This is a genomic window from Actinomadura sp. NPDC048032 (genome assembly GCF_040653175.1).
GTDB classification, from domain to species: Bacteria; Actinomycetota; Actinomycetes; order Streptosporangiales; family Streptosporangiaceae; genus Spirillospora; species Spirillospora verrucosospora.
On the sequence record NZ_JBEZJP010000010.1, the window covers coordinates 1 to 50,241 of the forward strand.

At 72.0% G+C, this 50,241-nt stretch carries 42 protein-coding genes; 22 read left to right on the forward strand and 20 right to left on the reverse strand.

Annotation, left to right across the window (positions count from 1 at the left end; genetic code table 11):
• Positions 1–118: 118 nt before the first annotated feature.
• The 5 genes from AB0C69_RS02880 to AB0C69_RS02900 form a co-directional block, all read right to left on the reverse strand.
• Complete coding sequence (locus AB0C69_RS02880) at positions 119–805, reverse strand: class F sortase (RefSeq protein WP_360348957.1); 687 nt, start codon at positions 803–805, stop codon at positions 119–121.
• Positions 806–809: 4 nt separating this feature from the next.
• Entirely contained in the window at positions 810–1,490 is a 681-nt protein-coding gene (locus AB0C69_RS02885) for a hypothetical protein (RefSeq protein WP_360348960.1), read from the reverse strand.
• Between the two features lie 374 nt (positions 1,491–1,864).
• The gene (locus tag AB0C69_RS02890) at positions 1,865–2,779 is read right to left on the reverse strand and encodes a Rieske (2Fe-2S) protein (protein ID WP_345180541.1); all 915 of its coding nucleotides are present in this window, start codon (positions 2,777–2,779) and stop codon (positions 1,865–1,867) included.
• Positions 2,780–2,885: 106 nt separating this feature from the next.
• The gene (locus AB0C69_RS02895; RefSeq protein WP_360348963.1) at positions 2,886–5,141 is read right to left on the reverse strand and encodes a molybdopterin-dependent oxidoreductase; all 2,256 of its coding nucleotides are present in this window, start codon (positions 5,139–5,141) and stop codon (positions 2,886–2,888) included.
• A gap of 155 nt (positions 5,142–5,296) precedes the next feature.
• A complete protein-coding gene (locus tag AB0C69_RS02900; RefSeq protein ID WP_345180538.1) occupies positions 5,297–5,917 on the reverse strand; it encodes a hypothetical protein in 621 nt (206 codons plus the stop codon).
• A 199-nt stretch (positions 5,918–6,116) separates the two neighbouring features.
• Between AB0C69_RS02900 and AB0C69_RS02905 the strand changes: the two genes are divergently transcribed.
• From AB0C69_RS02905 to AB0C69_RS02915, 3 genes are all read left to right on the forward strand, one after another.
• Positions 6,117–7,217, forward strand: a complete 1,101-nt coding sequence (locus AB0C69_RS02905; protein ID WP_360348967.1) for a CapA family protein — start codon at positions 6,117–6,119, stop codon at positions 7,215–7,217.
• A gap of 50 nt (positions 7,218–7,267) precedes the next feature.
• Entirely contained in the window at positions 7,268–7,474 is a 207-nt protein-coding gene (locus AB0C69_RS02910) for a GyrI-like domain-containing protein (RefSeq protein WP_360349047.1), read from the forward strand.
• A gap of 73 nt (positions 7,475–7,547) precedes the next feature.
• Positions 7,548–9,368, forward strand: a complete 1,821-nt coding sequence (locus AB0C69_RS02915; protein ID WP_360349050.1) for an SDR family oxidoreductase — start codon at positions 7,548–7,550, stop codon at positions 9,366–9,368.
• 1 nt (position 9,369) lies between these two features.
• On the opposite strand, the gene AB0C69_RS02920 is transcribed toward AB0C69_RS02915, so the two are convergent.
• Both AB0C69_RS02920 and AB0C69_RS02925 read right to left on the reverse strand, forming a co-directional pair.
• Complete coding sequence (locus AB0C69_RS02920; RefSeq protein WP_345180526.1) at positions 9,370–10,359, reverse strand: helix-turn-helix transcriptional regulator; 990 nt, start codon at positions 10,357–10,359, stop codon at positions 9,370–9,372.
• Positions 10,356–11,462, reverse strand: coding sequence for an LLM class flavin-dependent oxidoreductase (locus AB0C69_RS02925; RefSeq protein WP_345180525.1), 1,107 nt, complete (start codon positions 11,460–11,462; stop codon positions 10,356–10,358). Before AB0C69_RS02925 ends, AB0C69_RS02920 begins: the two co-directional genes overlap by 4 nt.
• Before the next feature lie 107 nt (positions 11,463–11,569).
• On the opposite strand from AB0C69_RS02925, the gene AB0C69_RS02930 reads away from it, so the two are divergent.
• Positions 11,570–12,331, forward strand: coding sequence for an endonuclease/exonuclease/phosphatase family protein (locus tag AB0C69_RS02930; protein WP_360348972.1), 762 nt, complete (start codon positions 11,570–11,572; stop codon positions 12,329–12,331).
• Here the strand turns inward: AB0C69_RS02930 and AB0C69_RS02935 are convergent.
• Positions 12,328–13,101 carry an SAM-dependent methyltransferase gene (locus AB0C69_RS02935; protein WP_360348975.1) on the reverse strand — a complete coding sequence of 258 codons (774 nt, stop codon included), beginning with the start codon at positions 13,099–13,101 and terminating at the stop codon, positions 12,328–12,330. The genes AB0C69_RS02930 and AB0C69_RS02935 overlap by 4 nt on opposite strands.
• 151 nt (positions 13,102–13,252) lie before the next feature.
• On the opposite strand from AB0C69_RS02935, the gene AB0C69_RS02940 reads away from it, so the two are divergent.
• Positions 13,253–14,311 (forward strand): MBL fold metallo-hydrolase, encoded by a 1,059-nt coding sequence (locus AB0C69_RS02940; RefSeq protein ID WP_360348978.1) that lies wholly within the window; start codon positions 13,253–13,255, stop codon positions 14,309–14,311.
• Positions 14,312–14,321: 10 nt separating this feature from the next.
• Here AB0C69_RS02940 and AB0C69_RS02945 read toward each other — a convergent pair whose 3' ends face one another.
• From AB0C69_RS02945 to AB0C69_RS02955, 3 genes are read right to left on the reverse strand one after another with little or no spacing between them, the layout of a single operon-like run.
• On the reverse strand, positions 14,322–15,083 hold the full coding sequence (locus tag AB0C69_RS02945; protein WP_360348981.1) for a class I SAM-dependent methyltransferase: 762 nt from the start codon (positions 15,081–15,083) through the stop codon (positions 14,322–14,324).
• The gene (locus tag AB0C69_RS02950; protein ID WP_360348984.1) at positions 15,080–15,727 is read right to left on the reverse strand and encodes a GNAT family N-acetyltransferase; all 648 of its coding nucleotides are present in this window, start codon (positions 15,725–15,727) and stop codon (positions 15,080–15,082) included. The genes AB0C69_RS02945 and AB0C69_RS02950 overlap by 4 nt, the downstream gene beginning before the upstream one ends.
• Positions 15,728–15,731: 4 nt before the next feature.
• Positions 15,732–16,676, reverse strand: coding sequence for a LysR family transcriptional regulator (locus AB0C69_RS02955; RefSeq protein WP_360348987.1), 945 nt, complete (start codon positions 16,674–16,676; stop codon positions 15,732–15,734).
• A 97-nt stretch (positions 16,677–16,773) separates the two neighbouring features.
• Between AB0C69_RS02955 and AB0C69_RS02960 the strand changes: the two genes are divergently transcribed.
• Positions 16,774–17,745, forward strand: a complete 972-nt coding sequence (locus AB0C69_RS02960; RefSeq protein WP_360348990.1) for a nitrilase family protein — start codon at positions 16,774–16,776, stop codon at positions 17,743–17,745.
• 198 nt (positions 17,746–17,943) lie between these two features.
• Here the strand turns inward: AB0C69_RS02960 and AB0C69_RS02965 are convergent, their stop codons facing one another.
• The 3 genes from AB0C69_RS02965 to AB0C69_RS02975 are packed head-to-tail and all read right to left on the reverse strand — an operon-like array spanning position 17,944 to position 20,007.
• Positions 17,944–18,234, reverse strand: a complete 291-nt coding sequence (locus tag AB0C69_RS02965) for a chorismate mutase (protein ID WP_360348993.1) — start codon at positions 18,232–18,234, stop codon at positions 17,944–17,946.
• Between the two features lie 25 nt (positions 18,235–18,259).
• A complete protein-coding gene (locus AB0C69_RS02970; RefSeq protein ID WP_360348996.1) occupies positions 18,260–18,667 on the reverse strand; it encodes a MarR family winged helix-turn-helix transcriptional regulator in 408 nt (135 codons plus the stop codon).
• 35 nt (positions 18,668–18,702) lie between these two features.
• The gene (locus AB0C69_RS02975) at positions 18,703–20,007 is read right to left on the reverse strand and encodes a GH1 family beta-glucosidase (protein WP_360348999.1); all 1,305 of its coding nucleotides are present in this window, start codon (positions 20,005–20,007) and stop codon (positions 18,703–18,705) included.
• Between the two features lie 149 nt (positions 20,008–20,156).
• Here AB0C69_RS02975 and AB0C69_RS02980 point away from each other — a divergent pair, with 149 nt between their 5' ends.
• The 5 genes from AB0C69_RS02980 (at position 20,157) to AB0C69_RS03000 (ending at position 25,221) form a co-directional block, all read left to right on the forward strand.
• A complete protein-coding gene (locus AB0C69_RS02980; RefSeq protein WP_345180498.1) occupies positions 20,157–20,780 on the forward strand; it encodes a TetR/AcrR family transcriptional regulator in 624 nt (207 codons plus the stop codon).
• 84 nt (positions 20,781–20,864) lie between these two features.
• Positions 20,865–21,473: a hypothetical protein gene (locus tag AB0C69_RS02985; RefSeq protein ID WP_345180496.1), complete on the forward strand. Its 609-nt coding sequence runs from the start codon at positions 20,865–20,867 to the stop codon at positions 21,471–21,473.
• A 258-nt stretch (positions 21,474–21,731) separates the two neighbouring features.
• The gene (locus AB0C69_RS02990; protein WP_345180494.1) at positions 21,732–22,838 is read left to right on the forward strand and encodes a ferritin-like domain-containing protein; all 1,107 of its coding nucleotides are present in this window, start codon (positions 21,732–21,734) and stop codon (positions 22,836–22,838) included.
• Positions 22,839–23,098: 260 nt separating this feature from the next.
• Complete coding sequence (locus AB0C69_RS02995) at positions 23,099–24,109, forward strand: hypothetical protein (protein WP_360349004.1); 1,011 nt, start codon at positions 23,099–23,101, stop codon at positions 24,107–24,109.
• A 485-nt stretch (positions 24,110–24,594) separates the two neighbouring features.
• Positions 24,595–25,221 carry a septal ring lytic transglycosylase RlpA family protein gene (locus tag AB0C69_RS03000; RefSeq protein WP_345180490.1) on the forward strand — a complete coding sequence of 209 codons (627 nt, stop codon included), beginning with the start codon at positions 24,595–24,597 and terminating at the stop codon, positions 25,219–25,221.
• Between the two features lie 52 nt (positions 25,222–25,273).
• Here AB0C69_RS03000 and AB0C69_RS03005 read toward each other — a convergent pair whose 3' ends face one another.
• Entirely contained in the window at positions 25,274–26,260 is a 987-nt protein-coding gene (locus tag AB0C69_RS03005; RefSeq protein WP_360349008.1) for a hypothetical protein, read from the reverse strand.
• A 342-nt stretch (positions 26,261–26,602) separates the two neighbouring features.
• Between AB0C69_RS03005 and AB0C69_RS03010 the strand changes: the two genes are divergently transcribed.
• Entirely contained in the window at positions 26,603–26,965 is a 363-nt protein-coding gene (locus AB0C69_RS03010; protein ID WP_089311049.1) for a YkvA family protein, read from the forward strand.
• Between the two features lie 13 nt (positions 26,966–26,978).
• Here the strand turns inward: AB0C69_RS03010 and AB0C69_RS03015 are convergent, their stop codons facing one another.
• The gene (locus AB0C69_RS03015) at positions 26,979–27,728 is read right to left on the reverse strand and encodes an IclR family transcriptional regulator (protein WP_345180452.1); all 750 of its coding nucleotides are present in this window, start codon (positions 27,726–27,728) and stop codon (positions 26,979–26,981) included.
• A gap of 269 nt (positions 27,729–27,997) precedes the next feature.
• Entirely contained in the window at positions 27,998–28,579 is a 582-nt protein-coding gene (locus AB0C69_RS03020; RefSeq protein ID WP_360349012.1) for a hypothetical protein, read from the reverse strand.
• Between the two features lie 1,039 nt (positions 28,580–29,618).
• Here AB0C69_RS03020 and AB0C69_RS03025 point away from each other — a divergent pair.
• From AB0C69_RS03025 to AB0C69_RS03040, 4 genes are all read left to right on the forward strand, one after another.
• Positions 29,619–29,792 carry a hypothetical protein gene (locus tag AB0C69_RS03025; RefSeq protein ID WP_345180450.1) on the forward strand — a complete coding sequence of 58 codons (174 nt, stop codon included), beginning with the start codon at positions 29,619–29,621 and terminating at the stop codon, positions 29,790–29,792.
• Between the two features lie 156 nt (positions 29,793–29,948).
• Entirely contained in the window at positions 29,949–30,197 is a 249-nt protein-coding gene (locus AB0C69_RS03030) for a zf-TFIIB domain-containing protein (RefSeq protein WP_360349015.1), read from the forward strand.
• A 270-nt stretch (positions 30,198–30,467) separates the two neighbouring features.
• On the forward strand, positions 30,468–32,264 hold the full coding sequence (locus AB0C69_RS03035) for a fatty acyl-AMP ligase (protein WP_360349018.1): 1,797 nt from the start codon (positions 30,468–30,470) through the stop codon (positions 32,262–32,264).
• A 63-nt stretch (positions 32,265–32,327) separates the two neighbouring features.
• The gene (locus tag AB0C69_RS03040; protein ID WP_360349021.1) at positions 32,328–35,066 is read left to right on the forward strand and encodes an MMPL family transporter; all 2,739 of its coding nucleotides are present in this window, start codon (positions 32,328–32,330) and stop codon (positions 35,064–35,066) included.
• 10 nt (positions 35,067–35,076) lie between these two features.
• Here the strand turns inward: AB0C69_RS03040 and AB0C69_RS03045 are convergent, their stop codons facing one another.
• Complete coding sequence (locus AB0C69_RS03045; RefSeq protein WP_360349024.1) at positions 35,077–36,306, reverse strand: glycosyltransferase; 1,230 nt, start codon at positions 36,304–36,306, stop codon at positions 35,077–35,079.
• 9 nt (positions 36,307–36,315) lie between these two features.
• On the reverse strand, positions 36,316–38,382 hold the full coding sequence (locus AB0C69_RS03050) for a DHA2 family efflux MFS transporter permease subunit (RefSeq protein WP_360349027.1): 2,067 nt from the start codon (positions 38,380–38,382) through the stop codon (positions 36,316–36,318).
• 331 nt (positions 38,383–38,713) lie between these two features.
• Here AB0C69_RS03050 and AB0C69_RS03055 point away from each other — a divergent pair, with 331 nt between their 5' ends.
• The 3 genes from AB0C69_RS03055 (at position 38,714) to AB0C69_RS03065 (ending at position 47,626) form a co-directional block, all read left to right on the forward strand.
• Positions 38,714–45,202 (forward strand): SDR family NAD(P)-dependent oxidoreductase, encoded by a 6,489-nt coding sequence (locus AB0C69_RS03055; RefSeq protein WP_360349030.1) that lies wholly within the window; start codon positions 38,714–38,716, stop codon positions 45,200–45,202.
• Between the two features lie 39 nt (positions 45,203–45,241).
• Complete coding sequence (gene ccrA, locus AB0C69_RS03060) at positions 45,242–46,576, forward strand: crotonyl-CoA carboxylase/reductase (RefSeq protein ID WP_345180432.1); 1,335 nt, start codon at positions 45,242–45,244, stop codon at positions 46,574–46,576.
• Positions 46,577–46,744: 168 nt separating this feature from the next.
• Positions 46,745–47,626: a carbohydrate-binding protein gene (locus tag AB0C69_RS03065; RefSeq protein ID WP_360349034.1), complete on the forward strand. Its 882-nt coding sequence runs from the start codon at positions 46,745–46,747 to the stop codon at positions 47,624–47,626.
• 1 nt (position 47,627) lies between these two features.
• Here AB0C69_RS03065 and AB0C69_RS03070 read toward each other — a convergent pair whose 3' ends face one another.
• Entirely contained in the window at positions 47,628–48,080 is a 453-nt protein-coding gene (locus AB0C69_RS03070) for an Lrp/AsnC family transcriptional regulator (RefSeq protein WP_185029243.1), read from the reverse strand.
• A gap of 108 nt (positions 48,081–48,188) precedes the next feature.
• Here AB0C69_RS03070 and AB0C69_RS03075 point away from each other — a divergent pair, with 108 nt between their 5' ends.
• The 3 genes from AB0C69_RS03075 to AB0C69_RS03085 all read left to right on the forward strand — a co-directional run bounded on the left by AB0C69_RS03075 (position 48,189) and on the right by AB0C69_RS03085 (position 50,070).
• Positions 48,189–48,797: a LysE family translocator gene (locus tag AB0C69_RS03075; protein WP_360349038.1), complete on the forward strand. Its 609-nt coding sequence runs from the start codon at positions 48,189–48,191 to the stop codon at positions 48,795–48,797.
• 135 nt (positions 48,798–48,932) lie between these two features.
• Positions 48,933–49,826, forward strand: a complete 894-nt coding sequence (locus AB0C69_RS03080) for a hypothetical protein (RefSeq protein ID WP_360349041.1) — start codon at positions 48,933–48,935, stop codon at positions 49,824–49,826.
• Positions 49,827–49,854: 28 nt separating this feature from the next.
• A complete protein-coding gene (locus AB0C69_RS03085) occupies positions 49,855–50,070 on the forward strand; it encodes a hypothetical protein (protein WP_360349044.1) in 216 nt (71 codons plus the stop codon).
• The last annotated feature ends 171 nt before the right edge of the window (positions 50,071–50,241 follow it).

The following is a 50,241-nucleotide window of genomic DNA, read 5'->3' on the forward strand; positions in this document are numbered from 1 at the left end:
ACGACGCCGAGCGCCAGCAGCGCGATCGCGGCGGTCGCGACGGCGGTCCCGAGCAGGTCGGGGACGCGGGCCGTCACGCCTTCGCGCGAGTCGGGCCGGGCCCGGCGGCGACCGGCCGTCAGGACTTGCGGTGGGTCCCCGGAACGGCGTTCCGGGGAGCGGGGATCAGGGACGCGTAGACGATGACGTTGTCCAGGTAGTGCCCTCGCTTGGCGTCGAACCGGCCGCCGCAGGTGACCAGGCGCAGTTCCGGCCGGCCCTGCTGCCCGTAGACGCTGTCGGTCGGGAACTCGTCCTTGTCGACGCGCTTGATCCGGTCGATGCGGAAGGCCGGGGCCGTGCCGTCGGCGCGGACGACCTCGATCGTGCCGCCCGGACGGAGCGCACCGAGCCGGTAGAAGGCGCCGGGGCCCGACTTGGAGTCGACGTGGCCGACCAGCACGCTGCTGCCGTTCTCGCCGGGCGTCGGGCCGTCCTCCCACCAGCCGACCTCCCGGACCCGGTCGAGCGGCGGGACGCCGAGCGTTCCGTCCCGTTCGGTGGCGACGCGGCGGATCGGCGCGTCGACCTTGATGGACGGAATTCTGACGCGTTCGGGATTGGAGGGCCGAAGTGCGATGTCCGGCTCGGGTTCTGCACTTCTCGGGGCAGGCTGCACGATGTCGGAGGACGGCGGTTGCGGCGGCGGATCGGAATGGTCGCGCACCAATCCCACCACGAACATCGCGGTCCCTGTGGCGATGAGCGCGGCGGCCAGCCGGTACCGGAAACGGTTCGACCGGCCGCCGCGCCTTCTCCTGTCCATGGGCTCAGGAAACGCCCTTCACCTGACGGCGACGGGCCACGACGGCGATGCCGCCGCCCAGGGCGAGAACCCCGAGTCCGGCGCCGGCCAGCATCGGGAAGCTCGACATCGAGGTGCCGCCGCCACCGGCCATGACGCCGCCGTGCGGCTTGATCGGCTTGAGGAACCGCACGGCGACCCACTTGCCGATCCAGGCCGGTGGGACGCTCTGGCGCAGCTGGGTCCAGCCGCTGTTCTTGCAGTCGGCGCCGATGTGCTTGCCGAAGGGCAGCGTGCCGACCTGCTTGAACTTGACACCGGGACCGTTGCGGACCGCCAGGCCGTGCCGTGCGGTGACCTCGTACCGGCAGACGCGGACGGGCGTGATCTGCTTGAGGAACCGCACGGCGACCCACTTGCCGATCCAGGCCGGCGGGACGCTGCCGCGCAGCTGGGTCCAGCCGGTCTTCTTGCAGTCGGCGCTGATGTGCTTGCGGAACGGCAGCGTGCCGACCTGCTTGAACTTGACGCCGGGACCGTTGCGGACCGCCAGGCCGTGCCGTGCGGTGACCTCGTACCGGCAGACGGCCGCCTGGCGGGCGGCGGTCGCCGCCTCGGCGTGGTTCGCGTCCGTCGCCGCTACGGCGACGGCTCCGCCGGACAGCAGCGACAGCCCGCTCGCCGCACCGGCCACGGCGAGTGCCATGCCGGTTCGCGCGCTTGTCCTCATTCTTCCCCCATCGAAATGATCTTCGGTGCCGGAGGTGTCCGGCATCGTTCCTTGATCACGCTTCCCGAGGGGAATTCCGCGCATGTCGTGCTGGTCGCAAACATTGAGAATAGTGATCAGTGTGCACTGTGAAGGCTTTATCGCGGAACGGCCAACGGCTATCTCCATAGCGCTGACCAATTGCCCATAATGGACATCCGGACCCCATTAAAAGGGGTCAATCAGTGAAACCCCCATGATCTCCCCGAGGTCGGGGCCATACCGGCATCGTCCGGAGGGCGGCGGGCACGCGCGAAGGCGCCCGCGCGCATGCGCGGGCGCCTCAGATCGAAGCCGTCAGATCGAAGCCGTCAGACCGGGCGGACCTGGAGGGTGCCCTCCTCGGTCACGCGGGTCTCGAAGGACGGCTGGCGGGCGGTGGCCGGGCCGTGGACGACGGAGCCGTCGGCCACGCGGAACGTGCTGCCGTGCCAGGGGCAGACCACGCAGGTGTCGGCGCCTTCGCCGGTCAGGACGCGGCCCTGGTGGAGCGGTCCCGCGAGGTGGCTGCAGCGGTCGGCGAGGACGTGCACCTCCTCGCCCTGCCGCAGCACGAACAGGTCGATGTAGCCGAGGCGGCGGGAGACGGGCCAGCCGTCCGGGAGGTCTTCGACGGCGCACAGGTCGTGCCAGCCGAGCGGGACCAGGTGGGCGAGCTGGTCGGCGTGGCTGGCGCCGGCGGCCTGCCGGAACGCCAGGTGCCCGCCGAGGTAGGCGCCCGCGACGAGGGCGCTGAGGCCCGCGAAGCCGAGCGCGCGCCCGGCGGCGTCGCGGCCCTGGTGGCGGGCGACGAAGGACGCCGAGTAGAGCATGCTCGCGGTGGCCGTCCCGGCGGCGTGGACGAGCCCGACGCGCTGCTGCTCGCGGTGCAGGGCCGACCAGTCGGCGATGCCGGTGAGGACGGTCGGGACGGCGCCGGCGAGCCCGGCGGCGACGAGGACCTGCGAGGCGCGGCGCGTGCCGGGGACGAGGTCGAGGACGGCGGCCGACATCCACAGCCCGATGGGCAGGTCGGTGAGCGGCGCGTGGGCCGGATGGCCGACCGGGACGCCGTGCAGGGCGTCCTTGACCGGCCCTGGACGCAGCACCCGCCGGACGGCCCCGGACAGGACGCGGATGGGACGGTCCAGGCCGTCGGCGTGCTCCAGCCTCTCGGTGGCGTCGGCCAGCCGCGCGGTCGCCTGGGGGCTCTCTCCGCGCCGGAAGATGTTGACCCGTCGGTTCATGCCCCTCCTCCGCGGTCCTGCTGGGACGCCTGTTGCGACCCTAGTCTCCCGCGTTCCTCCGCGGCCAGTCATACCTACCTGGTGCCGGGAGGGGCTAAACAACGGGTCAGCGGGCCGCCTCCAGGGTGACGGGGACCCCGTTGAGGACGGCGTTGCCCGAGAGCGGGTCGATCTCCTGCTCGTCGGTGACGGCGTTGACGTTCACCCCGGCGTGCCGGCTCGCGACCCGCGTCCGGGTCCCGGGGCGGTCGTGGCCCCAGCCGTGCGGCAGGCTGACCACCCCGACCATGATCGTGTCGGTGGGCTCGGCGACGGCCTCCAGAACGCCCGCCCGGGACGTGACCCGGACGGTGTCGCCCGCGGCGACGCCGAGGCGGTCGGCGTCGGCCGGGTTGAGCTGGAGGGTGCAGGTGTTGGAGCCGCGCACCAGCTCGGGGACGTTGTGCAGCCAGCTGTTGTTGGACCGCAGGTGCCGCCGACCGATCAGCACCATGCCGCCGGACGTCCTCGGGGCGCGGAGGGCGGAGCGGAGCCGGTCGACGTCGGCGGCGCACGTGGACGGGCACAGCTCGATCCGGCCGGACGTGGTGCACAGGACCTCCTCCAGCCGCGGCTTGAGGGCGCCGAGATCGAGCCCGTGCGGGTACTCGGTGCGCAGGCGCGTGAGCGTCAGGCCGGTGAAGCCCGCGTCGCCGCCCGGCTCCTCCCGCAGCGCGGGCTCGCCGCCGAACGCGTCGCCGTAGGGGCCGAGGCGGAGCATCATGTCGAGCCGCTGCTCGGTGAGGGTGCCGGTGTCGAGCATCTTGCGCAGCTCGTCGGGCTCGCGGCCGAGCACCGGGGACCCGGGGAGCGTGACGGCCTTCTCCAGCGTCGCCTTGATGATCATTTCGTCGAGCAGGGCGGGGTCGCCGTCCGTGCCGGACGCGGCCATGGCGAGCCGCGCGAGGATCTCGGCCTCGCCGGGCCGCCCGTCCGGCAGCGGGACGGCAGGCGGCGAGTAGCGCGCGTAGTCGCGGACGGCGAGCCCGGTGAGCGCGATGTCGTAGTGCGGGGTCTGCGCGGGCCGCGGCGGCGGCAGGACCACGTGCGCGTGCCGGGTCGTCTCGTTCAGGTAGGGGTCGACGCTGACCATGAACTCCAGACCGGCGAGCGCGCGGTCGAGCCGGGCGGCGTTCGGCGCCGACAGCGCCGGGTTCCCGCCGATCGTGATCAGCGCTCTGACCTGGCCCTCCCCGGGCGTCTCGATCTCGTCGGCGAGCGTCGCGACGGGCAGCTCGCCGTTGACCTCGGGCAGCCCGCGGACGCGGCTGCGCCACCGCCCGGTCGTGAACGGCTTCTTGCGCCGGTACACCGGGGCGTGGGCGGGCCGCGGGAACATCGCCCCGCCCGGCCGGTCGAGGTTCCCGGTGAGGACGTTCAGGACGTCCACGAGCCAGCTGTTCAGCGTCCCGTAGGCCTGGGTGCACGTGCCGATGCGGCCGTAGACGGCGGCGCGCTCGGCGGCGGCCAGCTCGCGCGCGGTCCTGCGGATCGTCGCGGCTCCGACGCCCGTGACGTCCGCGACGTCCTCGGGGGCGAAGTCGACGGCGAGGGCGCGCAGGTCGTCGAGCCCGTTGACGCGCCCGGCCAGGTGCCCGGCGGACGCGGCCAGCTCCTCGGCGAACAGGGTGTGGACGAGCGCCATCAGGAAGAACGCGTCCGTCCCGGGCCGGATGAACAGGTGCTCGTCGGCGAGGGCGGCCGTCCGCGTCCGGCGCGGGTCCACGACGACGATCTTCCCGCCGCGCGCCCGGATCGCCTTGAGCCGTCCCGGGAAGTCGGGGGCGGACGCGAGGCTGCCGTTGGACTCCAGCGGGTTCGCCCCGAGCATGAGCAGGTGCCCGGTGCGGTCGAGGTCGGGCACGGGGATCGCCAGGGGGTCGCCGAACATGTGCCCGCACGCGACGTGCTTGGGCATCTGGTCGGCGGTGCTCGCGGTGAAGAGGTTGCGGGTGCCGAGCGCGTTGACGATCGCGGACCCGTACAGCGGCCCGGCGATCGAGTGGGCCGTCGGGTTGCCGAGGTAGACGGCGACGGCGTCGCGCCCGTGCCGCGCGACGACCTCGGCCAGCCGCCGGGCCACCGTCTCGAAGGCCTCGTCCCATCCGGCGCCCTCGCCCGCCACGAGCGGCTCCGCCAGCCGGTCGGGGTCGCCGTCGAGGCTTCCGAGCGTCGCGCCCTTGGGGCAGATGTAGCCCTTGCTGAACGGATCCTTCTCGTCGCCGCGGACCCGCGTGACCGTGCCCGCCTCGTCGAGGGTCAGTGCGAGCCCGCACAGGGCTTCGCAGAGGGGGCAGGTGCGGAAGGCCGTGCGGTCGCCCATCGAGACACTCCTTGTGAACGGGACCGTCTCTCTATGATGGCCGCCCGCCTCTCACCGCGCTATGCCGCAAAGTGAACTATTAAGGCGCTCCGCGGCTTTCCCGCCAGAAATCACCATTCAGTGCGCCGCGCTCGCGTTCTTCCCTCGGGACGGGGTCAGGGGGCGAAGGGCGGGGCGGTTTTGAAGACGGGGTGCAGTTCGATGGTGGGGGCCAGGTCCGTGAGGATGCGCCGGGCGCGGGACAGGGGGTGCTGGGGGAAGTGCGGGTCCCAGCCGGGGTCCTCGGAGAGGTTGCGGGGCAGGCCGCCCTGGAGTTCCGGGGCGTAGGCGTGCTGCGCCCACCAGCGCATCATGTCCTGGAGGTCGCGGCCCTGGCCGTACTCGGTCAGGTAGTGGTTGAGCGCGGTGCTGTCCCGCATCCCGGTGACGCCCTGCTCCAGGCACTGGATCTTCAGGACGAGGCTGCGGTCCGCGCGGGGCACCGTGAAGGAGGCGACGTAGGCCACGCCGGTCGGGCGGTCGGGCAGCGGCAGCTTGATGATCTGCCGGACGGCCGGGAGCCCGTCCAGCGTGACCACGTCCAGCTCGATCAGCCCGCCGCCGGACCCGGCGGTCTTGGCGGCGGTGTCGCGGCGCAGGAGGTCGAGCTGCTCCAGGGGGGCGGGCAGGTCGGGCGGGACGTCGAAGCCGTAGAGGGCGACGGTGTCGCCGTCGGCGTTGCGGAAGGCTCCGGGTTGGAGGGGCTGCCAGCCGGTCTGGTCGAAACGCAGGGACATGAAGCTGCACGTTAACGCACAGAACGGGACGTAGGGGGAGCGTCGGTCGCCGCCCGCGGGCGGACGGCCGTCTCCATGAACATGAACGGTTCAAGAGAAAGAGTCGTACGTCTTTGCCGGGACGCGGCGCGCTCATGGCATGCTGGGCCGATCCGACCCACAGGTCCACGGGGGGCCGGACGGAGGCGAGGCGATGGCCATGCGGGGGAAGACGGGCATGCGGGGGGCGACGGCCCTGGTCGTGGTCGGAGTGGCACTGGCCGCGGCGGCGTGCGGCGGCTCGGACAAGTCCAAGGCGGAGGGCGCGACGCCCCCGGCCTCGCCGTCCGGCGGGCAGCAGGGCGGAACGCGGCCGGCGAAGGCCGCCAAGCAGCCGATCCTGCTCGCCTTCGGCGGCGACACGCACTTCGAGGGGTCGCTGCGCGGGCGGCTGGCTCAGCCGTCCACGGCGCTGGGCCCGGTCGCGAAGCAGTTGCGCGCCGCCGACCTCGCCATGGTGAACCTGGAGACCGCCATCACGACCGGGGGGACGCCCGCGCCCGGCAAGCAGTTCACCTTCCGGGCTCCGCCGACCGCGCTCACGGCTCTGAAGGCCGCGGGCGTCGACGTGACCTCCATGGCCAACAACCACGGCATGGACTACATGGAGGGCGGCCTGCGCGACTCCCTGGCCGCCATCAAGCGCAGCGGGTTCCCGGTCGTCGGCATTGGCAAGAACGCGGACGCCGCTTACCGGCCTTACCGCGTCACCGTGAAGGGCAACAGGATCGCCATCGTCGGCGCCACACAGGTGCTGGACGACCACCTGATCCAGGCGTGGACGGCCACCGACACCAAGGGCGGCCTCGCGTCGGCCAAGGACGTCCCGCGCATGGTGCAGGCGGTGAAGGAGGCGCGCCAGGGCTCGGACGTCGTCATCGTCCACCTGCACTGGGGCGCCGAGCTGAAGGGGTGCCCGCTGCCCCGCCAGCAGGAGCTCGCCAAGGCCCTCGTCGAGGCGGGCGCCGACGTCGTCGTCGGCGGGCACGCGCACATCCCGCTGGGCGGCGGGTACATGAACGGCGCGTACGTCCACTACGGCATGGGCAACTTCGTGTTCTCCTCCGCGCAGGGCCAGACGGCGAAGTCCGGCGTGCTCTTCCTCAAGGTGGAGAACGGCAAGGTCACCAAGGACAAGTGGAGCCCCGCGCTCATCTCCGGCGGCATCCCCGTGCCGATGCAGGGCGCCGCCGCCAAGGCGGAGGTCCGGCGATGGAACGGCCTGCGTTCGTGCACGGGGCTGAGCGCGCGCCCGTCCTGAGCTGGACTCTCCCACTGCGGGAGGGCCCAGGGCGAGGTCCGTGAGCAAGGATCGTTTCCTACACCGACGGACGGTGCGTGCAGGTGTTGCACCGCGGGCCGTACTCCGAGGAGCCCGCGTCCCTCGCCCGCATGGAGGCGCTGATGGAGGCCGAGGGCCTGGTGCCGCACGGCCTGCACCACGAGGTCTACCTGTCCGGCGTCCGAGAGGAGGATCCGGCCAGAATGCGCACGATCCTGCGCCAGCCGGTCCGCTAGGGAACTGTGGACACGCCGCCTCAGGAGCGTAGTTTCACGGGAAACGAGCTCCTAGGGACAGGCGGGCGTGCCGATGCGTGACCAGTGGGTGAGGTCGGGCGAGATCGAGCTGGCGGTGCGGGTGCGGGGCGTGGAGAACCGGCCGACGGTCGTCCTCGTCCACGGCTACCCGGACACGGGCGCGATGTGGGACGAGGTCGCCGGGCGGCTCGCCGAGCGGTTCCGCGTCGTCGTCTACGACGTGCGCGGGGCCGGCGCGTCCGGTGTCCCGGCCGACCCGCTGGACTACCGGCTGGACGCGCTGATGGGCGACCTGGAGGCCGTCCTGGACGGCGTGGGCGCCGACGAGCCCGTCCACCTGGTCGGGCACGACTGGGGCTCGGTGCAGGGCTGGGAGGCCGTCATCGGCGACCGGCTGCGTGGCCGCCTCGCCTCGTTCACCTCGATCTCCGGGCCGGACCGGCGGCACATGGCCCGCTGGGCGAGGGAGGCCGTCCGGTCCGGGCCGCGGGGCGTCGCGGAGGTGCTCGGGCAGGCGCGGCGCAGCGTCTACATGCCGGTCCTGATGACGCCCTGGGCGGGAGAGGTCGCGGCGAGGGTCCTCGCCGCCGGATTCGGTCGGGTGATGCGGCTGCGTGAGGGTGCCGAGCCGCGTCCCGGGCACCCGGCCGGCACGCTGCCCGCCGACGCCCGCCACGGGCTCGGCCTGTACCGCGCCAACATGGGCCGCGGCCGTGCTGCCATGGGCGGTGCCGGCACGAGCCAAACCGGTGCGGGCGCGCTCGGCGACGGGCGGACGGACGTCCCCGTCCAGCTCATCGTCCCCGTGAAGGACCGCTACGGCTCGCAGGCGCTCCTGCTGTCCGCGCGCGGGCCCGTGGAGCGCCTGTACGTGCGGCGCGCACCGGCGGGGCACTGGGTGGCGCGCAGCCACCCCGACCTCGTCGCCCGCTGGATCAGTGAGTTCGTGGAGCACGTCGAGGGCGGGCCGGAGACGCCCGCGATCGCCCACGCGCGCGCGGCCGGGCTCCCCGGCAAGGACTTCGGAGGCGACCTCGTCGTCATCACAGGGGCGGGCAGCGGCATCGGGCGCGCCACCGCCCGTGCCTTCGCCGCCGCAGGGGCCCACGTCGTCGTGGCCGACATCGACGAGGGCGCCGCCAAGCGCACCGTGGAGGAGATACAGGCGTCCGACGGCGAAGCCCATGTCTACGGGGTGGACGTGGCCGACGCGGAGGCGATGGAACGGTTCGCCGACTACGTCCGTGACACGTTCGGGGTCCCCGACATCGTCGTGAACAACGCGGGCATCGCCATCGCGGGGTCGCTGCTTGAGACGTCCGAGGAGGAGTGGAACCGCATCCGCTCCATCAACCTGGACGGCATGTACCGGGGTTCTCGCCTGTTCGGACGCCAGATGGTCGAACGCGGCGAGTGGGGCCACATCGTCAACATCTCGTCGATGGCCGCCTACCTGCCCAGCGCGGAGATGCCCGCGTACGGCGCCACCAAGGCCGCCGTGCTGCAGATGACCGAGAGCCTCCGTCTCGACCTCGACCGCTACGGGATCGGCGTCTCCGCCGTCTGCCCGGGGGTGATCGACACCCCCATCGTCGGCAGGACCCGCTTCGTCGGCCTGCCGTCCGGCGCGGAGACCGAGCTGCGCGAGCGGATAGGGCGCGCGTCCGAGCGCCGGGGGTACGCGCCGGAGAAGGTCGCGGGGGCCATCCTGCGGGCCGTCCGGCACGACAGGCCGGTGGTGCTCGTCACCGCCGAGGCGCGCTTCGGCCGCGTCCTCTCCCGCGTGTCGCCCACCGCGAACCGGGCCCTGGCCCGCATGGGGCGGCGCGCCGGGGACCGCCTCTTGACGGGCGTGGAGGGGCCCCGGGGGTGACTCAGGCGCGCATCAGGGTCTGCGAGGGCGTCTCGCCGAAGCGCTGCCGGTAGTGGGCGGCGAAACGGCTCATGTGGAAGTACCCGGCCGCCCCGGCGACCTCGGTGATCGCTCCGGGCCCGGGCCGGGCGACGGAGAGCTCCGCGCGGGCGCGGTCGAGCCGCACGCCGCGCAGCAACTGCGTGGGCGTCATGCCCCACTCGGCCTGGCAGACGGCCTGGAGCTGCCGCACGCCGAGCCCCACCGCCGCCGCGATGTCGGTGACCCCGACCGGGCGGTGGTGGTGCGCCTCGACCCACTCCCGGATGATCCCGGCCAGATGGTGGGGGACCCGGTCGGCGGGCTCGGCGAGCTTCGGCGTGCCCGTGTGGGGCAGGCCGAGCAGGATCGCCGTCAGCAGCGACTCCTCCAGGCTGCGCTCCGCCAGCGGGTGGAGGCCGCCCTGCGCCGCCGCGTCGTCGAGGACGTCGCACACGTACCGCCAGGTGCGCTCGACGATCGAGGACGGCACGAGGCCCTCCCCGCCGTCGTGGAAGCGCAGCGGCGCGGCGTGCCCGCGCCCGAGGTGGGCGCCGAGATGGTCGGCGAGCCGCCCGGTGCTCGTCGCGATGACCAGGCAGCCCTCCGTCGGATGCGGCGTCATCCGCATCGCCTCGTCGTGCGACAGGACGAGGCTTCCCGCGGAGGTCGTCCGGCGCCCGGAGGCCCGGTACTCGACGCCCATGGGCGCCATCGGCGCGCACAGGGCGAAGTGCCCCTCCGTGGGCGGCGTGTCCACGATGACGCCGCCGCCCCCGTACCGCACCCAGACGAGGTTGACCGAGCCCACGCCGAGGGCGTTGACCAGGCCGTCCATCGGCACGTCCGGTTCGAGCGCCTGGAGGTCGTGGCCGACGGCGAACGGCTCGACCGTGTCGTGCAGGACTCCCATGTCCTTGCTGAGGACGCGCCGGTGGGCGGACAGGGGCGGCTTGGCATCGGAAGAAGTCATCGTCCTGGCGGGGAAGCCGTTTCCTCATCGTCGGCGGACAGAACACCTCGGGCGCGCAGCCGCGGCATGACCTCGGCGGCGAAGTAGCCCAACTCGTCAGCGTAATTGAGGAACGACAGAGCGATACCGTCGAATCCCGCATGAGCGAAATCCGCCAGCCCGTCCGCGACGTCGTCGGGGTCGCCGACCAGCGGGCAGCTGCCGTGGCCGGCCGCGAACCTGTCGCGGTACACCTGGAGCATCTCCGGGGTGAACGACTGAGCGTGCAGCCCCTGCAGCCGCATCACCTCGTCGACGGCGGGCCAGTCGGCGCGCTCGTCGGCGTAGTAGCGCAGGAAGTCCTCCGCCTCCTTCCTGGTCGGCCGGCACACGACATGGCCGAGCGTGAAGACGCCCACCGACCGGCCGTGGGAGGCGGCCTCGGTGCGGATGGCCTTCACGATCTCGGCCCCGTCCTGCGGGCCGCCGACGACGGTGAACGCCCGGTCGGCGTTGCGCGCGGCGAACGAGCGCCCCTGCGTGGACGACCCGGCGTTGATGACGGGCAGGCTGTGCCCGTTGTACGGCTTGGGCCTGCCCACGACGTGCTTGAGCTGGAAGAACCGCCCGTCGTGGTCGAACGGCTCATCGGACGACCAGATGCGCCTGACGACGTCCCACCACTCCTGCGCGAGGGCGTAGCGCGTGTCGTGGTCGCCGGGCAGCGAGAGGCCGAACATCTCGTACTCGGGAGCGTGCCAACCGGCCACGATGTTCAGCCCGACCCGCCCCTTGCTGAGGTGGTCGGCGGTCGCGAGCTGCTTGGCCGCGACGACGGGGTGGTGGAACGCGGTGTGGACGGTGGTGAACACGCGGAGCCGGCTCGTCTGGGCGAGCAGCCCGGAGGCCCACACCAGCGGATCGAGGGCGCTGCGGTGGAAGTCGGTGTCCGGCCCCCAGTCCGTCCAGCGCGCGACCGGCAGGAGGAAGTCGATGCCGACCTCGTCCGCGATCCGTGCGAGCCGGAGATTGTCGTCCCAGGTGGCGTGCCATCGCTCCGGCGCGGTCGTGATGGCCAGCCCCGATTCGGTGTTGGGGGAGAACAAGCCGAGTTGGAATCCCATGCAGAACCTTTCTTGTCCGGCGCGCCCGGTATTGGCGGTCCGGTCGTCGCGCCCAGTATCGGAAGGCGTCGCCACGATGGGCAACGCGGTGACATAGAGTGGCCGCCATGCAGGCGCGCGTGCTCACGTTCAACACCCTTTTCAAGGGCGAGGCCCGCGCCCGGATGGGCGTCCTGGCCGAGACGATCGAACGGTCGGACTACGACGTCGTCTGCCTGCAGGAAGTCATCTCGTGGCGGGTGCTGAGCCTGCTGCGCCGCGTCGCCGCCTCGTATCCGCACGTCTCCTACACGCCGATGTTCCCGCTCGTCCGCGGTGGCCTGGTGACCCTTTCCCGCCACCCGGTGACGCGCCGTCATTTCCGGGCATACGCGCCCGCCGGGCCGGCGCGTCCCGAATGGCTGCTGGGCAAGGGCGCCCTGTTCACCCGGGTCCGGCTCCCCGGCGGCCACCTCACCGTGGTGAACACCCACCTCTCGGCGAACCTGGACATGGACTGGTCCCCCTCGAACGTCTACACGCGAGTCGAGAAGGGGGAGCTGCGCCGGCTGGCGGCGGCCGTCGACCGGATTCCGAAGGCGGAACCGCTGGTGGTGATGGGCGATTTCAACGTCCCCCGCGATTCCCCCTACCTTGCGGAGTTCGTTTCGAGCACCGGCCTGCGGGACGTTTTCGGCGGCGACACGGAACCGACCTTCCGCCCCGAGTACGCCGAGATCGGCGCCATTGACCAGGTGCTGGTCGGGCCGGGCCTCCAGGTGAAGGCGCGCCTGGTCTTCAAGGAGAAGGTCCGCCTTCCCGGCGGGCGTTCGACCGTCCTGTCCGACCATTACGGCATCGAGGCTGAGATCACGGGACAGAACGGCTAGCCGTCCTTGCGGGCCACGGCCGTCCAGCCGGCGTCGGTGATGTACTCGCCGCCGTAGGGGCGCCATTCGTGCAGGCGGACGACGCCCGGGTCGACGATGGTGAGGCCGTCCAGGAGCGCCGCCACCTGCTCGCGGGTCCGGGCCACCAGGCTCGCGCTCGCCGCCTGCGAGCGGTAGGTCTCCCCGACCCGCACGTTGCGCCGCTCCTCCAGCGCCGCGTGCGACAGGATGACGTGGCTGCCGGCGGGCAGGGCCTCGGTGAAGCGCCGGACGAGCGCCGCCGGGCCCTCCTCGTCGCGGAGGAAGTGCAGGACGGCGACGAACAGCACGCACATCGGGCGCCGGAAGTCGAGCAGCGCGCGCACCTGCGGATCGTCCAGCACCGTGTCCGGTTGGCGCATGTCGGCCTGGACGATTGTGGTCAGCTCGTCCGTGGCGACGAGGGCCCGCGCGTGGACGGTGACCATCGGGTCGTTGTCGACGTACGCGACCCGTGCGCGCGGCTGCTCCTCCCTTGCGGTCTCGTGCACGTTGCCCTGGGTGGGCAGGCCGGTGCCGATGTCCAGGAACTGGTCGATGCCGCGTCCGGCCACGTAGCGGACGGCGCGCTGGAGGAACGCGCGGTTCGCGCGGGCGACCCCCTCGACCGTGGGCAGCGCCCGCGCGACCGCCTCCGCCGCCTCGCGGTCGGAGGCGTAGTTGTCCTTGCCGCCGAGGAAGTAGTCGTACATGCGGGCGACGCTCGGCGTGCCGGTGTCCACACCGGGCACGGAAGAGGCTTCTCCGGAGTCCGCCATCCCGTCGCCACGACCTTCCTGAACGGCCCCAAATCGTGATCATTCAGTCTATGTCGCGCGGGCGTCGCGCGCGGGCGGACGCCACGCTGCGGTGAGGCTGCCACGCGGCGGTTAGGCTGCCGCCATGTGCGAGACCGGTGGCGGGACGGGTGAGGCGGCGGCGTCGGCGCCGCGCCCGGTGCACGGCGCGGCGGTCGATCCCGTCGCGCTGGAGCCGGTGGACGAGGTCGAGATCGTCACTCTCGTCGACAACGTCTACGACGCCCTGCTGGGCGATGACGAGCGGACCCGCCGGGCGGGCGCGGGCGCGGGCGTGGTGGCGGCGCCGCAGTTCGCGGGCGGCCGCACCACCGCGGGGATGATCGCCGAGCACGGCTTCTCGGCGCTGGTCACGGTGCGCCGGGCCGGCCGCTCCACGACCCTGCTGTTCGACACGGGCCGGTCGCCCGACGCGATGGTCACGAACGCCGACAGGCTCGGCATCGACCTCGGCGACATCCAGGGCGTCGTGCTCAGCCACGGCCATTTCGACCACGCGGGCGGGCTGGCGGGGATGGTGGGCCTGCGCGGCGTGCGGTCGATGCCGATGGTGCTGCATCCGCTGGTCTGGACGAGGCGCCGCCTCGCCGTGCCCGGCCGGGACGTCGAGGAGCTGCCAACGCTGAGCAAGCGGGCGCTGGACGGGGAGGGCTTCCAGGTCATCGAGCGCCGCGAGCCCTCGCTGCTCCTCGACGGCAGCGTCCTGATCACCGGTGAGGTCGACCGGACGACCGAGTTCGAGCACGGCATGCCGCCGCCGCACCAGGCCTGGACGGGCAGGGAGTGGGCGCACGACCCGCTCGTCCTCGACGACCAGGCGCTCGTCGTCCACGTCCGGGGCCGCGGGCTGGTCGTGCTGACCGGCTGCGGCCACGCGGGCGCGATCAACATCGTCCGGCACGCGCAGCGGCTGACGGGGGTCGGGGAGCTGCACGCGCTCGTCGGCGGGCTGCACCTCGGCGGCCCGGCCTTCGAACCGGTCATCGCGCCCACCGTCGCCGCCCTCACCGGCCTCGCGCCGGGGCTCGTCGTCCCGGGGCACTGCACCGGCTGGCGCGCCCAGCACGCGCTGGCCGCGGCGCTGCCCGACGCCTGGGTGCAGGGCAGCAGCGGCACCGCGTACCGGCTGAGCGCCGCCGCGTAGCGCGCCCGCCTCACGCCGGCCGGCGGGCCTCGATGAGGGTGCGGGACGAATGGGCGGTGAAGACGCCGTCGCGCCGGATCCGCTCGTCCAGCTCGCGCAGGCGGTCATGGTGGAGGTCCACGGTGAAGCCGGGGACGATCCAGATCACCTTGCGCAGGAAGTAGACGACCGCGCCGATGTCGAAGAACTCCATGCGCAGGCGCTCGGAACGCAGGTCGACGATGTCGAGCCCCGCGGCCCGGGCGGCGGCGCTCTCGGCCTCCGGGTCGCGTGCGCGGCGGGCCTCGGGCTGGGGGCCGAGGAAGAACTCGGTCAGCTCGAAGACGCTCGCCGGGCCGACGTGCTGGGCGAGGTAGGTTCCGCCCGGAGCGAGGACACGCGCGATCTCGGTCCACCGGACCGTGGCCGGATGGCGGCTGACGACCAGGTCGAACGCCTCGTCGGCGAAGGGGAGCGGCGCATCGCCGGAGCCGGCGACGACGACGGCGCCCCTGGGGTGCAGGAGCCGGGTGGCCTTGGCGACGTTCGGCGGCCACGACTCGGTCGCCGCCATTGTCGGCGGGAACACCGCGGCGCCCGCGAGCACCTCTCCCCCGCCGGTCTCGACGTCCAGAGCCGCCCGCGCCCGGCCCAGCCGCTCGCTCATCAGCCGCTGGTATCCCCAGGACGGGCGCTGCTCCGTCGCGCGGCCGTCCAGCCAGGAGAAGTCCCAGCCCGTGACGGAGACCGTGGCGGCCTCGGCGACCAGATCCTCGAACGTCCGGCCCGTCATTTCGGAAGCCCCAGCATCGTCCGGCAGGGGGCGAGGCCCTCGATGGTGACGGGGACGGTGCGGTGGCGTTCCCAGTCGGCCCGGGTCAGCCGGTACCGCCGTTCGATGGTCACCGCCCCGCGGACGACGTGGCGGTCGACTCCGTTGGGCTGGTAGCCGAGCTTGCGCGACACCGCGCTCGACGCGTGGCTGTCCTCGAAGGCGGCGGAGACGGCCTCCTCGGCGTCCAGGCCCGCGAAGGCCAGATGCAGGACGGCCGCTCTCATCTCCGTGCCGATCCCCTGCCCGTGGTGGCGCCGGCCGAGCCACGAGCCGGTCTCGACCTGCCGGAGGACGACGAGGTCGCGCGCCCAGAGGGTCTGCTGCCCGACGACTTCGCCCTCGCGGAACACGGTGAGGTCGAGCTCCCACTTCTCGGGCGTCCATTCCCCGAGCGTCCTCCAGTGGTGCTGGACGACGCCCCGCGCGACCTCGGCGGGCGGGGCGTCCGTCCACGGCACCATGAACGGCATCGTCTCCGGGCCGTGGACGCCCTCGGCGGCGAGGTCGGCCAGCGCGGCGAGTTCCTCGGGCGACGGCAGGCGCAGTTCCAGCCGCGGCGTCCTCAGCCGCAGACCGAGCGGCGGGAAGTGATCGACCAGCATCCCTTCACCATGGCCCTTCCGGCCCGTCCCCGGCACCTGGTTTTGTCATTGCGGGCGAAGGCGGCCGGCCGTCTTGCCACGCGGCCACTTCCCGCACGACCGTCACAAAGTTGCCGGTCAGCGGATTGCGGGCCTGCCGATTCCACACGGCCCCGATCTGCCAGGTCGCAGCCTCGTGGTCCACCGCTTTGAGCATGACCTGCGCCGGTGCGATAGAGCCCGCGCTGACCGGGACGAACGCGACACCGACGCCCGCCGCCACCAGCGCGAGCACGGTCTGCAGGTCATGTGCCTCCTGCACCACCTCGGTGTCCACACCGAGGCAGGCGCGGAACCCCTCGATCTGTGAAGCCAGCCCTGGCCCCTTCACCTGAGCCAACGCGACGAACGGCCGCCCCGCCGCCCATCGAGCCACATCATCCGCGTTCCCTGGCGGTGGATCCCCCGCCGTGGCGATCGCGAGGCGGTCGGTCCGCAGGGGCAATCGTTCCCACTTCTCACCGACCGGCAGCCGAACGAACCCGACGTCCAACTCGCCCGTTGCCAGCCGCTCCAGTTGCGTGTGTGAGGACATGTCGTCCAGGACGATGCCCACGTCCGGGTAGCGCCGCCTGAACGCCGCCACCGCCCGCGGCGCGAGCTCGATGCTCGACATGCCGAAACCCACCGACAGCCTCCCGATCTCCCCGCAGGCCATCCGGTTCATTCGCACGGCCAAGGTGTCGGCCCGCCGCACCAGATCCTCCGCCTCGGGCAGAAGGATCGCGCCGAGGTCGGTGAGCGTGGCGCCGTGCCGACCCCGATGGAACAGCCGTCCCCCGACCTGCGTCTCCAGTGCCTGGATCTGTTTGGTCAGAGCCGGCTGGGTCATGGCCGACGCCAGCGCCGCCCGGCCGAAGGCACGGTGCTCGACGACTCTCAGGAAGGAGCGGAGCAGACGGATATCCATTTCCAGAGGTTATGTCATCGATCCAAAGATTCATTGGACGAATGTGCGGCGAGAGGGTTCGGTGGTGAGCACGCAGGAGCGGTGACGAGGAGGAACCATGCGTTGTGCGACCGTCCAGTTCGAGCATCGGCCCGATGACAAGGCCTACAACCTGGCCAGGATCGAGCACTTCACCACGCGGGCGGCCGAGGCCGGGGCGCTGGTCGTCGTCTTCCCCGAGATGTGCGTGACGGGCTACTGGCACCTTCGCCGTCAGACGGCCGAGCGGCTACAGGAGCTCGCCGAGCCGGTGAGCGGCCCGTCTGTGACGTTCGTCCGCGGGCTGGCGGGCACGCTGGGCGTGGCCGTGGGCGTGGGCTTCCTGGAAATCGATGATCAGGGACGCCTGTTCAACTCCTACGCCATGTGCCTGCCGGACGGGGACGTCCACGTTCACCGGAAACTGCACGCGTTCGAACACGAAGCGATCTCCAGTGGCGACCGCTTCACCGTCTTCGACACCCCGTGGGGCGTGCGCATGGGAGTCCTCATCTGCTGGGACAACAACCTTGTCGAGAACGTCCGGGCGACTGCGCTGCTGGGCGCAGTGGTCCTCATCGCGCCTCACCAGACGGGCGGCACCGCCTCACGCAGCCCGCACGGCATGCGCCCGATCCCCCTGGAACTGTGGCGGGGCCGGGACCGGGATCGCCAGTCGATCGAGGCCGAGCTGCGCGGGCCGAACGGGCGGGAGTGGCTGATGCGCTGGCTGCCCTCCCGCGCCCATGACAATGGCCTCTTCCTCCTGTTCAGCAACGGGGTGGGCGAGGATGACGATGAGGTTCGCACTGGCAACGCGATGATCCTCGATCCGTACGGCAGGATCCTCGCCGAGACCTGGGCCGCCGAGGACGCCATGGTGGTCGCCGATCTCGATCTCGACCTGCTGCCCATGTCGACCGGCCGTCGCTGGATGCAGGGGCGGCGGCCCGAACTCTACGAGATCCTCACACGCCGCTTCGGCGGCGAACGCGACGCCCGCAGCGCCCGTTTCTCGACCGAGCCCGTGCCGCTCCACCGGCCGAGGTGACCGTGGAGACGGTCGCCGGTGGGCTGTGCGACAGGTCGGACTTACCGTCCGCAGTGCCCGGGACCGGCCCCCGGACACGCGACGCCCACGCGAACGTTGAGGGGTGGTGGGGTCCCGTCAGTCGTCGTGAGCGTTGAGGGTGAGGTGGGCCAGCGCGGTGACCGGCAGTGGCCGGGCGGGTGAGTGGCCCGGGACGGGTCATCCGCGGCGCGTCGCGTGCTCGTCCAGTTCCAGATCGATGAAGGCGCCGATCATCGCCCGCCACACCGTCTCGGCGACCTCGGGCGAGAGCCCGGCGTCCGCGGCCCTCTCGCGCGCCAGCGCGACGACCCGCTCGACCCGGTCGGGGGCGCGGACGGCCCCCTCGTCGCGTTTGAAGGCGGCGGCCGCGCGGACCAGCCCCTCGCGTTCGGCCAGCAGCCGGACCAGCCGCCCGTCGAGGGCGTCGATCCGCGCGCGCACGTCCGCGAGCGTCTCAGGAGTCTCCATGCGCGTCAGCATGCCGCACGGCTGATCACGAGGAGAGACGCAGCAGCAGGGCGAGGAGGGTCGCGCGGTCGTCCTCGGGCAGGGGCGCGAAGAGCTCGGCGAAGACCTCGTCGACGATCTGCCGGCCGGCGCCGAGGAGCTTCTCGCCGGCGGGCGTGAGGTGGTGCTCGACGCTGCGGTGCCGGCCCGGCCGCCGGTCGATCAGCCCCTGGGCGGCCAGGCGCCCGGCGAGCGTCCCGAACGCCTGCTCGCTCTGGAACGTCTCCGCCGCAAGGGCGCGGGCGGACGCCCCGGGTGCGCGGCCGATCGCGCGCAGGGCGTCCCACTGCGCGGGCGTCGTGCCGGCGTCGGCGAGGCGGTTGTCGAGCGCACGGTGCTGCCGGTGGTGGGCCTGCCTGAGCGCTCTTCCGAGTTCCTGCACTTCGACGGGCATGCGACAAGGGTAGGAGCGGCCGCCCCTCGCGTCCGTCAGCGACGCCTGGACGACGCGATGAGGTCCCGGTACCAGCCGTAGGACGTCTTCGGCGTGCGCTTCTGCGTCTCGTAGTCGACGTGGACGAGTCCGAAGCGGGGGTGGTAGCCCTCCGCCCATTCGAAGTTGTCCAGGAGCGACCAGGTGAAGTAGCCGCGGATGTCGACGCCCTCCTCGACGGCGGTCCGCACGGCGGCGATGTGGGCGTCCAGGAACGCGATCCGGGACGGGTCGTCCACGGCGCCGTCGGGACCGGGCTCGTCGGCGAACGAGCAGCCGTTCTCGGTGATGTAGACCGGCGGCAGGTCGTACCGCGAGTCGAGGGTGCGCAGCAGGTCCAGGAAGGCGTCCGGGACGATCGGCCAGCCCATCCCCGTCGTCGGGAACTCGGTGATGTCGACGATGTCGAACGGCAGCGGGCCCTCGGCCGGGGTCGCGATCCGTGTGGGGTGGTAGTAGTTCACCCCCAGGAAGTCGATGGGCGAGGCGATGACCGACATGTCCTCGGAGCGGATGAACGGCGCGTCCCCCATCAGGTCGGGGTAGCGGCCGAGCAGGACGGGGTCGGTGAACAGCCGGTTCATGAACGCGTCGAAGGCGTCGGCGGCGGGCCGGTCGGCGGGGGAGGCGGCCCAGGCCGGGGAGTAGTGGTTGGTCAGCCCGACCGTTCGCGCGCCCCGGCTGCGCAGGGCGTTGACGGCGAGGCCGTGGCCGAGGAGCTGGTGGTGGGCGGTGGGCAGCGCGTCGAGCAGGAGCGTCCTGCCCGGGGCGTAGACGCCGAACGCGTAGCCGTACGCGGTGACGACCACGGGCTCGTTCAGGGTTATCCACATGTCGACGCGGTCGGAGAGGCGCTCGGCCGCCAGGTAGGAGAATTCGGCGAACCGGTAGGCGGTGTCCCGCTCCATCCAGCCGCCGGCGTCTTCGAGCGGCTGCGGGAGGTCCCAGTGGTAGAGGGTGGCGGCGGGCGCGACGCCGGCTGCGAGCAGGCCGTCCACCAGCCGGTCGTAGAAGTCGAGCCCCTTGGCGTTGACGGCTCCGCTCCCGGAGGGCTGCACGCGCGGCCACGCGATCGAGAACCGGTACGCGTCGACGCCGAGGCCCGCCATCAGCGCGACGTCCTCGGGCCAGCGGTGGTAGTGGTCGCAGGCGACGTCGCCGGTGTGGCCGTCGCGGGTCCGCCCGGGCGTGTGGGAGAACGTGTCCCAGGTCGACGGTCCCCGCCCTTCCTCCCCGACCGCGCCCTCGATCTGGTAGGCGGCGGTGGCGACGCCCCAGCGGAAGTTCTCCGGAAGACCCATCCGCGCTTCCTTCCCCCATGGTCCGACCGAAAATGCGAATAGCCTTCGGATATTAGTGGCGGGGTGGTGCGGGCGGAAGACTCCCGCGACCCAGAGGTGTGGCACGCTGTGCATGCTCGGCACCCGCGCGTCCGAGGGACAATGGCAAGGTGACCGAGATCCGAACCCCGCTCCGCCGCCGTCCCGCCCAGCGCCGCAGCGCCGAACGCGTCCAGCGGATGCTGGACGCCTGCGCCGAGATCCTGGACGAGGACGGCTACGACGGCCTCACCACGACGCGCATCGCCCAGCGCGCCGAGGTGGCGATCGGCTCGGTGTACCAGTTCTTCCCCGACAAGCGCGCGGTCGCGCAGGCGCTCGCGCTGCGCAACCTGGAGGAGTTCGGCGAGCGGATCTCGGCGCGGCTCTCCGGGGGCCGGTTCGGCGACTGGTCCGACACCGTCGGCGCGATCATCGAGATCTTCGTGGAGATGCACCGGACCGTGCCCGGCTTCCGGGTGCTGCGGTTCGGCGACGTCGCCGACGTCAACCTCCTCGACTCCGACGCCGACAACAACGCGGTGGTCGCCGACCGGCTCCGCAGGATGATCGTGGACACCTTCGGCGTCCAGGACACCCCCGGCCTCGCCACCGCGCTCGCCATCGCGGTCGAGGCCGGCGACGCCGTGCTGAAGATGGCGTTCCGCCGCAGCCCGGACGGCGATCCGCTGATCGTCGCCGAGGCCGAGCGGCTGATCCACGGGTACCTGGCCGCGCACATCCAGGAGTCCTGACCCGGACATCGGACGCATCCGGAAAACGTCGGATGAAGGGGACCTGCTATGGCAGACTCCCCTCCGCAAACCGACACGGAACGGGTGAGTTCGCTGGACGAGGAAAGACTCCAGGCACAGCGCCGGCTGCTGATCCGGCAGCGGGTGCGCCTGATGGTGAACCAGTACGAGGTGCACGCGGAGGGGCCCGACGGCGGCGAGGGCGAGCTGCTCGCCTTCGCGCAGCAGAAGCGGCTGGCGTTCAAGGAGCAGGTCACCCTGTACTCGGACGACTCCAAGACGCGCCCGATCCTCGGGTTCAAGGCGCGCAAGCGCATCGACCTCGCCTCGGCGTACGACATCACCGACGCCCACGGGCAGCCCATCGGGGTGTTCCGCAAGGACTTCAAGAAGTCGCTGCTCGCCTCCACCTGGCACCTGGAGCAGCCGGGCCTCGGCGTGACGACCGGCAGCGAGCGCAACAAGTTCGTCGCCGTGCTGCGGCGCGTCTGGCAGTTCATCCCCTACGTGGAGAACCTGCCGTTCGCGTGGCCGTACCACTTCGACTTCTACGCCGGTGACCAGGTCGTCTTCAGCGTGGAGAAGAAGTTCGGCTTCCGCGACCGCTACATCGTCGAGATCAGCGATCCGCGCCTGGACCGCCGGCTCGTCATCGCCCAGGCCGTCGGCCTGGACGCCCTCCAGTCCCGCTGACCCCGGGCCCTGCCGCCCGCTCGCCCGCACCCCCGCCCGGGGGCGCGGGCGACCGCGTTCGGGGGTCCGTGCCCGGCGACGCCCGCGTTCGGCGGCGCCAGTGTTCGGCGACGCCCGTGTTCGGTGACTCCCGCGTCACGGGTTCCGGCGACTCCCTGGTTTAACCGGGCTTTACATGTTACGAAGGTATGTAAAGCCATGGGCGGTGCACACCCGCGTCGCGATCGTGCGGCGTCACCCCTGGAGGAGGATCCCCCCGTGAGTTCTCACGACCTCTACGCCACGCCGGTCCCGACCGACACGTGGAACGTACCGATGGCGGGCGACACCCGCTTCACCTGGGAGTACGACGAGGGCCGCGACCGGCTGCTGAACCTGTACCAGAAGGGCAAGGACAAGCAGTGGGACGCGCAGAAGCGCATCGACTGGGACCTTGAGGTCGATCCGATCAACATCGCCGGGCTGCCGGAGAACTTCAACCCGCTGTTCGGGTCCGACATCTGGGACAAGATGTCGCAGAAGGAGAAGGACGAGTTCGGCCGCCACCAGGGCTCGTGGCTCTTCAGCCAGTTCCTGCACGGCGAGCAGGGCGCGCTGAACGTCTCGGCGCGGATCGTCCAGACCGTCCCCGACCTGGACTCGAAGTTCTACGCCGCCACCCAGACCATGGACGAGGCGCGGCACGTCGAGCTGTACGCGAAGTTCGTGCACGAGAAGATCGGCATGTACTACCCGGTCAACCAGGACCTGGCGAAGCTGCTCGCCGAGTCGCTGGAGGACAGCCGCTGGGACCTGCCCTACCTCGGCATGCAGGTCCTGATCGAGGGGCTTGCGCTCGCCGCGTTCGGGCTGTACCGGGACATGTCGACCAACCCGCTGGTCAAGCAGCTCCTCGCGTACGTCATGCAGGACGAGGCGCGGCACGTCGCGTTCGGGCGGCTCGCGCTCAAGGACTACTACGCCGAGCTCACCGACAAGGAGCGGGCCGAGCGCGAGGAGTTCGTCGTCGAGGGCTGCTACCTGATGCGCGACCGCTTCAAGGGCCGCGAGGTCTTCGAGCAGCTCGACATGCCGGTCGAACGGTGCATGGAGTATGTCGACAACTCCGACATGTACACCCTCTATCAGTCGCTGCTCTTCAGCCGCATCGTCCCGTGCGTCCGGGACGTCGGCCTTTGGGGCGACAAGGTGCAGGCCGCCTACGAGGACATGGGCGTCCTCGACAACGCCAAGGCGGACCTCGAAGCCCTGATGCGGCAGGACGAGGAGATCGCCGAGAAGGTCGACGAGGAGCGCTACGCGACCGAGCTCGCGGCCCGTAAGGACGAGGTCGACGAGGCCATCTCCCTCGGCGCCGCCGAGTAGCCGGCCGGCCCGCGCGGGCGGGGGCGTCCCACGAGGCGCCCCCGCCCTTGTTTTATCGGAAATTGTCGGTATTTGGTATTTCGCCGAGCGTCTATGATCAGTTCATCTAGATCTTTCTGATTTCCCCAAGTCATTTTCGAATCGGCCGCATGCGGCACCGCGGTGTACTAGCGTCCCCGCTCGACGGTGCGCCGGGATTCACCAGCCGCTCGGGCGCACGCCGCATGTGCACGGCCAATCCGAAAACCCCGGGGGAAAGAATGAACCGCTCCGCCAGAAGCCTGCTGAGGGTCTCCGTCCTCGCCTCGTTCGCCACCGCGGTCGCCGTGGCGGCCGCCCCGACGGACGCCGCGCCCGCGAAGGCGGCGCCGAGCGCGGCGGCGGGTCCGTCCACGCTCCTCCTCTACGAGACCGCCGCCACGGGCCATACCGTCATGCGCACGCTCCCGGACCCGGTCGCCGGGACGGGCGCCCGGACCGCCGCGCTGGGCGGCGGCGCCGCGGACGGGGTCCTCCGGGCCGCTCCGGCGGGCTCGGGGCTGCGCACCGCCCGCGCCCGCTGCCGGGTGCGCCCGGCCGAAGCGGTCGAGTCGAAGACCGGGCTGGCGCTGCCCGGTGCGCAGCTGCCGGCCGTCGGCCAGGCCCCGGTCGGCGGGCTTCCCCAGGGCGACTGCCCCGGTGCGACCCACCGCGACGCGCGCGACCGCAGGCCGGGGACGGCGCTGCCCGTCCTGTCCGGCGGAGGCGGCGACGTCCCCGGGACGCTGCTCGGCGGCACCGGCACGCTCGGCAAGGGCCTGCCCACCGGCAAGCTCCTGTCCGCCGGCAAGCTCGGCCGCCGTGAGGCCGCGCGGTCGGCCGTCCCGAACGGCCGCGCCGCCGAGACGCCCATCAGCCTGGCCGACCCGGGGCCGAGCTCCGGACTGCCGGGCGTCGGATCCCTGCTCGGCGGCGGGACGCTCGGCGGGCTTCCCCTCGGCAGGACGCTCTTCCCGTCGGCCGCCCGGTACGCCGGGCCCGCCCCGTCCGGCGACCTGGTCGGGCAGGCCAACGGCACCGTGAACAAGGCCGGCACCGGCCTCACCCCGGCCGAGGGCGACGTCGGCCACGTGGTCGACGTCCTGAAGGCGCGTGACGGCGCCCGCAGGATGGCGGACGGCGGACCGGCGGACGGCCCGCTGTCCATGCCGGACGCGTCCGCGCTCGGCGTGCCGAAGGTGCCGGCGCTGCCGGCGGTTCCGCGCATCCACGCCGCCCCTGGGCGCGGCTGACGCGCGGCCTGTCGTCCCAGCTCGCGGGGCGGTCCGACGGAAGTGATCTTCCGCCGGACCGCCCCGTTCCGTTGTGCCGGATCCTTTGTTATCCGTCCGAGATCGGCGGTATACGCGCAGTAAAGACGATCTTGAAATGCGGTCACCCCGCGAAGTTGATCAGCTTCGGCGGGCAAAAGCTGAGGTGACAAATCCCACAAACAACGGCTCTACGTCTTGATCTGCGGAGGACACAACGTACGGTCAGGGACTTGTGCGGCGCTTCAGCGATTTCGATAAGTGAAGATGCCTTTCCAGCCGCACCTGCCGGACGCCGATCCGCGATCGAGCGGGCGCGCCTGAGAGAGCGGCGCGGGGCGGGCTGAGGAGCCCGCGGGCGGCGGGGGATCCGGGGGACGGCCGACGTCGCCTGGCCACGCCGCGAGAGAACGGCGGTCACATCCGCCTGGCGTCCGGGGTCCTGTCCCCTAACAAAGGACTCCTCTGTGGGTAGCCCTGTCAGGCGCCGTCTTCGAGCGCGCCTACGCACCATCCTGATCGTCTCCGGCGCCGCCGTCGCCGTCCTGGCCGTGGGCGCGTTCGCCCTGGCCGGGCGCGAAGGCCCCGCCGACTCGGCGCAGGCGGCGCAGACCGCGCCGCAGGCCGCCGACCCGCTGGCGGACCGTCCGCACGGCGAGCCGACCCGGGCCGGCCGAGGCCGGCCCCGCACTCCTGAGCCGTCGCCTTCGAAGACTCCCAAGAAGGGCAAGAAGAAGTCGTCGAAGGCGGACGCCCAGGTCGCGAACCTGGCGAAGCGCAAGAAGAAGAAGCAGGACAAGGTCGTGGAGTCGGGTTCCTGCGAAGCCTCCTACTACTGGGAGGGGCAGATGACCGCGAGCGGGGAGCGCTTCGACCCGACCGAGCTGACGGCGGCGCACAAGACGCTGCCGATGGGATCGAAGGTCCGCGTGACCAACAAGAACAACGACCGTTCGGTCGTCGTCCGCATCAACGACCGCGGCCCGTACGCGGGCGGACGCTGCCTGGACCTGTCCAAGGCCGCCATGAAGAAGGTCGGCGGCACCGGATCGGGTGTCATTCCCGTCCGGTACGAGGTCCTGTCCAAGGGCTGATCTCGTCGTTTCCCACCCGCCCGGCGGGCGCGCCAGCGCGCCCGCCGGGCGGTCAGAGCCCGTGTCCCAGCCCGGCGCCCGTCCGGGCGTCCGGAACGTTCCCGGCGCCGGACGACCACGAACCGTGGCGCCGCTCCATCGGCTGCGTGTCGCCGTTCGCCTCGGCCGGTCCGCCGGCGGGCGCGGCCTGTGCGGCCTCGGCCGCCGCGGGCGTGAGCGTGGCGAGGCGGTCGCGGAACCAGTCGGTGAGGACGCCGTCGACCCGGACGGCCTCGGTGATCGGCGGGCGCGGCTCGGTGCCGGGCTCGGCGGCCAGCGCGTGCCCCATCCGGAACGTGGTGGACTCCGCCTGGCCGCCGTGCCTGCGCAGCTCGTCGCGGAGGGCCGTGATCTCCCGCGCGGGGACGACGCGGTCCTTGGCGCCGCCGACGAGCAGGACCGGGACGTCGCGTCCGGCGATGTCGGCGGCGAGCGCCCCGAGGTCGAGCCGGTCGGCGAGCGCGACGGCGCGCTCGCTCCAGGCGCGTTCCGAACCGGACCGCTTCTCCACCGCCCGCGCGGCCCGCGCCGGGGCGACGACGGGGGCGACCAGCGCGGCGGTGCTCACCGGGACCGCACCGTGCGCGACCGCGAGCAGGGCGGCCGCGGCGCCCGCGCTGAAGCCCGCGAGGCCGACCGGCCCGTCCGGGACGTCGAGGTCGCGGCGGATCTGCGCGAGCGCGTCGGGCAGCCGCCGGACGGCGTTCTCCAGGGCCGCGCCGTACGCCTCGATGCTCTCGGTCTCCAGGATCGCGCCGGAGCCGAGACCGCCGGGCGAGTGGCCGGGCAGGTCGAGGTAGACGCGCCACACGGGCACGCCCGTCATCGGGATCGCCGTCGCCAGGGCGCTCGCAGTCCGGGGCGGGTCGAAGCCGGGCCAGGCCACGATGAGCCGGGTCGGGCCGGACGCGGTCGCGTCGACGGCCGTCGGGGGCAGCGCGACGTAGGCGTCGCCTGCCGCGGTGCCGTGGACGGGGCGGTTCGTATGGTCGCCGCTCATATCGGTACGTCAGCTCCTGCGATGCTCGACGGGCCATGCCGGTCGTGCCGGGCGGAGGCGGCGCTCCCCCCGGATCCCCCATGCTCGCAGCGGACGCCAGCCGACACGCCGCGAACCGCCGCACGCCGACCACGAGAGTGATGAACACCTCACCCGAGGTCACGCGGATGGGCGTGACCACCGGATTCGCTCGTCGCCCTTCAGCGGCGGCCGGAATGGTCCGGCTGTGACCCGCGCCTCATGATCGATCGAAGGGAACAAACCCGGCACTCGTCGCGTCCTAGTCGTACGTGGGCGTTGCGGGGGCGCGCCCTCACAGACGTTCCGATACAAGGAGTGCTGGTGGACAGGAAGCGCAGTGCGGCCGCCGCCGGGCAGGCCTGGCATATCTACCGCGAGACGCTCGAACCCGACGCACCGGGATTCTGGGAGCGCGTCCGCGCCGTCCCCAGGATGCTGAAGTCCGTCCTGCGCGGGCAGTACAAGGGCATGTCCTTCGGGACGCTCGGACTGCTCGCCCTGGGGCTCGTCTACATCATCTCCCCGATCGACGCCATTCCCGATGTCATCCCCGTCGTGGGCATCGCCGACGACACCGGCCTGGCCCTCTGGCTGGCCACCGTCCTGGTGAAGTCCGCGGGCGACTTCGTCGCCTGGGAGCGCGGCGGACGCCCCACCGTCATCGTCGGCGAGCCCGTCGACTGACGGGCGCACGACCTCAGGAAGTGGTCGGGCCGAGCTCCTTGGCGAACCGGTCGGCTGCGTCGCGCATGATGGGCACGACGCTCGGAACGGCCTCGTGCGTCATCCGTCCGGAAGGCCCCGACACCGAGATCGCCGTCAGCGTCGGCGCGCCTTGCAGCGCCACCGCGACGCAGCGGACCCCGATCTCCTGCTCCTCGTCGTCCAGCGCGTAGCCCTGCCGGCGGATCTGGTCCAGTTCCGCCAGCAGGGCTTCCGCGTCTGTGAAGGTGTTGGGCGTGTGCGCGTCCATGCCCGTCCGGGCGAGGATCTCGCGGACCCGCTGGTCGGGCAGTTGCGCCAGGAGCGCTTTCCCCACGCCCGTGCAGTGCGGCTGGACCCGCCGCCCCACCTCGGTGAACATCCGCATCGAGTGCTTGGACGGCACCTGCGCCACGTACACGGCCTCGTCCCCTTCCAGGACCGCCATGTTGGCCGTCTCCCCGACCTCCTCGACCAGCCGGGCCAGCACCGGGCGCGCCCACGTGCCGAGCAGGCGGCTCGCGCCCTCGCCGAGCCGGATGAGGCGCGGGCCCAGGGCGTAGCGCTTGGACGGCTCCTGCCGGACGTACCCCTGGTTGACCAGCGTCCGCATCAGCCGGTAGATCGTCGGCATCGGCAGCCCTGAGGCCTCCGTCAGCTCCGACAGCGCCATCTCGCCGCCCGCGTCCGCCAGATGCTCCAGCAGCTCGAACGCGCGGGCCAGCGACCGAACGCCCTCCGTCACCCGTGACTCCTCTCCCTAGCGACCACCCGATTCTACGGAGCTGTGATTTCACTGTGCGAAAGAGGGTGGGTTGGCGCGATGCGGCACGTTACTTCGGCGAGTGAGCTGGCAATAACTCCTTGTGTCCGACATCGCGGCACCGCCCCCCGGGTGGCCGTGAGGAACCGCTAGGGGGAGCGTGTGCGAGGGGAGCGTCGTCGAGCCCGCTGGGGCGCGATCACGGTGAGCAGCGCGCTGGCCGCACCGCTCACGCTGTTGAGCCCCGCCGCTCAGGCGATACCGGAGGCGGCCCCGTCCAAGGTGAGGCTGCGCGTGTCCATGACACCCGGCGGCGTCACGATCCAGGGGTCCGAATACACGCTGCCCTTCACCGTCCGGGTGCGCACCGAGGGCGGCGTAGCCCGCAACGTTGGCCTGCGCCTCACCGCTGACCGCCCGTTGTCCTGGACGAGCCGCACGCCCGATTGCTCGCCCCTTGGCTCCGGCCAGGGGCTGCGCTGCACACTGGGCGATGTGGGTTCGGGTGGGCGCCTGCGCAGCGGGACCGTCCGATTCCCAGAATCGATGGTGAAGGGACCGTCCGCGAAGCCGCTGAGCATCCTCGCCGTAGCGGACGCCTCCAACGCCCCACGCCGCTCGACCCGCGCGGTCTTCGACTTCTCCAAAACCGCCCGGAAAGCGCTGAACGGCACGTCACCGGATCCGTCCACCGGTGATGAGCCCACGCTCTGCGCCGACGACAAGGCCAGCCGCGCAGCCAACTGGTGCCAGACGAAGCCGCCGCCCTGCGAGCAAGGCAACACCACCACGCCCCTCCAGCCATGCACGACGCCCTCTGGCAGCGAGCCCATACCTGTCGCCAAGCAGAACCAAAGTCCGCAGCCTGGCGAAAACGGCGCGTCGACGCCTTGCGTTGCTGATGGCTCCGACAAGAGCCGCCGCCCGTGCAGCTCGGCAACGGGCGGGGAGCCCGTACCCGTTGCCAAGCCGAAACAGAGTTCGCAGCCCGGTGTGGGTGACGCGTCGACGTCTTGCGTTGTTGGTGGTTCGGGCAAGAGCGGTGGGCCGTGTGTGTCGTCCAGTGGGGGGTCGACCCACGGTGTTAAGCCGAGTCCCAGTCGGAAGCCGACTCCGGGCAGTGCGCCTACGCGTAGTGCTAAGCCGACCCCGAAGGCCCACCCGCGGCCGGTGGGGCCGGGCGGGCCGTCCACGCCTTGCGTGGGTGGCAGCACGACGGTGAACGGGTGGCCGTGTCCGACGACGGTTGAGGGGAAGACGCCTCACAACGCTGTGCCGTCCCAGAGCGACAAGCCGCGCCAGAGCGCGGAGCCGCCGGCTAGCGTCCTGCCACCTCACAGCGCTAAGCCGCCTCACAGCGCTAAGCCGTCTCACAGCGCTAAGCCGCCTCACAGCGCTAAGCCGCCTCACAGCGCTAAGCCGCCTCACAGCGCGAAGCCGTCTGACGATGCGGAGCCGTCCGCAGGTGCGGAGCCGTCTGATGATGCGAAGCCATCCGAGGATGCGAAGCCGTCCGCAGGTTCGGAGCCGTCCGCAGGTGCGGAGCCGAGTGTTGGCAGCGAGCCGTCGCGCGGCCCGAAGTCTTCGCAGGGCGTTGAGCCGAGTGTGAGCGCCAAGCCGGGGGAGACCGGGGAGCCGGGCCAGGGCGGGGGTGGGGAGCCGCAGGCAGGTGCTCAGCCGGACGGGGGCGGTCTGCCTCCGGAAGCCGGGCCTGGTGTGGACGGGCCCGGGGCACCGGGGATGGGGCAGCCGAGTGCCGGGGTTCCGGTTGCTCCGAACCTGCCCGGACAGGCGCCGTCGGCGCCCGTCGTCCTGCCGCCCGTGAGGCCGCCGAACCTGCCGCCGGTGGCCGATGCGAGTCATACGAGCCTGATGTCCCCGACCAGTGCGGAGGAAGGGGACGGGACCGACTGGGCGGTCGTCCTCGCCGTGGCCCTGGTGGCCGAGATCGGCCTTCTGTGGGGCGCGGCCTGCATCGTGGTGGCGCGGCGCCGGGGGGCGCTCAGCCGCGCCGAGTCCCGGGCAGAGCAGGACAGAACGGGCTGATGCCGACGAAGGGGTCGAGGCGAATCGATCGGCTGCGCACCCCGGCCCGGCGTCCGAATCGGCGGATGAGTGTCCTGGTATCGACCCGAAAAGGGCTCGGTGTCAGTATGCTGACCGGCAACGGTAAACGCGGGCGTGACGGACAGGGGATCCGGTATGTCAGACGCGACGCTGCAGTGCCCGAAGTGCGACTCCGCGCTCGACACCCACGAACGCCACGGGGTCGTGATCGAGGAATGCCCGGGATGCAAGGGCGTCTTCCTCGACCGCGGCGAGCTGGAGCAGCTCATCGACGCGGAGAGCCGCTACCTCGCCGAACTCCCGGACGAGGTGAACCCGGAGACGACGTACCAGGGGCGGCACCGCCGGGGCATCATGCAGCAGATCTTCTCCGCCGGGCAGTAGTCCCGGGCACGGTCGGTGACCGGCCGGAAGCCCAGGTGTGAAAGGGGATTTCCTCTTGTCACGGGGATGACAAACCGTGCTTCGGCGAATGTGACCGCGAGCTAATATCGCCCACTGACTACCATCCGGTAGCTTTGTGATCATCGTCGGTCCCCGGGGGCGTCCAGACAGAGTCGTCCGGCAGGCGCGGCGCACCTTCGCCGGCGGAGTGCGACCCCCTCACAGCACCGTCCACGGCCCCGTCCGGCCCGTCCCCTCGGGAGATGATCAATGGCATTGGGCTCGCTGCTTCCCGAACTCCTGCCCGGCGGCTCCGGCCGCACCCCGCTGATCGAGCGGGTCGCGCGGTGGGCGAGGGAGAAGCCGGACGCCCCGGCCTACACCTTCGTCGACTACTCGGCCGACCCGTCGGGCACGCACCTCACGCTGAGCTGGGCCGAGACCGACCGGCGGGCGCGCGCGACGGCGGTGGCGCTCCGGCAGGTCACCGGGCCCGGGGAGCGCGCCGCACTGCTGCTGCCGCAGACGCTCGACTACATGATGACCATGCTCGGCGCCCTGTACGCGCACGTCATCGCGGTCCCGCTGTTCTCCCCCGACCTGCCGGGCCACGCCGACCGGCTGATCGGCGCCTACACCGACGCCGAGCCCGCGGTGATCGTCACGACGCGGAACGCGCTGCCGCACGTGGAGAAGTTCCTCGCCGACCACGACGTCCCGCAGCCGAAGGAGATCCTTTTCGCCGAGGAGGTCGACCTCGCCCTGGCCGACCGCTGGCGGGACGAGACGGTCGCGTTCGACGACGTCGCCTACCTGCAGTACACGTCGGGATCGACGCGCCGTCCGGCCGGCGTGGAGATCACCCACGGGAACGTGACGGCGAACGCCGCGCAGCTGTGGGCCGGGTGGGCGCCCGAGAAGCCGGACCCCGAGCTGGTGAGCTGGCTGCCGCTGTTCCACGACATGGGGCTGATCGCGACGATGGCGCTGCCGCTGGTGCGCGGCGACCACGCCATCTACACCGACCCCGTCTCGTTCATCATGAATCCGATGCGGTGGCTCCAGCTCATCGCGGAGCGCCCCGGCAAGAACGTCTACACCGCCGGGCCGAACTTCGCCTACGAGTACGTCGCGTCCATGGCCTCGCCGGAGAAGATCGCCGACCTGGACCTGTCCGGGCTGACGACCTGCCTGAACGGCGCGGAGCCGATCCGCACCTCGACGCTGTCGACGTTCGCCGACGCGCTGGCGCCGGCCGGGCTGCGTCCCGGCGCGCAGGCCCCGGGCTACGGGCTGGCCGAGGCGACCGTGTTCGTCACGGCCGCCGCCGAGGACGTCCCGCCGAAGATCATCTCCGTGGACCGGGAGGCGCTCACCCAGGGCGACATGCGGCTCCGCGAGGACGGCGCGGAGGGGACGACCGCGCTGGTGTCGTGCGGGCGCCCGTGCGGGCAGATCGTCGCGATCGTGGACCCCGAGGCCCGCGTCGAGCAGCCGGACGGGCGGGTCGGCGAGATCTGGGTGCACGGCCCCAACACGGCGCCCGGCTACTGGCGCAACTCCGAGCGGAGCCAGGAGACGTTCGGCGGCGAGCTGTCCGAGCCCGGGAACCTGCCGTCCGGGCCGTGGATGAAGACCGGTGACTACGGGGTCGTCCACGAGGGCGAGCTCTATGTGACCGGCCGTATCAAGGACCTCATCATCGTGGACGGCCGCAACCACTACCCGCAGGACATCGAGGTCACCGCGCAGGAAGCCCACCCGGCGGTCCGGCCCGACCACGTGGCCGCGTTCGCGCTCACCGGGGAGGAGACCGAGCGGCTCGTGGTCGTCGCCGAGCGCAACCGACGCGTCCCCCTCGGGCGGCTCGACGTGGACGAGGTGGAGTCGGCGGTCCGCGCGGCCGTCAACGTCGAGCACGAGATGAGCGTCCACGCGTTCGTGTTGATCGAACCGGGTGGCGTGTCGCGCACCTCCAGCGGGAAGATCGCACGGGCCGCGACCCGGCAGCGCTACCTGGACGGCGACCTGGCGACCACGGCGGAGCGCCTGGCGTCTCGCAGGTGACGACGGAACGGGCCGTGCGGGGGCGAGGGAGCCTCCGGGCGGCCGCGGCGAAACAGGAGGATCATGCTTTCGGGGCTGGGGCGTCTCATCCACCGGCGACGCTGGACCAGCCTCGTCCTGATCCTGATCATGACCGGGGTGGCGGGCGCCTGGGGACTCGGCGTGTTCGCCAAGTTCAAGGAGGGCGGCTTCGAGGACCCCGACGCGTCCTCGACGCTCGTCGCCAAGCTGGGCGCGACCTACTTCGGCAGCACCAACCCCGACGTCCTCGTCCTGTATTCGAGCGACACCATGACGGTGGACGACCCGCGCTTCGAGGCGAGCGTCGTCACCACCATCGCGCGGCTGCCCAAGGCCCGGGTCGACGAGATCATCTCCTACTGGTCGTTCAACGGCGAGGCCGCGCGCACGTTCGCCTCCCATGACCGGCACTCGACCTTCGTCGCGGTGAAGCTGAAGGGCACGGAGGGCGCGGACAAGTTCGAGAACTACCACGCCGTCAAGGACAGCCTGGCCGCGCCGGGGCTCGACGTCCGGTACGGCGGCAGCGTCCCGCTGGGCGAGGAGTTCGGCCAGCAGGTCGTGGCCGACATCGTCCGCGCGGAGACCATCACCGCGCTGCCCCTGCTCATCCTGCTCGTCATCCTGTTCGGCGCCGTGACGGCCTCGGTCCTGCCCATCATCGTGGGCGTCTTCTCGACGGTCGGCGGGCTGGCCGTCCTGCACGTGGTGACGTACGCGGCGGACGTGACGTCCTTCGCTTTGGAAGTCGTCACGATGATGGGCGTCGGCCTGGCGATCGACTACTCCCTGTTCATCATCAGCCGTTTCCGTGAGGAACTTCAGCGCGGCATGACCGCGGAAGGCCTGCCACCGGGAAAGCCCTGGAAGCGAGAACGCGACAAGGCGGCGCGCAAGGCCGCCAAGGAGGCGCACAGGACGGCGCTCAAGCCCATCCGTGTGGCCGCGCTGGCCGCCACCATGGCGACCGCGGGCCGCACCATCATGGTCAGCGGCGTCACCGTCTCCGCGGCTCTCGCGGGCCTTCTGCTCTTCCCGCAGATGTTCCTCCGGACGATCGGGCTCGCAGGCATAGCCACCGTCATGGTCGCGGTGTTCGGAGCCACCGTTTTGCTGCCGACGCTCCTGGCTCTTCTAGGGCCGCGTGTCGAAGGCGGGCAGATGTGGTGGCGGCGCCCCAATGCCAAGCGCGCGCGGCGGGACCCCGAGAGCGGCTTCTGGTACCGGCTCGGCCACAGCGTGATGAAGCATCCGCTCCCGTACTTCGCGGTCGTGCTCGTCATCCTGGGCGTGATGTTCGTGCCGTTCCTCAACGTCCAGTTCGGCAGTGTGGACGCGCGCGTCCTTCCCAAGGACAGCCCCACCCGCGCCGTCGTGGAGACCATCAAGAGGGACTTCCCCAACGGAACCGTTGAGCCGATCGACGTGGTGGTGTCCGGAGACCTCATCCCGCGCGACTGGACGCCGTCCGGAAAGGGCGACCCCATCCCGCCCTACCTGGAGCAGTTCCGGAAGCAGCTCGCGTCCCTTCCCGGCGTCACCGAGGCCCAGTTCACGGGCTACTCCGGCTCGTACGGGGGCGTGCGCATCTCCGTCACGCACAAGTACGAGCCGATGGACCGGCACGCTCAGGACCTCGTCACCAAGATCCGTGCGATGAGCCTGACCAAGGACGGCTACCCGATGCACATCGACGTCGGGGGCAGCACGGCCGGCCAGATGGACCTGATGTCGAGCCTGATGAGATCCCTGCCGAAGATGGCGCTCGTCGTCGGGGTCGCCACGTTCCTCCTGCTGTTCATGTTCTTCGGCTCGATCGTCCTGCCGCTGAAGGCCATCGTCATGAACGTCCTGTCGATCGGCGCCTCGTTCGGCGCGATCGTCTGGGGCTTCCAGTACGGGCACCTGGCCGGGCTGCTGGACTTCACCCCCACCGGCGGGGTCGAGGCCACCAGCATGATCCTCATCCTCGCGGTCGTGTTCGGCCTGTCCATGGACTACGAGGTCTTCCTGCTGAGCCGGATCCGCGAGGAATGGGACCTCACGCACGACAACCGCGTCGCGGTCGCGTCCGGCATGCAGCACACGGGCGGCATCATCACCAGCGCCGCACTGCTCTTCCTCCTCGTCATCGCCGCGTTCAGCATGGCCGGGATCACCGTCGTGAAGCTGATCGGCGTCGGCATGTTCGTGGCCGTCGTCGTGGACGCCGCCCTCGTCCGCTCCCTCCTCGTCCCCGCCACGATGCGCTTCATGGGCGCGGCCAACTGGTGGCTGCCGGGCTTCCTCGCGGGCCTGCACGCTCGCATGGACCTGCGCGAACGCACCGTCCTCGTTCCGGACGGCGCCACCGTGGCCCCGCCCCGCCTCCCGGACGAGCAACCCTTCCCCTACGCCATCGACTGGGCGGAATCGACCCCGCGTCCCGCGCATGCCGTGCCGTCGAACGGAAAGGTCCGCCCGGACACCGTCGAGCCCGGCGCCCCTTCGAACGGGGCGCCCGCGGACGTGCCGCGCGCCCGTCAGCGAGTGGACGCGAACGCCGCGTTCCAGTCCGAACCGCAGCCGAACGCGGACGCGTCGCCGAAGCTGGTCTTCCAGTCGGCCGCCGACGGCGCGGGGCTCCGCCGGGCTCCCGAGCCCGAGGGCGCGCCCTGGGCGCCGTGGGCGGACGGCCCGCCGCAGCCGGTGCCGCGCCCCGCGCCGCGCACCCGGCGCGTGATCGTCCCCAACGGGGACGGCTCGGGCTGGCACTGGGGCGAGGAAGAAGACTCCTCCTGACACCCGCCCGTCACAGGAGCGAGTCGATGATCTCCTGGGCCCGTCCGATGCCGTCCTCGTCCCGGATGCGCCGCCCCGCCTCGCCCGCCCGGTCGGCCATCCCCTGGTCGCCGACCGCACGGCGGATCTTCCTGGCGAGCCGCGGGACGGTCATCGCGCGGAACGGCAGCGGGGCGGGCCCCGCCCCCAGCGCCGCGACGCGTTCGCCCCAGTACGGCTGGTCGCCGAAGAACGGGCACACCACGGTGGGCACGCCCGCCCGCAGCCCCGCCGCCGTCGTGCCGGCGCCCCCGTGGTGCACGACCGCCGCCATACGCGGGAACAGCCACGAGTGCGGCACGTCCCGGACGGCGAGCACGTCCTCGTCCGACGTCGCCGGGTCGCCCTGAACGATGCCGCGGACTCCGGCGAGTTTCAGGGCCGTCCGCACGGCCATCCCGGTCATCTCGGCGTCCTTCGGCACCATGCTCCCGAACCCGACGTACACCGGCGCGGGCCCCGCCGCCAGGAAATCCGCGAGGTCCGCGGGAGGCTCCCACTCCGGCTCGTCGAGGAACCAGTAGCCCGTCAGGTTCACGTTCGAGGCCCAGTCTCGGGGGCGCGGAACCACCACCGGACTGAAGCACGCGAGCACCGGGCCGCCGTCGGACCGCCGTCCCCGCAGCGGCAGCCGCGGCAACCCCAGCACCTCGTCCCGCCACGGGTTGATGAACGGGCGCGACAGCTGCCACGCGATCTGATCGACCGCGCGGAAGCTCGCCCGATTCGCCCACGGCCCGAGCATGCGCGCCTGCGGGACGAACGGGTGCGGGAACGCCCCGGTCGGCTCGCTCGGCTGGAAATGGACCAATGCCCACGGAACGCCGAGATGTTCGCCCAGGTGCCGGGGAAGGAATCCGAGTGTGGGTCCCAGAATCAGATCCGCGCCTTTACAGGCGTCCGAACACTCCGACAGCAACCGTTCGGCCATCGGTCCGAGGATCCGCCGGAAGCCGCCGAGGAACTTCACCGGATTCCGGCCCCCGGCCAGCAACTCCTGCCCGGCGTCCGATTCGAGGATCTCCGTCGGATCCGCCGTGAGCGGCGCGAGCTCCAGCCCCGCCGCGACGACCATCGGCGCGTACCGCGCACTCGCGACCAGCCGCACCTCGTCCCCCCGCGCTCGGAGCGCCCGCCCCAGCGCCACGCAGGGCTGGATGTCGCCCCGGGACCCCGCCGCGAAGATCACGATCCGGCTCACGTCCACCTCCTACCAGGCGTCACTGCGCGGGACGATGCGAGGCTCCTCCACCGGCTCCGCCTCGGGCACATAGGGCTCGTACCACCCCTCCGGCGGCGCCGGACGCTCCCCGTCGTCGTCGAGGTCGGCCCGCTCACCGGGCTCTCTCGGGCCTTCGTCCGGCAGGGTTTTCGCGTCTTCGGCCGGGAGTTCTTCCGGGAGCTCCGCCGGGGTGCCTTCGATCGGCGTTGCCCCTTCGTGCGCGGCAGGTGGTCCGGCGATCTCGCTGGCGCTCGGTGGGGGTTCTGGGGGCGTCCAGGGGGAGGTGTCGCCGGGCCCCTCTTCGGCTGCGCCCTGTTCGCCGGGCAAGGGGAACGCCTCGGTCGCCGGTGGCGGAACTCGTGCGGGGGCCTCTGCCGATGGTTCGGACGCGGGAGCGCCGGGCGGCGGCTCGGCGGTGGGCCAGTCCTTCCAGGGGTTGGCAGCGGGAGGAGGCGGAGGCCAGGGGGTTTCGGCTGCCCAGGTGGAGGTGTCGTCCTGGGGCTTCGGATCGGTGTCGGTCCACCAGTGGGGGCCCGGCGTGGGTTCGGGCATGGGGTCTTCCTCCCAGGTGAGGGGGAGTGGGAGGGGCTCGCCCGGGGGTGCGGCGACGGCGACCGGGGCGGTCAGCGCGGGGACGGGGTCGCGGGGGGACGGGTCGGAGCCGCGGGGCGCGGGTTCGACGAGGGGTGAGGACTTGCCGTGCTTGGGCCCCAGCCAGCCGCGGCGGCTGGGGAGGGTGAGGCCGCTGATCAGACCGCCGACGAGGACCAGGACGGCGCCGAGGATGAGGCCGGAGGCGGTGCCGCTGCGGAACGTCTCCAGCTCGGCGGCGCTCGCGCCCTCCGCGGGGACGTGGTGGACGAGCAGGCCGATGATGGCGATGCCGAAGGCGCCCGACGCCTCGCGGATGACGTTGATGATGCCGCTCGCGACGCCCGCCTGCTGCTCCGGGACGGCCTTGAGGACGTACATGACGAGCGGCATGCCCATCGCGGCGCCGACGCCGACGATCATGACGCCGGGCATGAGGTCGGCGTAGCCGTCCCCCTGCTGGATGGTGGAGAACAGGAACATGCCGAAGGCCATGAGGGCGAGGCCGCCGCCGATGGCGGGGCGGGGGCCGAGCTTGGCGGCCAGCCAGAACGCGACGGGCGTCATGACCATGATGGCGATGGACGGCGGCAGCATCACCAGGCCCGCCTGGGGCGGGGAGAAGCCGAGGAAGCGCTGCAGGAACGTCGCCGAATAGAAGATCATCCCGTTGAAGCCGATGCCGTAGAGCATCTGCGAGAGCAGGCCGCCCGCGAAGACCCGGTTGCGGAAGAACCGCAGATTGATCATCGGGTCGGGGGCCCAGCTCTCCACCAGGACGAAGCAGGCCAGGGCGATGAACGCGAGGGCGAACACGCTGAGGACGGACGGGTCGGCCCAGCCGTGCTTGTTGCCCGACTCCAGCCCGTAGGTGAAGGCGAACAGCATCGTGGCGGAGATGAGGACGCCGGGCAGGTCGACCCGGGCGTCGCGGTTCTCGCCCTTGCCGGTCAGGACGACCAGGCCGAGCAGGATGACCAGCACGCCGGGGACGATGTTGATCAGGAAGATCCAGCCCCAGCTCCACTGCTGGACGATGAAGCCGCCGATGGTGGGGCCGAGGGCGGTGGCGCTGGAGCCGGCGCCGACCCAGACGATCGTGCCGAGGGAGCGCTGCTTGTCGGTGCGTCCGACGGTGACCATCACCTGGGTGGCGGGGAGGGCCAGGGCGGCGCCGGCGCCCTGCGCGACGCGGGCGAGGATGAGGGTCGCCGAGTCGGGGGCGAGGCCGCAGACGGCGGACGCGGCGGTGAAGACGACCATCCCGGACACGAAGGTGACGCGGCAGCCGAAGACGTCGGTGAGCCGCCCGCCCGCCACCATCAGGCAGGAGAACATCAGGATGTAGCCGGTGGCGACCCAGTCCTTGGCCGAGTTGGACATGTCGAGGTCGCTCATGATGGTGGGCAGCGCGTTCGCGACCACCGTGTTGTCCATGGTGATCATGAATGCGCTGACGGCCACCACCGCCAGCGCCCATCGGTATCGGCCGCGGGTCAACAGTCCGTACGGCGTGAACTCCCGCACCGGCCGCGGAAATCCGCCGCTTCCCCCTAAAAACAGTCGTCGCTATTGTTACTATTGGTTGGCGCTTCGTTACTCGGCCCTGACTCCAGGCCGCGGTACCACAACTATCCCATCAGGCCACATTGGTTACTGCCGAGTCTTGTCATCACCGTGACAAGACGTGGGGGAGAAAAGTGGTCTGGGTGCGCATCGTGAGTCGGTCATCGTGAGACAAAGTGGTCCCTCCGCTTCGACGAACGATCCCGGTTTCATGGGGGGAACGCACCGCATGCAGAGCAACGATCGTTCCGGAGCCGCGCGGGAGAACGCGCAGGACGAGACACGGATCAGCGAGGATTCGGTCCGCCGGCACCTGATCGAGCAGATCGCGCGCCGCTCCAGGACCACCGCCGCCGAAGTCGACCCCGACCGGCCGCTGGAGGAGTTCGGTCTGGCCTCCAGGGACGCGGTCGCGATCGCCGGCGAGCTCGAGCAGATGCTCGGGCGAGCCCTCCCCGCCACCCTCGTCTGGGAACACCCGACGATCAACAAACTCTCCGTCGCGCTGGCCGGCGGGACCCCCGCGCAGACCCCGGCGCCGGAGCCGGCCGCGAGGCGGGCCGCGAGCGACGAGCCCATCGCCGTCGTCGGCGCCGGGCTGCGCTTCCCCGGCGGCGGCCGCGACCTGACCGGCCCGGACGACTACTGGCGCTTCCTGACCGGGCGCGGCGACGCGATCCGCGAGGTGCCGGACGGCCGGTGGGACGCGTTCGACGACGGCTCCCCCGAGGTCGGCGACCTGCTCGACCGCACGACGCGGCTCGGCGGTTTCCTGCGCGACGTCGCCGGGTTCGACGCGCAGTTCTTCGGCATCACCCCGCGCGAGGCCGCGGTCATGGACCCGCAGCAGCGGCTCGTCCTCGAAGTGGCGTGGGAGGCGTTCGAGCACGCGGGCATCGGCCCGGCTTCGCTGCGCGGCAGCCGCACGGGCGTGTTCGTCGGCGTGTCGGCGCCGGAGTACGCCGCGTTCACCGCGTCCGACCTGGCCTCGCTCGAACCGTTCACGGCGACGGGCGCGTCGCTCGGCATCATCGCGGGCCGGCTGTCGTACCTGCTCGACCTGCGCGGCCCCAGCATGATCGTCGACACGGCCTGCTCGTCGTCGCTGGTCTCGGTGCATCTCGCCGCGCAGGCGCTGCGCGGCGGCGAGGCCGACGTCGCGCTGGCCGGGGGCGTGAACCTGCTGCTGTCGCCGACCGTCACGATGACGTTCGACCTCGCCGGCGGGACGGCGGCGGACGGGCGCTGCAAGGCGTTCGACGCCTCCGCCGACGGCATGGTCCGCGCGGAGGGCTGCGGCGCCGTCGTCCTGAAGCGGCTGTCGGACGCGGAACGGGACGGCGACCGGATCCTCGCCGTGATCCGCGGCTCCGGCGTCAACTCCGACGGGCGCTCGAACGGCCTCGTCGCCCCCAACTCCGACGCGCAGCGCTCCCTGCTGCGGGACGTCTACGCGAGCGCGGGCGTCGACACGCGAGAGGTCGACTACGTCGAGGCCCACGGAACGGGGACGTTCCTGGGCGACCCCATCGAGGCCAAGGCGGTCGGCGAGGTCCTCGGCGCGGGCCGCGGCCCCGGAGAGCCGCTGCTGCTCGGTTCCGCGAAGTCCAATCTCGGGCACATGGAGTCCGCGGCGGGCATAGCGGGCCTCATCAAGACGGTCCTCGCGCTGCACCACCGGGTCATCCCGCCCAGCGCGCACTACAAGGAGCCCAACCCGCACATCCCGTTCGACGAGCTGCGCCTGGCGGTCGTCGCCGAGGAGACGCCGTGGCCCGACCGGGGGCGTCCCGCACGGGCGGGCGTGTCCGGGTTCGGCTTCGGCGGGACGAACGCGCACGTCATCCTGGAAGAGGCTCCCGCGCAGGAGACGACCGTCCAACCGGCCGTGGTCAGGACGTTCCCCCTGTCCGACACCAGCGACGACCGCATCCGCGACCACGCGGCCCTGCTGGCCGAGTGGCTCCCGAACCAGGACGTGAAGCTCGCTGACGTCGCCCGCACCCTGCACCGGCGCGCCGGCCGCGGACGGGCCCGCGCCGCCGTCGCCGCCAGAGACCGCGCAGGGCTCGTCGAAGGGCTGACCGCCCTGGCCGAAGGGCGTCCCCACCCGGGTGTGGTGACGGGGACGGCGCTCGGCGCGCCCGGCCGTCCCGTCTGGGTGTTCTCCGGGTACGGGGCGCAGCGCGCGGGCATGGCGCAGCGGCTCCTGGAGGAGGAGCCCGCGTTCGCCGAGGCCATCGACGACCTGGACGGCCTGTTCGCCGAGGAGGGCGGCCCCGACCTGTGGTCGCTCCTCGAAGAGGGCCGCAAACCGGACGGCCCGGCCGACACGATGCCGGTCCTGTTCGCGATCCAGATCGCCCTCGCCCGCATGTGGCGGGCGTACGGCGTCACGCCCGGCGCGGTGGTCGGCCACTCGATGGGCGAGGTCGCCGCGGCCGTCGTCGCGGGCGCGCTCACCCTGGAGGACGGCGTCCGCGTCATCTGCCGCAGGTCGCGCCTGCTGACGCGGCTCGTCGGCGGCGGCGCGATGGCGGTCCTCGGCGCGTCCGCCGCGGAGGTCGCGCGGCTCGGCGAGGGGCTTCCCGAGGTCTACGCGGCCGTGCACTCCTCGCCGAGGCAGACCGTGGTCACCGGCGACGCCGGACAGGTCGCCGAGATCGTCGAGCGGGCCGAGGCCGAGGGCCGGCTCGCCCGGATGGTGCAGGCCGAGGGCGCCGGCCACTCGCCCCAGGTCGACCCGCTCCTGCCCGAGCTGCGCGAACTCCTCGCCGACGTGGGGGCCGAGCGGGGCGCCCCGCTCGCCGAGGGCATCAGGCTCTACACCACGGCCCAGGACGATCCCCGCGCGTACCTCGACTCCGCGTCCGCCCTCGGCGTCGACCACTGGGCGGCGAACCTGCGGAACGCGGTGCGGCTCACGGACGCGGTCGCGGCCGCCGCCGAGGACGGCTTCCGGACGTTCGTCGAGGTCAACGCGCACCCGATCCTGGCGCACGCGGTGGGCGAGACCCTGGAGGGGACGGGCGCGCTCGTCACCCACACGCTCAAGCGGGCGCCGAAAGGCCAGGAGACCGACGACACGCTGACGTTCCACGCGCAGCTCGCCACCCTGGCCGCGCACGGGCACACGATCGGCAGGCCCGTGGACGGGCGGATCGTCGACGTCCCGCAGTCGCCGTGGCGGCACGAGTGGCACTGGGTCGACCTGTCGGCGAGCACATCGGGCAAGCGCGACGAGCACCCCCTCCTGGGGGCGCATGTGGAGCTTCCCGGCGAAGACCGGCACGCCTGGCGCGCCGACGTGGGGCTCGCCGCGCAGCCGTGGCTGCGCGGCGCGGCCGGCGCCGGCGCTCAGGCGGGGGTCCACGCCCTGCCGGTCGCGGCGTTCGCGGAGATGGCGCTCGCCGCCGGCGCGGCCGCGCTCGGCACCGAGGACGTCCGTGTCAACAGCCTGTGGATGGAGCGGCCGCTCGCGCTCGCCGACCACGCGACCGTGACGACGACGTTCACCGAGGCGGAGCAGCGGGTGGAGATCCACGCGCTGACCCCGGCGGGCACGTGGGCGCGGCTGGCCAGCGCGGACGTCGGGGAGGACCGCCGTCCCCCCGCCGCGTCCGGGCCGGGCGCGGCCACCGAGGTCGCCGCCGCCGAGCGCGGCAGCCGCCACTACCGGCTGCACCCCGAGGTCTTCGACCGCTGCCTGTCCGTGCTGTCGGACGAGGCGGCGGGCGGCGACGGCGGCGTGTGGCAGGCCGAGACGATCGGCAGCCTCCGCGTGTTCGGCCCGACGCACCGCGGCGGCCACGTCCAGGCGAGGGTCGTCCGGGGCGAGGAGGGCGTGACGGGCTCGGTCGCGCTCCTGGCGGCGGACGGCCAGGTCCTCGCCGAGGCGACCGGCATCGTGCTCCGCCGGGTCGAGCGCCACGACATCCCCGTCCCGCTCGCCGACAAGCTGGTCGAACTCGTCTGGGACGAGACGCCCCTCCCGGAGGGCGCCGAGCCGTCCGAAGGCGGTACCTGGCTGGTGCTGGCCGACGAGGACGACGCGCTGGGCACCGCGGCGGCCGCCGGGCTGGAGGAGCGCGGGAGGCGCGTCATCCGGCACCGGCCGACGAACCGGCCGCCGGACGACCATCCGGCCATGGCCGAGCCGGTCGAGGGCGTCGTGCTGGTCCCGCCCGCCGATCTCGTGGACGAGGAACTCGTCCTCGCCGTCGCCGGGGTGAGCCGCTCGCTGCCCGACGGCCCCCGCCTCTACATCGCGACCCGCTCCGCGCTGCCCCTGGCAGGGGAGGGCGTGCCCGGCCACGGGTTCGTCAGCGCGCTCACCAGGGTTCTGGCGTTCGAACGCACCGTCCAGCGCGCCACCCATGTGGACGTCGACCGTCCCGCCGATCTGGTCGCGGAACTGCTCGCGGGCGACGACGCGCGGGAGGTCGCCTGGCGCGCCGGAACCCGGCACGTGGCGCGCCTCGCGCAGGCCGTCCTGCCGGAGACGCCGGCCAGGAAGAAGCGCGCCGTCCGGCGCGGCGGCGCGTACGTCATCACCGGCGGGTACGGCGGGATCGGCCTGGTCACCGCGCGGCTGCTGGCCGAGCGGGGCGCCGGGCGCATCGTCCTGTCCGGGCGCGGCGGCCCCGACGCCGACGCCGAGAAGGTGATCGCCCGCCTGCGCGAGGACGGCGTCGACGTCGGCGTCGTGCTCGGTGACATCGCCCGGCCCGGCACGGCCGAACGCCTGGTCGCGGTCGCCCAGGAGGGCGGCGCCAGGCTGTGCGGGGTGGTGCACGGCGCCGGAGCGATCGACGACCGGCTGATCGCCGACCTCGGCCCGGAGGATCTCCACAGGGTGTGGACGGCGAAGGTCGAGGGCGCCCGGCGGCTCAGCGAGGCCACCTGGGACCTCGACCTCGACTGGCTCGTCACGCACTCCTCGGCGGCCGCGCTGCTCGGCTCGCCGGGGCAGGCCGCCTACGCCGCCGCGAACGCCGCGACCGACGCGCTCATGGCGTACCGGCGCGCGAACGGCCGCCCCGGGACGACCATCAACTGGGGCACGTGGTCGCGGGTCGGCGGGGCCGCCGAGACGTCGGTCGCCGTGATCGACCCGATCAGCCCGGCGGAGGGCGCGGAGGCGCTGGAGGCCCTCCTCGTGCACGGCAGGGCGGCGACGGGCGTGCTGCGCTTCGACCCCGCCACCGCCGTCGGCCTGTTCCCGGAGATCCGGAACATGCCCTACTTCGCCGCGCTCACCGAGGCGGCCGACGAGCTGGGCGCGGGCGACGCCGGTGACTGGCCCGGCGTGGAGGCGCTCGGGGAGCTCGACCCGGCCACCGCCCGCAAGATGATCGCCGCGCAGGTCAGGCACCGGATCGCGGCCGTGCTCGGCTTCGACCCGGAGCGCCTCGACCCGTCCGTCCCGCTCACCGACCTCGGCCTCGATTCCCTCGTCGCGGTCCGGATCAAGAGCGGCGTCGAGCACGACCTCGGGCTGACCGTCCCGGCGTCGGTGCTGCTCCAGGGCGCCAGCGTGAACGTCTTCGAGGAGTGGGCGGCCCGCGAGCTCGGCCTCGCCGACGCCGGCGCCCCCGCCCCCGCGGCGGTGTCGAACGCCGAGTCCGGGTACGTCATGCCGCGCGACGCCGCCGAGCGCCTCGCCGTCCGCATCTTCGAGGACGTCCTCGGCCTCGACCGCGTCGGCGTCACCGCCGACTTCTTCGCCGACCTCGGCGGCCGGGACCGCGACGCCGACCGGGTCGTCGCCCTCGTCGCGCGGGAGGTCGGCGGCGAGGTCACCCGCGGGGAGCTGTTCGAGACGCCGACGGCGCAGAACGTCGCCGAGTACCTCAGGGCGGCCGACGAGGAGGCGGCGCGGCAGACCGTCCGTCCTCTCAAATCCACCGGGGACCGGCGTCCGATCTTCATCGCGCACCCGGCCGGCGGCACCACCGCCTGCTACCGCCAGCTCGTCGACCTGCTCGGCGACGACCAGCCGGTGTACGGGCTGGAGCGGTTCGAGGACGCGCCGCCCGTCGAGGAGCGCGCCGCCCGCTACGTCCGGCACCTGATGGAGGCGCAGCCCGAGGGCGCGTTCCGGCTCGGCGGCTGGTCGTTCGGCGGCGTCCTCGCCTACGAGACCGCCCGGCAGCTGGCGCGGGCGGGCCGCGAGGTCGAGTTCGTCGCGCTGTTCGACGCGGGCCTCCCGCTCGCGGTGGACGACGAGTCCGACACGCTCGCCCGGCGCTTCTCCGCGTTCGCCGACTACATCAACGAGACCTACGGCCTGGAGGTCGCCCTCACCTACGAGGAGCTGTCCGGGCTGGACGAGGAGTCGCAGTTCGCGCTGGTCATGGAGCGTGCGGCGCCGCTGGTCGACCACATCCCCCCGGCGGCGCTCACCCACCAGCTCACGTCCCACCAGGACACCCGTTCCCTGGAGGCGTACAAGCCGGAGCCCTACGACGGGCACGTCATCCTGTACTACGCGCCCGAGGAGACCCCCTGGGCCGTGCGGGACGCACGCTACGTGCTCGACGGGACCAACGGTTTCGGCGGGCTCTGCGCCGACCTGGAGATCGTCACGATCCCCGGCGCGCACCATCTCAACCTGCTCGATCCGCCCGGTGTGGGCGTTCTCGCCGCGCACCTGGAGGCCATGCTCGCGGGACGGCGGGAGAGCGACGCCGTCCCCGCGCCGATCACGGCCCGCTGAGGGCCGCCCCCCGAACCCCGTTCCACGGAGGACTTCCCCATGGCCCACCCCGGCCCGTCCCACGCCCTGCTCGACGCCGTCCGGTCCGGCGCGAGCGGTCCCGAGCTGCAGGAGATCGACCTGCCGACCCGCTTCCGCGCGGCGTTCACCCGCAAGGACGAGGTCGGGATCTTCGAGGGCCAGACCGACAAGGACGTGCGCCGCTCCCTGCACGTCGGCGAGGTCGAGATGCCCGAGCTCGCGCCCGACGAGTGCGTCGTCGCGGTGATGTCCGCCGCGATCAACTTCAACACCGTCTGGTCGGCGATCTTCGAGCCGGTCCCGACGTTCGCGTTCCTGGAGAAGTTCGGCCGGCAGGGCTGGTACGGCGCCCGGCACGACCTGCCGTACCACATCCTCGGCTCGGACGGCTCGGGCGTCGTCGTGCGCACCGGCAGCGGCGTGAAGAGCTGGAAGGTCGGCGACAAGGTCGTGCTGTCCCCGTCCTACGTGGACGAGGAGGACCACGGCTCCTACGACGACGGCATGATGTCGGAGAGCCAGCTCGCGTGGGGCTTCGAGACGAACTTCGGGTCGCTCGGCGAGTACTGCATCGTCAAGGCGAACCAGCTGATCCGCAAGCCCGCCCACCTGACGTGGGAGGAGGCGGGCTCCAACACGCTGTGCGCCGCGACCGCCTACCGGATGCTCGTCGGGTCGCACGGCGCCCGCATGAAGCAGGGCGACGTCGTGCTGATCTGGGGCGCGACCGGCGGGCTCGGCTCGTTCGCGACGCAGCTCGTGAAGAACGGCGGCGGCATCCCGGTCGCCGTGGTCTCCTCCGAGGAGAAGGCCGACATCGTCCGCTCGCAGGGCTGCGACCACATCATCAACCGCAACGACCTGGAGCTCGGCGAGCAGGGCCTGCGGCACCCGAAGGCCGGCCGGATGCTGGGCGAGGCGATCCGCCGGCTCGTCGGCGAGGACCCCGGCATCGTGTTCGAGTACCTCGGCCGCGAGACGTTCGGCGCGTCCGTCTACGTCGCCAAGCGCGGCGGCAAGATCGTCACCTGCGGCTCCTCCACCGGGTACCGGCACGAGTACGACAACCGGTTCCTCTGGATGCGGCTGAAGAGCATCATCGGCTCGCACGGCTTCAACTACCACGAGGCCGTCGAGATCAACCGGCTGATCGGCCTCGGCATGATCCACCCGACGCTGTCGAAGGTCTTCCCGCTGGACGAGGCGGGGGACGCGACCCGGGCCGTCCAGACGAACCAGCACATCGGCAAGGTCGCGGTCCTGTGCGGCGCCACCGGCGAGGGCCAGGGGGTGGACGACCCGGCGCTGCGCGAGCGCATCGGCGAGGAGAAGCTGAACCTCTACCGCCGCTGAAACGCGTGCGGGACGGGCCCGGAGCGCGGGGCCCGTCCCTTTTCTTCTACGCTTTCTGAAGGCGGGTTGAAAAACGTTTCGTTGACAGTATGAGGCGCGGATAGCGATTCTTTGGGACGGCACCAGCGCGCGCTAGCAGACCGCCCCCCCGCCACAAGGAGTCGCGTGATGCAGCGTCGAACCCTGCTCGCCTGCGCCGTTCTCGCCGCCTTTACCGCCATTCCCGCCGCGAGCGTTTCCGCGGCCCCCTCCGCTGCCGACCCGACCGCCCCGAAACGCGGGCACGTCGCGGGCGCCCGCACCTTCGTCTCCGACGCCCGCAACGCCCGGGCCGTGCAGAGATTCCGCGACCTGCACCGTTCCCGCCTGCGCCGCGAGCAGATCCACCACTTCTGGGGCGTCGAACCGGCCGCCGGCACCCACGACGGGCTGACCGCCACCCACAGCGTCGACACGAGCTATCGGGTGTCCAACAGCGCCGACTTCACCTACACGCCCACCGTCAAGGCCGCCGGGTCCTGCATGGAGATCACGACCGTCTACTCCCAGGCCGTCGGAAACGAGATCTGGGCCTGGGACTGGTGCGGCGGCAACGGGCCCGCCAAGGAGGTGAAGATGGACGCGAACTTCCTCCGGACCTACACCAAGAGCGTGAACGGGCGCCCCGCCTACAGCGTCCAGCTCGTCAGGACGAACGCGTCCACCAACGCGTGGTCGGCGTACCTGTACAACTACACGACGAATTCCTGGAGCCTCTTCTACAGCAAATCGGGCCGGGACACGAGCTCGCTGACCTACGGCTGGGACATCTTCGAGATCTACGCGTCCCGCGACCCGAGCACGGGCAACGCCTACTACTGCGCGGACGCGAAGAACGTCGTCTTCGAGAGCAGTTCCATCCAGCTCCGCAGGAACGGCGCCTGGAGCCCGGCGACCGCCTCGGACTCGCCCTGGCAGCCGACCGCGACCCCGAACCCCCGCGACTATCTGTGCCCGTCCCTGCAATTCGTCCGTGCCGGCGCGAACGACCACTGGATCGTCAGGCAGTAGCTCAGGTGGGCAGCGGCCGATCGTTCACGACGTGCTTCATCACCAGCGTGGAGTTCAGCCGCTGCACCCCCGGCAACGCCGCGAGGACGTCGTCCTCCAGTTCCTGATAGGCCTTCAGGTCCGCGGTGACGATGCGCAGCAGATAGTCGGGGTCGCCGAAAAGGCGCTGGGCCTGCACCACCTCCGGCACCCGCGCGACGGCGGCCTCGAAGCCGAGCAGCGTGTCGCGGTCCTCCTGCCGCATGGTGACGAAGACCAGCGCCTGGAAGGTCAGGCCGAGCGCGGCGGCGTCCACGACCGCGCGGTACCCGCGGATCGTGCCGCCGCGCTCCAGCTCCCGCAGCCGCCGGTGGCACGGCGAGACGCTCAACCCCACCCGCGCCGCCAGTTCGGTGACCGTCAACCGGCCGTCCTCCTGGAGCACGGCAAGGATCTTCCGATCGATGGCGTCCACAAAGCAGATTCTTCCACAAAAGGGTTCTGAACGGCCAAAAGTCAAAACCATTTTCCGCCAGTTCGAACGTATTCTCCCCGTAATGGCCGCCAGAAGGGGAGGAATGCGATGGCAGCGGGATCGGTGCTCGCGTTCTGGGCGGTGTCCCTGCTGCTCATCGCCGTCCCGGGCGCGGACTGGGCCTTCACCCTCTCCACCGGACTGCGCGGCGGCGTCGTACCCGCCGTGGCCGGGCTGGTCACCGGCTACGCCGCGGTGACCGCGATCGTCGCGGCAGGCGTCGGCGCGCTGGTCGCCGGCTCCCCGTCCGCCCTGACGGCCCTCACCGTCGTCGGCGGCCTCTACCTCGTCTGGCACGGCGCGACGACCTTCGCCCGCCCCGGCCCCCTCGACGTCCGGACCGGCACCGGCGCCGACTGGGGCACCTTCCTGCGCGGCGTCGGCGTGAGCGGCCTCAACCCCAAGGGCCTGCTGATCTTCCTGGCCCTCCTGCCCCAGTTCACCGATCCGCGTGACGCCTGGCCGGTCCCCGCACAACTCGCCGTCCTGGGCCTGACCTTCATGGCCACCTGCGCCGCCTTCTACCTCTGCCTGGGCACACTGACCCGCACCATCCTCAACCCCCGCCCCGCAGCCGCCCGCACGATCACCCGCCTCTCCGGAGCCGCGATGACCGCCCTGGGCGCCTGGCTCCTCCTCCCCCACCTACTCCCCTGACCAGCACACCAACCGCCCTCCCCGGCCAGTTCGATAGCGCGATCGAGCTATGGCGATCCTCCCTGCCATGGCACGCAGGGACCGAATCGGCTCGATAGCTCTACGTTGCCAAGTGATTACTCTTAGCTTGCTTTCATGCCCACCAACGAACACGAGCTACCGCTGGAGATGGTCCGCAACAGGCCGCAGCTCGTCCCCGAGATGTTGCGGAGCGTCTTCGGACTAAACGTGTCCACCAACGCGCGAGCCACGCTGGCGTCGGAGTCCTACGCCGACACCAACCCTGCTGAACTGCGCTGCGACGCCACCGTCCTGCTCGGCGACCCGAAGTCCCCCGTTCTGGGCGTCGTGGTCGAATCCCAACTACGAGCCTTACGCCAGAAGACCTACAGCTGGCCCGCCTACCTGGCGTCGCTGCGTCTGCGCCGCCGCTGCCCCGTGGTGCTTCTCGTCCTGTGCCCGGACCAGGCCACGGCACGAGGATGCGCCGTCCCGATCGACATGGGACACCCCGGTTGGGTGCTCAAGCCCCTGACCGTCCATCCCGAGATGCTGCCCCCCATCACCGACCCGGACCAGGCCCGCCGCCTCCCCGAACTGGCGGTCCTCAGCGCCCCCGCCCACGCGGACGGCCCGCAGTCGGAAGCCGTCCTCCGGGGCCTCTCCGCCGCCATCGGCTCACTCACCGGCGACACCGGAGCGCTCTATCATGACTACGTAATGTCGCGGTTCTCTGACGCCGCCCGCAAACTCATGGAGGACATGGTGAAGCTCGACAACTACGAGTGGCAGTCAGAGTTCGCCCTCACCCACCGCGCCGAAGGCCGCGCAGAGGGCCGCGCGGAAGGGCGTAGCGAGGGGCGTACCGAGGGGGAGGTGAAGGCTCTGCTGCTGATGCTTGCGGCGCGCGGTCTCGATGTCTCCGAGGATGTCCGCGCGCGGGTCGAAGCATGTACTGATCCCGAGCAGATCGAGCGGTGGATCCAGCGTGCGGTCAGCGCCGACTCGGCTGAGGATCTCTTCACCTGACGCTGCCCGTGACCTCATGGAGGACGTGGTGAAGCTCGACAAGTACGAGTGGCAGTCAGAGTTCGCCCTCACCCACCGCGCCGAGGGGGAGGTGAAGGCGCTGTTGCTCATGCTTGAGGCGCGCGGGCTTGATGTTCCTGCGGATGTTCGTGCTCGCGTCGAGGGGTGTACCGATTCCGAGCAGATCGAGCGGTGGATCCGGAGTGCGGTCAGTGCCGATTCGGCTGAGGATCTCTTCGACTGAGGGCTTGGTCTGGGGGCTGGCGCGTCGTTTCACACAAGAGTCCGGCTCGTGCCCCGAAGGGTACGAGCCGGACCGGGGTTCTGGTGTGGTGGGGGGGGGGGGGCGGGGCGAGCCGGGGGGCGCCGCGCTCGGGCGGTGAGCGGGGCGGGCGGGGGTGGGCGAGCGGGGGCG

Excerpts from the sequence above, each read along its gene's own strand:
- AB0C69_RS02880 (WP_360348957.1), bottom strand. The coding sequence starts at position 805 with ATGGACAGGAGAAGGCGCGGCGGCCGGTCGAACCGTTTCCGGTACCGG.
- AB0C69_RS02885 (WP_360348960.1), bottom strand. The coding sequence starts at position 1,490 with ATGGCACTCGCCGTGGCCGGTGCGGCGAGCGGGCTGTCGCTGCTGTCC.
- AB0C69_RS02890 (WP_345180541.1), bottom strand. The coding sequence starts at position 2,779 with ATGAACCGACGGGTCAACATCTTCCGGCGCGGAGAGAGCCCCCAGGCG.
- AB0C69_RS02895 (WP_360348963.1), bottom strand. The coding sequence starts at position 5,141 with ATGGGCGACCGCACGGCCTTCCGCACCTGCCCCCTCTGCGAAGCCCTG.
- AB0C69_RS02900 (WP_345180538.1), bottom strand. The coding sequence starts at position 5,917 with ATGTCCCTGCGTTTCGACCAGACCGGCTGGCAGCCCCTCCAACCCGGA.
- AB0C69_RS02905 (WP_360348967.1), top strand. The coding sequence starts at position 6,117 with ATGCGGGGGAAGACGGGCATGCGGGGGGCGACGGCCCTGGTCGTGGTC.
- AB0C69_RS02915 (WP_360349050.1), top strand. The coding sequence starts at position 7,548 with ATGCGTGACCAGTGGGTGAGGTCGGGCGAGATCGAGCTGGCGGTGCGG.
- AB0C69_RS02920 (WP_345180526.1), bottom strand. The coding sequence starts at position 10,359 with ATGACTTCTTCCGATGCCAAGCCGCCCCTGTCCGCCCACCGGCGCGTC.
- AB0C69_RS02925 (WP_345180525.1), bottom strand. The coding sequence starts at position 11,462 with ATGGGATTCCAACTCGGCTTGTTCTCCCCCAACACCGAATCGGGGCTG.
- AB0C69_RS02930 (WP_360348972.1), top strand. The coding sequence starts at position 11,570 with ATGCAGGCGCGCGTGCTCACGTTCAACACCCTTTTCAAGGGCGAGGCC.
- AB0C69_RS02940 (WP_360348978.1), top strand. The coding sequence starts at position 13,253 with ATGTGCGAGACCGGTGGCGGGACGGGTGAGGCGGCGGCGTCGGCGCCG.
- AB0C69_RS02945 (WP_360348981.1), bottom strand. The coding sequence starts at position 15,083 with ATGACGGGCCGGACGTTCGAGGATCTGGTCGCCGAGGCCGCCACGGTC.
- AB0C69_RS02950 (WP_360348984.1), bottom strand. The coding sequence starts at position 15,727 with ATGCTGGTCGATCACTTCCCGCCGCTCGGTCTGCGGCTGAGGACGCCG.
- AB0C69_RS02955 (WP_360348987.1), bottom strand. The coding sequence starts at position 16,676 with ATGGATATCCGTCTGCTCCGCTCCTTCCTGAGAGTCGTCGAGCACCGT.
- AB0C69_RS02960 (WP_360348990.1), top strand. The coding sequence starts at position 16,774 with ATGCGTTGTGCGACCGTCCAGTTCGAGCATCGGCCCGATGACAAGGCC.
- AB0C69_RS02965 (WP_360348993.1), bottom strand. The coding sequence starts at position 18,234 with ATGGAGACTCCTGAGACGCTCGCGGACGTGCGCGCGCGGATCGACGCC.
- AB0C69_RS02970 (WP_360348996.1), bottom strand. The coding sequence starts at position 18,667 with ATGCCCGTCGAAGTGCAGGAACTCGGAAGAGCGCTCAGGCAGGCCCAC.
- AB0C69_RS02975 (WP_360348999.1), bottom strand. The coding sequence starts at position 20,007 with ATGGGTCTTCCGGAGAACTTCCGCTGGGGCGTCGCCACCGCCGCCTAC.
- AB0C69_RS02995 (WP_360349004.1), top strand. The coding sequence starts at position 23,099 with ATGAACCGCTCCGCCAGAAGCCTGCTGAGGGTCTCCGTCCTCGCCTCG.
- AB0C69_RS03005 (WP_360349008.1), bottom strand. The coding sequence starts at position 26,260 with ATGAGCGGCGACCATACGAACCGCCCCGTCCACGGCACCGCGGCAGGC.
- AB0C69_RS03020 (WP_360349012.1), bottom strand. The coding sequence starts at position 28,579 with ATGGGCTCGCTGCCAGAGGGCGTCGTGCATGGCTGGAGGGGCGTGGTG.
- AB0C69_RS03025 (WP_345180450.1), top strand. The coding sequence starts at position 29,619 with ATGTCCCCGACCAGTGCGGAGGAAGGGGACGGGACCGACTGGGCGGTC.
- AB0C69_RS03030 (WP_360349015.1), top strand. The coding sequence starts at position 29,949 with ATGTCAGACGCGACGCTGCAGTGCCCGAAGTGCGACTCCGCGCTCGAC.
- AB0C69_RS03035 (WP_360349018.1), top strand. The coding sequence starts at position 30,468 with ATGGCATTGGGCTCGCTGCTTCCCGAACTCCTGCCCGGCGGCTCCGGC.
- AB0C69_RS03040 (WP_360349021.1), top strand. The coding sequence starts at position 32,328 with ATGCTTTCGGGGCTGGGGCGTCTCATCCACCGGCGACGCTGGACCAGC.
- AB0C69_RS03055 (WP_360349030.1), top strand. The coding sequence starts at position 38,714 with ATGCAGAGCAACGATCGTTCCGGAGCCGCGCGGGAGAACGCGCAGGAC.
- ccrA (WP_345180432.1), top strand. The coding sequence starts at position 45,242 with ATGGCCCACCCCGGCCCGTCCCACGCCCTGCTCGACGCCGTCCGGTCC.
- AB0C69_RS03065 (WP_360349034.1), top strand. The coding sequence starts at position 46,745 with ATGCAGCGTCGAACCCTGCTCGCCTGCGCCGTTCTCGCCGCCTTTACC.
- AB0C69_RS03075 (WP_360349038.1), top strand. The coding sequence starts at position 48,189 with ATGGCAGCGGGATCGGTGCTCGCGTTCTGGGCGGTGTCCCTGCTGCTC.
- AB0C69_RS03080 (WP_360349041.1), top strand. The coding sequence starts at position 48,933 with ATGCCCACCAACGAACACGAGCTACCGCTGGAGATGGTCCGCAACAGG.